The sequence below is a fragment of the Providencia sp. wls1943 genome, from assembly GCF_009706275.1.
GTDB lineage: Bacteria > Pseudomonadota > Gammaproteobacteria > Enterobacterales > Enterobacteriaceae > Providencia > Providencia zhijiangensis.
The window spans coordinates 1-57,671 of the sequence record NZ_WLTU01000021.1 but is presented as its reverse complement, the minus strand read 5'-3'; the positions used below and the strand labels follow the sequence as shown (position 1 = coordinate 57,671).

Annotated in this window: 47 protein-coding genes and 1 pseudogene (1 of these 48 running past the window's edge); 34 read left to right on the top strand and 14 right to left on the bottom strand. The window is 42.0% G+C overall.

Annotation, left to right across the window (positions count from 1 at the left end):
• The 4 genes from argE to gadC all read left to right on the top strand — a co-directional run.
• Positions 1 to 644, top strand: partial view of an acetylornithine deacetylase gene (gene argE, locus GKR48_RS11000; protein ID WP_272522232.1) — the 3' portion only. It extends 511 nt beyond the left edge of the window; only the last 644 of its 1,155 coding nucleotides appear in the window; the start codon falls outside the window, past its left edge; its stop codon occupies positions 642 to 644.
• A 263-nt stretch (positions 645 to 907) separates the two neighbouring features.
• Positions 908 to 1,795, top strand: a complete 888-nt coding sequence (gene metF / locus GKR48_RS10995) for a methylenetetrahydrofolate reductase (RefSeq protein ID WP_036950884.1) — start codon at positions 908 to 910, stop codon at positions 1,793 to 1,795.
• 686 nt (positions 1,796 to 2,481) lie between these two features.
• On the top strand, positions 2,482 to 3,882 hold the full coding sequence (locus GKR48_RS10990) for a glutamate decarboxylase (RefSeq protein ID WP_154628115.1): 1,401 nt from the start codon (positions 2,482 to 2,484) through the stop codon (positions 3,880 to 3,882).
• A gap of 77 nt (positions 3,883 to 3,959) precedes the next feature.
• A complete protein-coding gene (gene gadC / locus GKR48_RS10985; RefSeq protein ID WP_154628114.1) occupies positions 3,960 to 5,498 on the top strand; it encodes a glutamate:gamma-aminobutyrate antiporter in 1,539 nt (512 codons plus the stop codon).
• A gap of 62 nt (positions 5,499 to 5,560) precedes the next feature.
• On the opposite strand, the gene ppc is transcribed toward gadC, so the two are convergent.
• From ppc to metB, 3 genes are all read right to left on the bottom strand, one after another.
• Positions 5,561 to 8,200, bottom strand: a complete 2,640-nt coding sequence (gene ppc / locus GKR48_RS10980; RefSeq protein ID WP_154628113.1) for a phosphoenolpyruvate carboxylase — start codon at positions 8,198 to 8,200, stop codon at positions 5,561 to 5,563.
• A 363-nt stretch (positions 8,201 to 8,563) separates the two neighbouring features.
• Positions 8,564 to 11,005: a bifunctional aspartate kinase/homoserine dehydrogenase II gene (locus tag GKR48_RS10970; RefSeq protein WP_154628112.1), complete on the bottom strand. Its 2,442-nt coding sequence runs from the start codon at positions 11,003 to 11,005 to the stop codon at positions 8,564 to 8,566.
• Between the two features lie 17 nt (positions 11,006 to 11,022).
• Positions 11,023 to 12,177, bottom strand: a complete 1,155-nt coding sequence (metB, locus tag GKR48_RS10965) for a cystathionine gamma-synthase (protein WP_154628111.1) — start codon at positions 12,175 to 12,177, stop codon at positions 11,023 to 11,025.
• Positions 12,178 to 12,502: 325 nt separating this feature from the next.
• On the opposite strand from metB, the gene metJ reads away from it, so the two are divergent.
• From metJ to GKR48_RS10950, 3 genes are all read left to right on the top strand, one after another.
• Positions 12,503 to 12,820, top strand: coding sequence for a met regulon transcriptional regulator MetJ (gene metJ / locus GKR48_RS10960; protein ID WP_036950870.1), 318 nt, complete (start codon positions 12,503 to 12,505; stop codon positions 12,818 to 12,820).
• Between the two features lie 224 nt (positions 12,821 to 13,044).
• Positions 13,045 to 13,683, top strand: a complete 639-nt coding sequence (locus tag GKR48_RS10955) for an outer membrane protein (RefSeq protein ID WP_336431149.1) — start codon at positions 13,045 to 13,047, stop codon at positions 13,681 to 13,683.
• A gap of 257 nt (positions 13,684 to 13,940) precedes the next feature.
• The gene (locus tag GKR48_RS10950) at positions 13,941 to 14,681 is read left to right on the top strand and encodes an outer membrane protein (protein ID WP_154628110.1); all 741 of its coding nucleotides are present in this window, start codon (positions 13,941 to 13,943) and stop codon (positions 14,679 to 14,681) included.
• Between the two features lie 99 nt (positions 14,682 to 14,780).
• Here GKR48_RS10950 and rpmE read toward each other — a convergent pair whose 3' ends face one another.
• Complete coding sequence (gene rpmE, locus GKR48_RS10945; protein WP_036950864.1) at positions 14,781 to 14,996, bottom strand: 50S ribosomal protein L31; 216 nt, start codon at positions 14,994 to 14,996, stop codon at positions 14,781 to 14,783.
• 225 nt (positions 14,997 to 15,221) lie between these two features.
• On the opposite strand from rpmE, the gene priA reads away from it, so the two are divergent.
• The 7 genes from priA to rraA all read left to right on the top strand — a co-directional run bounded on the left by priA (position 15,222) and on the right by rraA (position 23,435).
• On the top strand, positions 15,222 to 17,420 hold the full coding sequence (gene priA / locus GKR48_RS10940; RefSeq protein ID WP_154628109.1) for a primosomal protein N': 2,199 nt from the start codon (positions 15,222 to 15,224) through the stop codon (positions 17,418 to 17,420).
• A 289-nt stretch (positions 17,421 to 17,709) separates the two neighbouring features.
• Positions 17,710 to 18,738: a DNA-binding transcriptional regulator CytR gene (gene cytR / locus GKR48_RS10935; RefSeq protein WP_272522221.1), complete on the top strand. Its 1,029-nt coding sequence runs from the start codon at positions 17,710 to 17,712 to the stop codon at positions 18,736 to 18,738.
• Between the two features lie 72 nt (positions 18,739 to 18,810).
• Positions 18,811 to 19,650: a cell division protein FtsN gene (gene ftsN / locus GKR48_RS10930; protein ID WP_336431148.1), complete on the top strand. Its 840-nt coding sequence runs from the start codon at positions 18,811 to 18,813 to the stop codon at positions 19,648 to 19,650.
• A gap of 167 nt (positions 19,651 to 19,817) precedes the next feature.
• On the top strand, positions 19,818 to 20,348 hold the full coding sequence (hslV, locus tag GKR48_RS10925) for an ATP-dependent protease subunit HslV (RefSeq protein WP_006660514.1): 531 nt from the start codon (positions 19,818 to 19,820) through the stop codon (positions 20,346 to 20,348).
• 11 nt (positions 20,349 to 20,359) lie between these two features.
• A complete protein-coding gene (gene hslU, locus GKR48_RS10920; protein ID WP_108479178.1) occupies positions 20,360 to 21,694 on the top strand; it encodes an HslU--HslV peptidase ATPase subunit in 1,335 nt (444 codons plus the stop codon).
• A gap of 185 nt (positions 21,695 to 21,879) precedes the next feature.
• Positions 21,880 to 22,797: a 1,4-dihydroxy-2-naphthoate polyprenyltransferase gene (locus tag GKR48_RS10915; protein ID WP_154603275.1), complete on the top strand. Its 918-nt coding sequence runs from the start codon at positions 21,880 to 21,882 to the stop codon at positions 22,795 to 22,797.
• A gap of 119 nt (positions 22,798 to 22,916) precedes the next feature.
• Positions 22,917 to 23,435 (top strand): ribonuclease E activity regulator RraA, encoded by a 519-nt coding sequence (rraA, locus tag GKR48_RS10910; protein ID WP_154628108.1) that lies wholly within the window; start codon positions 22,917 to 22,919, stop codon positions 23,433 to 23,435.
• Positions 23,436 to 23,781: 346 nt separating this feature from the next.
• On the opposite strand, the gene zapB is transcribed toward rraA, so the two are convergent.
• The gene (gene zapB, locus GKR48_RS10905; RefSeq protein WP_154628107.1) at positions 23,782 to 24,021 is read right to left on the bottom strand and encodes a cell division protein ZapB; all 240 of its coding nucleotides are present in this window, start codon (positions 24,019 to 24,021) and stop codon (positions 23,782 to 23,784) included.
• A gap of 305 nt (positions 24,022 to 24,326) precedes the next feature.
• Here zapB and GKR48_RS10900 point away from each other — a divergent pair, with 305 nt between their 5' ends.
• From GKR48_RS10900 to GKR48_RS10890, 3 genes are all read left to right on the top strand, one after another.
• Positions 24,327 to 25,157, top strand: a complete 831-nt coding sequence (locus tag GKR48_RS10900; RefSeq protein ID WP_154628106.1) for an MIP/aquaporin family protein — start codon at positions 24,327 to 24,329, stop codon at positions 25,155 to 25,157.
• Positions 25,158 to 25,227: 70 nt separating this feature from the next.
• Entirely contained in the window at positions 25,228 to 26,754 is a 1,527-nt protein-coding gene (glpK, locus tag GKR48_RS10895; protein ID WP_154628105.1) for a glycerol kinase GlpK, read from the top strand.
• 217 nt (positions 26,755 to 26,971) lie between these two features.
• A complete protein-coding gene (locus GKR48_RS10890; RefSeq protein WP_154628104.1) occupies positions 26,972 to 30,955 on the top strand; it encodes a hypothetical protein in 3,984 nt (1,327 codons plus the stop codon).
• Between the two features lie 216 nt (positions 30,956 to 31,171).
• Here the strand turns inward: GKR48_RS10890 and emrD are convergent, their stop codons facing one another.
• On the bottom strand, positions 31,172 to 32,356 hold the full coding sequence (emrD, locus tag GKR48_RS10885; RefSeq protein WP_154628127.1) for a multidrug efflux MFS transporter EmrD: 1,185 nt from the start codon (positions 32,354 to 32,356) through the stop codon (positions 31,172 to 31,174).
• 442 nt (positions 32,357 to 32,798) lie between these two features.
• Between emrD and fpr the strand changes: the two genes are divergently transcribed.
• The gene (gene fpr, locus GKR48_RS10880; RefSeq protein ID WP_154628103.1) at positions 32,799 to 33,545 is read left to right on the top strand and encodes a ferredoxin--NADP(+) reductase; all 747 of its coding nucleotides are present in this window, start codon (positions 32,799 to 32,801) and stop codon (positions 33,543 to 33,545) included.
• Positions 33,546 to 33,556: 11 nt separating this feature from the next.
• Here fpr and GKR48_RS10875 read toward each other — a convergent pair whose 3' ends face one another.
• Complete coding sequence (locus GKR48_RS10875) at positions 33,557 to 33,979, bottom strand: DUF805 domain-containing protein (RefSeq protein ID WP_154628102.1); 423 nt, start codon at positions 33,977 to 33,979, stop codon at positions 33,557 to 33,559.
• Between the two features lie 52 nt (positions 33,980 to 34,031).
• Here GKR48_RS10875 and GKR48_RS10870 point away from each other — a divergent pair, with 52 nt between their 5' ends.
• From GKR48_RS10870 to GKR48_RS10860, 3 genes are all read left to right on the top strand, one after another.
• Positions 34,032 to 34,658 carry a DUF1454 family protein gene (locus tag GKR48_RS10870; RefSeq protein WP_154628101.1) on the top strand — a complete coding sequence of 209 codons (627 nt, stop codon included), beginning with the start codon at positions 34,032 to 34,034 and terminating at the stop codon, positions 34,656 to 34,658.
• A gap of 196 nt (positions 34,659 to 34,854) precedes the next feature.
• Complete coding sequence (gene tpiA, locus GKR48_RS10865; RefSeq protein ID WP_036950832.1) at positions 34,855 to 35,625, top strand: triose-phosphate isomerase; 771 nt, start codon at positions 34,855 to 34,857, stop codon at positions 35,623 to 35,625.
• Between the two features lie 550 nt (positions 35,626 to 36,175).
• Entirely contained in the window at positions 36,176 to 37,150 is a 975-nt protein-coding gene (locus tag GKR48_RS10860) for an OmpG family monomeric porin (protein WP_154628100.1), read from the top strand.
• Positions 37,151 to 37,260: 110 nt separating this feature from the next.
• On the opposite strand, the gene GKR48_RS10855 is transcribed toward GKR48_RS10860, so the two are convergent.
• The 7 genes from GKR48_RS10855 to GKR48_RS10825 all read right to left on the bottom strand — a co-directional run bounded on the left by GKR48_RS10855 (position 37,261) and on the right by GKR48_RS10825 (position 44,110).
• Positions 37,261 to 38,274 carry a sulfate ABC transporter substrate-binding protein gene (locus tag GKR48_RS10855; protein ID WP_154628126.1) on the bottom strand — a complete coding sequence of 338 codons (1,014 nt, stop codon included), beginning with the start codon at positions 38,272 to 38,274 and terminating at the stop codon, positions 37,261 to 37,263.
• 183 nt (positions 38,275 to 38,457) lie between these two features.
• Positions 38,458 to 39,435, bottom strand: a complete 978-nt coding sequence (gene pfkA, locus GKR48_RS10850) for a 6-phosphofructokinase (RefSeq protein ID WP_132497045.1) — start codon at positions 39,433 to 39,435, stop codon at positions 38,458 to 38,460.
• Positions 39,436 to 39,844: 409 nt separating this feature from the next.
• Positions 39,845 to 40,789 (bottom strand): phosphatidate cytidylyltransferase, encoded by a 945-nt coding sequence (locus GKR48_RS10845; protein ID WP_154603265.1) that lies wholly within the window; start codon positions 40,787 to 40,789, stop codon positions 39,845 to 39,847.
• Positions 40,786 to 41,427 (bottom strand): lysophospholipid acyltransferase family protein, encoded by a 642-nt coding sequence (locus GKR48_RS10840; RefSeq protein ID WP_154628099.1) that lies wholly within the window; start codon positions 41,425 to 41,427, stop codon positions 40,786 to 40,788. Before GKR48_RS10840 ends, GKR48_RS10845 begins: the two co-directional genes overlap by 4 nt.
• A gap of 236 nt (positions 41,428 to 41,663) precedes the next feature.
• Positions 41,664 to 42,419, bottom strand: a complete 756-nt coding sequence (locus tag GKR48_RS10835) for a M48 family metallopeptidase (RefSeq protein WP_154628098.1) — start codon at positions 42,417 to 42,419, stop codon at positions 41,664 to 41,666.
• A gap of 253 nt (positions 42,420 to 42,672) precedes the next feature.
• The gene (locus GKR48_RS10830) at positions 42,673 to 43,254 is read right to left on the bottom strand and encodes a HutD/Ves family protein (RefSeq protein WP_154628097.1); all 582 of its coding nucleotides are present in this window, start codon (positions 43,252 to 43,254) and stop codon (positions 42,673 to 42,675) included.
• Between the two features lie 295 nt (positions 43,255 to 43,549).
• Positions 43,550 to 44,110 carry a Spy/CpxP family protein refolding chaperone gene (locus tag GKR48_RS10825; protein WP_154628096.1) on the bottom strand — a complete coding sequence of 187 codons (561 nt, stop codon included), beginning with the start codon at positions 44,108 to 44,110 and terminating at the stop codon, positions 43,550 to 43,552.
• A 151-nt stretch (positions 44,111 to 44,261) separates the two neighbouring features.
• Here GKR48_RS10825 and cpxR point away from each other — a divergent pair, with 151 nt between their 5' ends.
• From cpxR to GKR48_RS10760, 13 genes and pseudogenes are all read left to right on the top strand, one after another.
• On the top strand, positions 44,262 to 44,960 hold the full coding sequence (cpxR, locus tag GKR48_RS10820; protein WP_006660535.1) for an envelope stress response regulator transcription factor CpxR: 699 nt from the start codon (positions 44,262 to 44,264) through the stop codon (positions 44,958 to 44,960).
• Positions 44,957 to 46,327: an envelope stress sensor histidine kinase CpxA gene (cpxA, locus tag GKR48_RS10815; protein ID WP_036950809.1), complete on the top strand. Its 1,371-nt coding sequence runs from the start codon at positions 44,957 to 44,959 to the stop codon at positions 46,325 to 46,327. Before cpxR ends, cpxA begins: the two co-directional genes overlap by 4 nt.
• Positions 46,328 to 47,196: 869 nt before the next feature.
• Positions 47,197 to 48,015, top strand: coding sequence for an alpha-1,2-fucosyltransferase (locus GKR48_RS10810; protein ID WP_154628095.1), 819 nt, complete (start codon positions 47,197 to 47,199; stop codon positions 48,013 to 48,015).
• Complete coding sequence (locus GKR48_RS10805) at positions 48,012 to 48,716, top strand: hypothetical protein (protein WP_154628094.1); 705 nt, start codon at positions 48,012 to 48,014, stop codon at positions 48,714 to 48,716. The genes GKR48_RS10810 and GKR48_RS10805 overlap by 4 nt, the downstream gene beginning before the upstream one ends.
• A gap of 35 nt (positions 48,717 to 48,751) precedes the next feature.
• Positions 48,752 to 49,249 (top strand): acyltransferase, encoded by a 498-nt coding sequence (locus tag GKR48_RS10800; RefSeq protein ID WP_195848242.1) that lies wholly within the window; start codon positions 48,752 to 48,754, stop codon positions 49,247 to 49,249.
• Positions 49,242 to 50,069: a DUF6492 family protein gene (locus GKR48_RS10795; RefSeq protein WP_154628092.1), complete on the top strand. Its 828-nt coding sequence runs from the start codon at positions 49,242 to 49,244 to the stop codon at positions 50,067 to 50,069. The genes GKR48_RS10800 and GKR48_RS10795 overlap by 8 nt, the downstream gene beginning before the upstream one ends.
• 6 nt (positions 50,070 to 50,075) lie before the next feature.
• On the top strand, positions 50,076 to 51,212 hold the full coding sequence (locus GKR48_RS10790; protein WP_154628091.1) for a hypothetical protein: 1,137 nt from the start codon (positions 50,076 to 50,078) through the stop codon (positions 51,210 to 51,212).
• A 6-nt stretch (positions 51,213 to 51,218) separates the two neighbouring features.
• A pseudogene (gene gmd / locus GKR48_RS10785) lies at positions 51,219 to 52,322 on the top strand (GDP-mannose 4,6-dehydratase); the annotation flags it as partial.
• Between the two features lie 67 nt (positions 52,323 to 52,389).
• Complete coding sequence (gene fcl, locus GKR48_RS10780) at positions 52,390 to 53,352, top strand: GDP-L-fucose synthase (protein WP_154628089.1); 963 nt, start codon at positions 52,390 to 52,392, stop codon at positions 53,350 to 53,352.
• Positions 53,353 to 53,361: 9 nt separating this feature from the next.
• Positions 53,362 to 53,838 (top strand): GDP-mannose mannosyl hydrolase, encoded by a 477-nt coding sequence (locus tag GKR48_RS10775; protein ID WP_154628088.1) that lies wholly within the window; start codon positions 53,362 to 53,364, stop codon positions 53,836 to 53,838.
• Between the two features lie 6 nt (positions 53,839 to 53,844).
• Positions 53,845 to 55,251 (top strand): mannose-1-phosphate guanylyltransferase/mannose-6-phosphate isomerase, encoded by a 1,407-nt coding sequence (locus GKR48_RS10770; protein WP_154628087.1) that lies wholly within the window; start codon positions 53,845 to 53,847, stop codon positions 55,249 to 55,251.
• A gap of 31 nt (positions 55,252 to 55,282) precedes the next feature.
• Positions 55,283 to 56,710 (top strand): phosphomannomutase, encoded by a 1,428-nt coding sequence (locus tag GKR48_RS10765; RefSeq protein ID WP_442959368.1) that lies wholly within the window; start codon positions 55,283 to 55,285, stop codon positions 56,708 to 56,710.
• Positions 56,711 to 56,724: 14 nt separating this feature from the next.
• Positions 56,725 to 57,671, top strand: a 947-nt coding sequence (locus GKR48_RS10760) for a nucleotide sugar dehydrogenase (RefSeq protein ID WP_154628038.1), incomplete at its 3' end; no start/stop codon positions are given.

The window sequence follows — 57,671 nt, the reverse complement described above, 5'->3', positions numbered from 1 at the left end:
CGTCATTACAGCCTATTCGCGCGCATAAAGGACACCTTTCCAATGCCATTCGTATTACAGGTCAATCTGGGCATTCCAGTGATCCAGATAGAGGCGTTAATGCCATTGAATTAATGCATGAATCTATCTCTCACTTAATGACTTTAAGAAATACATTGAAAGAGCGCTATAACAACCCTGCGTTTGTGATCCCGTATCCAACCATGAACTTTGGTCATATTCATGGTGGTGATGCCGCGAACCGAATTTGTGGTTGCTGTGAATTACATATGGATATTCGCCCACTGCCAGGTTTAACGTTGCAAGATCTGGACGAGCTACTCAATGAAACTCTCGAACCCGTTCGTGCAAAATGGCCGGGTCGCTTAGCCATTGAAGAGATGCACCCACCGATCCCCGGCTATGAATGCCCGACAGATCATAAAATGGTAGCAGTCATTGAGCAGTTATTAGGTAAAAAAGCGGAAACCGTAAACTACTGTACGGAAGCGCCATTTATCCAAGAACTTTGCCCGACACTGGTGCTGGGTCCCGGCTCTATTGAACAAGCCCACCAGCCTGATGAGTTCATCGATATGAGCTTTATTGAACCAACCCGCCAACTCATCAGCCAAATGGTCGAGCACTTCTGTTTTACTGAATAGTGTTTTACTGAATAGTATTTTACTAAGTAATGTTGTACCGCATGCGGAGTCAGTCGGCTCCGCATTTCCCCATCATGAATTTTTCTCTTGTTGCCTCTGAAAAAACATCAATTCCAAATTTGATTTAGGAGTTGACTCTCTCTCTCAATATCGCGTAATCTCTATTTAGACGTCTAAACGTATAGAAGTACAAACGAATGCATATAATCAAATAACGAACATAATCATTAAATAATGAGTTTCTTGAGGCGAGGTCACAGGGTATGAGTTTCTTTCACGCAAATCAGCGCGAGGCGTTGAACCAGAATTTAGCTGAATTAGATGGGCAGATTAATGTCTCATTTGAATTTTTCCCACCTCGCTCAGCAGAAATGGAACAGACATTGTGGAAATCTATCGATAGGCTCAAGGTCTTAAAACCGAATTTTGTCTCTGTCACTTACGGCGCTAACTCCGGTGAGCGAGATAGAACCCATAGCATCATTAAAGATATCAAAGACAAAACAGGATTAGTGGCCGCACCACACTTAACCTGCATCGATGCCAGCCCTGATGAGCTAAAAACCATCGCTCGAGATTATTGGAACAACGGCATTCGCCATATTGTGGCATTACGGGGAGACCTTCCTGATAACAGCCGCAAGCCCGATATGTATGCAGAGCACTTGGTTGAATTACTGAAAACTGAAGCTGACTTTGATATTTCCGTCGCAGCTTACCCTGAAGTACACCCTGAGGCCAAAAGTGCTCAGGCTGACTTAATCAATTTGAAGAAAAAGATTGAAGCCGGAGCCAACCGCGCCATTACCCAATTTTTCTTTGATGTTGAAAGCTACCTACGTTTTCGTGACCGCTGCGTAGCAACGGGTATTGATGTGGAAATCGTACCGGGAATTTTGCCTGTTTCTAACTTCCGCCAGCTAGAACGTTTTGCCAAAATCACCAATGTGCGTATCCCAAGTTGGATGAATAGAATGTACGAAGGCTTAGATGATGACCCTGAAAGCCGCAATCTTGTTGGCGCGTCAATTGCCATGGACATGGTGAAAATTTTAAGTCGTGAAGGTGTAAAAGATTTCCATTTTTACACCTTAAACCGCTCTGAACTAACTTACGCCATTTGCCATACATTAGGCGTTAGACCAAAATAATTGGGTGTTAGGTGAAGCAACCACTTTATTCCATATTACTTATCGGGTTAATTCATTTATCGTGAATTAACCCAGTCATATTTCCCTTCTTTCTATTCTATTTACCGCTATTCTCTATAACTCCGTTCCCCATAATTAATGCAGACTAAAACCAGTCATTATTAGACTAGAAATTAAAGTTATAACAAAAATAATTCATCAAATATGTCTAAATAGAATTAAAATACAGTAAATATTTAATTAAAAAACTGATATTAGATCAATCCAAAACAAATAGTCTTTTAAAAATGTGCTGATTAATATCATTAAAAACCACATAAAACGCTATTTCATCCTTATTCATCATTATTCCTCATTATTCCTCATTATTCCTCTAGCAATAGAAATATTGTTTTTCAATAGCTTACACACCCAACAAAAACTCATAGCCCATTGATGCAACTCATTTTTTCACATTGAATCACTTAGAGAAAATTCAGATTAACAATGTTGATAAATTGTTATATCTGATTAACTTTGAATTTAAATCATATTTACCATGAAAACAAATAATCAAAACAACCACCACTAAAATCAGACTTTCTTTTAAAGAACTTTATTCCAATTTATTTTTATGCTTATATGAAAATATAAGATTATTGATCCTTCCTAGTAATAACATCTCAATTATTGAGGAGATTCGTTGTATGAATAATAAATCAGTATCTTCAAAATATAGTGAATTAGATGATGTTTATGCTTCATTTGATTTATCCCAATCCTTACCAAAAACGAAATTTCCAATCAAAGAAAGCGACCCGAGAAATGTATTTAGCGCAGTACGTGATGAGCTAATGCTAGATGGTAATTCCCGACAAAACTTAGCAACATTTTGCCAAACATGGGTAGATGACGAAATTCGCAGTTTGATGGATCTCTCTATCGACAAAAACATGATTGATAAAGATGAATATCCGCAAACCGCCGAAATTGAAAACCGCTGCGTGCATATGCTCGCTGATTTATGGCACTCTCCTGACGCACTCAATACATTAGGCTGCTCAACGATTGGCTCTTCAGAAGCCGCAATGTTAGGGGGGCTGGCGTTAAAATGGCAATGGCGTAAAAAACAAGCTGCCAAAGGAAAACCAACCGATAAACCTAACTTAATCTGTGGCCCTGTCCAGATTTGTTGGCATAAATTTGCCCGTTATTTTGATGTCGAACTGCGTGAAATTCCGCTTGAAGGCGACCGCCTGATCATGAGCCCAGAAGAAGTTATCAAACGCGTTGATGAAAATACTATCGGTGTCGTTCCAACTCTAGGCGTGACGTTCACTTGCCAATATGAGCCCGTGAAAGCTGTTCATGATGCATTGGATAAACTGCAAAAAGAAACGGGCTTAGACATTCCTATTCACGTGGATGGTGCAAGTGGTGGTTTCCTCGCGCCTTTCTGTGCGCCTACACTGGAATGGGATTTCCGCTTACCTCGCGTTAAATCCATCAACGCATCTGGACACAAATTTGGTTTAGCACCATTAGGTGCTGGTTGGGTAATTTGGCGTGAAGCAAAAGATCTCCCAGAAGAGCTCATTTTCAATGTGAACTACCTTGGCGGTAACATGCCAACCTTCGCATTAAACTTCTCTCGTCCGGGTGGACAAATCATTGCACAGTATTACAACTTCCTACGTCTTGGTCGCGAAGGCTACGCGAAAATTCATAATGCCTGCTATGCCACCGCTCAATACCTTGCCCGTGAAATTGAAAAACTGGGCCCATTTGAGATGATTTTTGATGGCGATAGTGCCAAAGGTATCCCAGCATTGGCATGGAAATTAAAAGACGGTGCGAAAACCAGTAACTACTCTTTATATGATATTGCAGACAAATTACGTAGCCGCGGCTGGCAAGTCCCTGCTTACTCAATGCCTGCAAACCGTGAGGATCTGGTGATCCAGCGTATTCTAGTCCGTCATGGTGTCAGCCTTGACCTCGCCTCACTGCTCATCGAAGATTTCAAACGCACCCTCGAATATTTCGAGAAACACCCTGTCAGTAAACCACTTTCTGAAGAAGAAAGCGGCGGTTTCAATCACAGCTAATCCTTAGTCGTTTATCCAGTCGGCGTATTCATTTATGCGCCGACTGACTTTGTAAAACATATGACAGGAGAATAGGCATGGCGACGTCAACAACAGCTCCAGCCGCAAAACAACTCACCTTGTTAGGTTTTTTTGCGATCACCGCGTCTATGGTGATGGCGGTCTATGAATATCCGACATTCGCCACATCGGGTTTCAGTTTAGTTTTCTTTTTACTCTTAGGGGGATTGCTATGGTTTATCCCCGTAGCCTTATGTGCTGCCGAAATGGCGACTGTTGAAGGCTGGGAAGAAGGGGGGATTTTCGCGTGGGTTTCCAACACATTGGGAGAGCGTTGGGGATTTGCGGCGATTTCATTTGGTTATCTACAAATTGCGATAGGCTTTATTCCGATGCTGTACTTTGTACTCGGCGCCCTATCCTACATATTAAATTGGCCAGAACTCAATACCGATCCCGTCACCAAAACCATCGGCGCTCTGGTGATTTTATGGGTTCTCGCTTTCACCCAATTTGGTGGAACCAAATATACAGCAAGTATCGCAAAAGTCGGTTTCTTTGCTGGGATTTTATTACCGGCTCTAATTCTCGTTGGGCTAGCGATTAGCTACTTGGCAAGCGGCGCCCCTTTAGCTATCGAGATGAGCACAAAAACCTTTATTCCTGACTTCACACAAATCGGCACATTAGTGGTCTTTGTTGCCTTTATTCTCAGTTACATGGGTGTTGAAGCCTCAGCAACCCACGTCAACGAAATGAAAAACCCTGGTCGAGATTATCCTGCGGCAATGTTCTTACTAATGATTGCGGCGATTTGCTTAAGCTCTATTGGTGGTTTATCGGTTGCAGCCGTGATCCCTAACAGTGAAATCAACCTGTCTGCGGGTGTGGTACAAACCTTTGAAGTTCTCGTTAGTCACTTTAATTCCACCTTAGAGTGGGCAGTACGGATTATTGCTGCGTTACTGTTACTCGGCGTATTAGCGGAAATTGCCTCTTGGATTGTGGGACCTTCCCGTGGGATGTATGTCGCTGCACAAAAAGGAATTTTGCCGAAAAGCTTTGCCAAAGTGAATAAAAATGGCGTGCCAGTCACGTTAGTCATTTCCCAATTGCTGATCACCACGGTGGCGATTATTGTCCTCACCAACACAGGCGGCGGCGGGAATATGTCCTTCCTGATAGCGCTGGCATTAACTGTTGTTATTTATCTGTGTAGCTACTTTATGCTGTTCCTCGGTTATATGCATTTAGTCTGCAAACAATCTGATAAAAAACGGGCATTCAACGTGCCGGGGGGTAAAAGCTTTAAATTGTTAATCGCGTTTGTTGGGTTAGTGATCTCAATTCTGGCATTTGTGGTATCGTTCTTCCCGCCAAGTTCATTGCCGGGCGGAGCAGATGATACGACTTACGTCACGCTGCTAGCGGTGAGTTTTGTGATAATCTTCCTGCTACCCTTTGTCATTTATGCTTTCCATAATAAAGCCGGAAAATCCACTAACGTTTCCATGGTGCATATCAAAACTCATAATGCCCCAACCAACCATTTCTTTATCCATCCACGGGCGCGTTCGCCTTATCATCTGATCCATAATGATCAGAACAAAAAATAACGTTCGACCATAAACGAAAAAGGCTGCCAATTGGCAGCCTTTTTACTGACAGAAACTCATCGTTAGCCGGTATTACGCATACCCGCTGCGACACCCGCAATGGTCACCATCAACGCTTGCTCCACACGCGGGTCTGGATGCTCTTGTTGGCGAGAGCGATGTAATAGCTCAGCCTGCAATACGTTCAGTGGGTCAGTATAGACGTTACGTAGCGCGATAGATTCCGCAATCCACGGTAAATCCGCCATCAACGCTTCATCTTTAGAGACAGCTAAAACACTCTTAATATCTTCGGATAACTGGTCACGCAACTTTTGTCCCAGTGGCCATAGACGTTTTTCAACGAGGCAATGGTCATAGTATTCCGCCAACCATAAATCGGCTTTCGCGTACACCATTTCCAGCATCGCAATACGGGTTTTGAAGAATGTCCACTCTTGCCACATTTCATCCAGTACCGCTTGCTTGCCTTCTTTTTCGATAACATGTTTTAGCGCCGCACCTGCCCCTAACCACGCGGGTAACATCAAACGGTTTTGTGTCCACGCAAAAATCCAAGGGATAGCACGAAGGGTTTCAACGCCCCCAGTAGGGCGGCGTTTTGCAGGGCGAGAACCTAATGGCAATTTACCCAGCTCTAACTCTGGGGTTGCTGCACGGAAATACGGGACAAAGTCAGGCTGTTCACGCACATAATCGCGATACATCGCACAAGACACATCAGACAGCGAATTCATCACCGCCTTCCACTCTTCTTTTGGCTCTGGCGGTGGCAGTAAGTTAGCTTCAAGGATAGCGCTCGCGTACATAGCCAAGCTGCTAATCGTCACTTGCGGCAGACCAAACTTAAAGCGGATCATCTCGCCTTGTTCCGTCACACGCAGTCCGCCTTTTAAACTTCCTGGTGGTTGGGAAAGTAGTGCGGAGTGCGCTGGTGCACCGCCACGACCAATAGTGCCGCCACGGCCGTGGAACAGTGTCAGTTTCACACCTTCTTTATCACACAGCTTAATTAGGGCATCTTGTGCACGATATTGCGCCCATGATGCCGCCATCACACCCGCATCTTTTGCAGAGTCCGAGTAACCAATCATCACCATTTGGCGATCATCAATCAGCTCACGATACCACTCAATGCTGAGCAACTTAGTCATCACACTTTCGGCGTTATTTAAGTCTTCAAGGGTTTCGAACAGTGGAGCAACTGGCAATTTAATCGAAGCACCCGCCTCTTTTAGCAGAAGCTTAACGGCTAAAACGTCGGATGGCACTTTCGCCATTGAGATCACGTAAGCGGCGATAGAATCATTTTTCGCTTTGGCGATAACGCGGCAAGTTTCGAATACTTCTTGCGTTTCTGCTGTCGGTTGCCAGTCTTGTGGGATCAGCGGACGACGAGATTGCAGCTCAGTCAGTAAGAAATCTTGTTTCTCTTGTTCCGACCAATTGCCATAGTTGCCCAGCCCCAAATATTCTGTCAGTTCAGACAGCGCTTCAGTATGGCGAGTACTCTCTTGGCGCACATCGATACGTACCAATTGCAGACCAAAGCTGCGAATACGGCGCAGCGTATCTAACAGTGAGCCATTGGCAATAATGCTCATATTGCAAGCAACGAGCGATTGATAGCAGGTGTAGAGCGGATCCCACAGTTGTGCGTTATCCGTCAGTAAATCCGCTGGTGGCAGAACTTGCTCGCCTTTCACTCGGCGCTCTAAATATTCCAACGTAGAGAACAGTTGGCTACGCAGATTTTTGGCGATTTGGCGATAAGGCTCATCCACATCATCGCCGCCCGCCAGCGCACGCAGTTCTGGCGTTGCTTCCGTCATAGAAAGCTCCGACACCAAGACCTGAATATCTTTCAAGAATAAATCGGCAGCTTTCCAGCGGCTTAATAACAGAACGTGGCGAGTCACTTCCGCGGTCACATTCGGGTTACCATCACGGTCGCCCCCCATCCATGACGTAAAGCGGATTGGGTTTGCTTCGACAGGTAATTCAGCCCCAATGGACTCTTCGAGCTGTTCATTGAATTCCCGTAAAAATGCCGGAACCCCTTCCCACAATGAGTTTTCAACAACCGCAAAACCCCATTTCGCTTCATCGATTGGCGTAGGGCGAATTTTACGAATTTCATCGGTATGCCAAGATTGCGCCACCAACTGGCGTAAACGGCGCATAATATTGTTGCGTTCGTAATCCGCTAAATCATCATGATCGAGCTGGGATAAACAGGTGTTCACCTCAACCAATTTGTGAATTAAGGTGCGGCGGGCGATTTCGGTTGGATGGGCTGTCAGCACCAGCTCAATGGAAAGCTCTTCAACGGCTTTTTGAATATCACCGTGGCTAAAATCGTGCTCTTTTAAACGCCCAAATAATTTCTGTAAGGCAACAGGGTTACTGGCCGCTTCGCCATGAGGAGAAATACTGTGGTACTGCTCCGCCACGTTGGTTAAGTTTAAGAATTGGTTGAATGCCCTCGCAACGGGTAATAGCTCATCGTTGGTGAGTGTTTGCAAGGTCATTAATAATTTTTGGCGCTGAACTTCATTACCTGCGCGGGAGGATTTGGATAACTTGCGAATAGATTCGACTTTATCGAGGATATCTTCACCAAGAGCGTCTTTGATGGTATCACCGAGTAGCTTACCCAACATACTGACATTACTGCGCATTGCGGAATATTGCTGATTCATGGGACTCCTGATCTTGTGCTGTTGGCAGGATGCCACCCCGCTTCTCGTGAACGGTTAACAAACTGCGCTGGATTTCCTGTAATAAAATTTCAGTCGGCTAGAATTATGTTTTGTGATGCAGACCGCGAATTTCACCCTGTACCCTATATTCATATCAGAAAAAAAGCGCTTTGGGTGATTTTTCTGAAATTTAATTACAGCGCTATTTTTATTAATTTTTCTTATTTAAGTATTGTTTCAGCGCAATCTATCGTCGATTCAGCACTTTTAAGTCATGAATCTTATTTAAGAATAAAATAGGAATGGGAAAATTTGAGAAATGAAGAGAACGCACGAGTTTATCTACCCCGTGCGTTGCTGATTTTATAAAAGCTGAGAAAGTCGATTCAAGTCAGATTGGATAGCGCCGGCTGTCACATCGCGACCCGCACCGGGTCCGCGGATCACCAATGGGTTATCACGATACCAACGGCTTTCAATGGCAAAAACGTTATCCCCCGGTAATAAAGAGGCTAACGGATGCTCAGGTTTAACTGCCTCGACACCCACTTTTGCTTTACCTTTCACCGCATCAAACCGCGCGACATAACGTAGCACTAATCCTAGCTCCTTCGCGGCTTCTAAGCGCTGCTGCATCTGATCGTTAATCACGGCGCTATTTTCAAAGAACTCATCCAGTGAGCCCGTTTCCGCTTGCGCTGGCACTAATGATTCCACGCGCACATCATCCGGTTCGATATCATAGCCCGCTTCTCGCGCCAGAATAATGAGCTTGCGCATCACATCTTGCCCAGATAAATCGATGCGAGGATCCGGTTCTGTTAATCCTTGCTGCCAAGCTTGCTCGACAAGCTCACTGAAAGGCACAGAGCCATCAAATTGCAAGAATAGCCACGATAATGTGCCGGAGAAGATCCCACTGATCGCCAGAATCGCGTCACCACTTTCTTTGAGATCGCGCACTGCATAGTTGATCGGCAACCCCGCGCCGACGGTCGCGTTGTAGAGCCAATGGCGCCCCGTCTTCGCAAACGCATCACGAATATCACGATATTGCGAAGTAGGCGCCGCCCCTGCAATTTTGTTTGCACTGATAACATGGAAACCGTAGCTCGCAAAATCCACATAACTATTGGCGAGCTCGCCGCTGGCGGTGACATCCAACACAATCAGGTCATCATAAGGGTGCGCTCGCATCCATAAAAACAGATTATCGTCTTGGTGTTCAACTGCTTCGTCATCAAAGAAAGCTAATGCGCGGCTTGGGTCGATACCTTGGTAATTCAATAAACTGCGGCGGCTATCTACTACGCCCGCCAAGACAAAATCAAAGTCACTGCGAGCAGAAATATTTTGCTGCTCGACCGAAAACAGTTCTAACCAACGGGCGCCAATATTACCTTTACCAAACAGCACTAAGCCAATGCGCTTTTCAGCGCGGAATAGGCTTTGGTGCATGCCTTGAATAATATGCTCAGTTTGATTGGTGCGCAGTACCGCAACTAAGCTAATGCCATCTTCTGAATGCCAAATAAACTCAACTGGCTGCCCTTTGAGTTCTTCATAAAAACGGTGGCTGTGCAGCGGTTTTTTACACACGCCAGCACCGACCAGAGCCACCAGAGAAAAACCTTCACGTAATGAAAGAGACCCAGGCAATGCCGCTTCTTCCAACACATTCAATGCACTTTCGACCACTTCCGAGGTGTAGCACAGTTGTAAGATAGCGCGATCATGGTGAATACCTCGCGCCAGAGGGCGAAGTTGTACGCGTTTTAATAATAAATCTACATCCTTGCAGATTTGGTTAAAGTCGCGCCCTGCGGCAATTCGCAACTCAATTAAGCACACATCGTTATGGCTGGTGACAATTTTTGCCCCCGTACCCGACGCTAATACACGCTCAATTTTGGTGGAGCCTTGTTCCGGTTGGTAGCTACAACGCAGCTGCAAATCAATATTGCTGACAGAAACTGGCTGCAAAGTACGCGTATGTAAGACAGGTGCGGCAAGGCGTGCCAATTCGCTGGCTTCATCTAACCGTAATAATGGTAGCAGGCAAGCATCTTTTACTTTGCGAGGATCCGCGCTGTATACCCCTGCCACGTCACTCCAAATGGTGACTTTGCCGACATCTGCTAATGCCCCAACTTGGGTAGCCGAATAGTCACTACCGTTACGCCCCAAGAGGACGGTTTCACCTTTTTGGTTGCGGGAAATAAACCCTGTGACCACAAGACGTTGCTGTGGATGTTGCACCAATAATTGCTGTAAGAGATGGCGGGATTGAACCTCATCCACCTGTGGTTGTGCGGCTCTTTCTGCGCGCAAAAATGCACGTGCATCTAACCAAGCACTCGCCATATCAAACTGTTCAAGTACTGCGGACATTAAACGTGCTGACCAGATTTCACCGTGCCCCACGACTTCTGCATAAGTGGCATCATTGATAGGTTTATCCAGTAGCCCGCTGAGGCGTTCTAAATCCGCAACAAATAGCTGATTGAGCTCATCGGCCTTCTCTTCAGGCAGTAATCCACTAATCAAATCTTGCTGGTACCGGCGTAGCGCTTGCTGTACTTGATGGGCAGAAATACGGTCACTCTGGCTCAGTTTAAGCCAACTTATCAGCTGGTTTGTGGTACTCCCTGCCGCAGAAACAACCATTAAATCGCCGGGTTGGCTGTAGTTCGCCATAATGGTGGCGACACGCTGATAACATTTCACATCAGCTAAACTACTTCCCCCAAACTTATGTAACTGTCGGTGACAAGGGATCACCTCAAATGCTGTTATTGCACTCATCAAAAACTCCGCTAACGTTATGACGCAACCTTAAATGCGTGGCTTAAATCTGCGATAAGATCCTGACTATCTTCAAGACCAACTGAAATGCGCAGTAAACTATCAGTAATACCTGCTGCGGCTCGCGCTTCAGGAGACATGCCTGCATGGGTCATGGTCGCCGTATGGGAAATCAAGGTTTCTACACCACCGAGAGATTCCGCTAATGTAAACAAGCTCAGCGCCTGTAAAAACTGACGAAGTTGCGCTTCATCGCCTGCAAATTCAAAACTTAACATTGCGCCAAAGCCAGATTGTTGCGCGGCAGCAATGTGATGCCCCGGATGATCACTCAAGGCAGGATAATATATTTTCTTCACCAGCGGCTGAGTTTTAAGATATTTTACGATTTCACCTGCATTATGCTGCTGCTGTTTTATGCGAGGCAACAATGTTCTCATACCTCTGAGTAACAGGTAACTATCAAATGCACCGCCAGTGACACCGATATTATTCGCCCACCACGCTAATTCTAGAGCCCATTTCTCTTCTTTTGCAATCACTGCACCCGCAATAATATCTGAATGACCATTGAGATATTTTGTACAAGAATGAACAACAAAATCAGCGCCTAACGCTAATGGTTGCTGTAATGCAGGGCTTAAAAATGTGTTATCTACCACCACTAAAGCCCCTGCGTGATGTGCAAGTGTCGAAATATGTTGAATATCGTAAATTCTCAGTAACGGGTTACTTGGCGTTTCGATGAGTACCAGTTTGGGTTTTCTCGCTAATGCAACTTGCAACGCAGATTCGTCGCCTTGGTCAACAAATTCAACCTGATAAGCGCCTTTTTGGCTCAAGCTGTTAAATAAGCGGTAGCTGCCGCCGTAACAATCGTGAGGGGCTACGAGTAGATCACCCGGTTGTAATAATACGGTACATAATAGATGGAGAGCCGACATCCCGCTGTTAGTCATCACGGCACCACTTCCGCCTTCTAGCTGTGCCAGTGTTCGCTGCACAATATCTCGCCCAGGATTGCCACGACGGGAGTAGTCATGGGTTCTCGGCTCATTGAAATCCGTAAAATTATAGGTGCTAGATAAATAGATGGGAGGAACAACGCAACCAAATTGCGAGTCTTCATTGAGTCCATTATGTATCGCGATAGTGGATGCTTTGTATGTCATGAGTGTCTCTCCAAGTATGGGATAGCTCAAATCATACTCAAAGCAAATTTAGCCGTCAACATGTCCAGACGTCTAAACCTCTTTACGTTTATAACAACTAATGGAATAATCAGCCATAATAATTATGTGCCAATGGATAGTTAGACCACATTACCGGCATATAAAAAGACTTAATTTATTGATTTTAATATGTATTAAATAATAACTTAAGCCCTTTATTCTTAATCCGTATGCTGAGTGTATCTTGAAAAAAATTCATCTTCAGGATCAGGAAACTGACACTCGTATATTATTTTATTATCAATGAATATATCCAAGGTATCTCATGGCTGAATGGAACGGTGAATATGTCAGTCCGTATGCTGAACATGGCAAAAAAAGCGAGCAAGTCAAAAAAATTACAGTATCGATTCCTTTAAAAGTACTGAAAATTTTAACTGATGAACGTACTCGTCGTCAGATCAATAACTTGCGCCACGCGACTAACAGTGAATTACTGTGCGAAGCCTTTTTGCATGCGTTTACTGGTCAACCGCTGCCGGATGATGATGATTTGCGTAAAGAACGTAATGATGAGATCCCTGAAGCAGCAAAAGAAATCATGCGCGAGCTAGGTATTGACCCAGAAACTTGGGAATATTAATCCCTCTGCGTCTTTCTTTAACACTCGGCTTACTGATGTGGGTCGAGTGTGACTTATCTTAGTCACCTATTTCACCTAAATAGCACTCTTACCCGCTGACCCCTCATCATTTATTTTCATTATCTTCATGCTGTTAAGCAATTTCAATTGTTGCCGTATCTCTACTCAGTTTGGTGTCTAGTACAACCTTTGCAGGGGCAGAAAGCCTGTATGTCTGAGGTAAAATCGGGGCTTCAATCGTTCAAATTTCCAATCAAAAATGGGAAACCAGTGATAACGAATTTGAAAAAACCAATCTCGGAAATACCAATGATTCTGTTTTCGGTGGCAACATTGCCGTCGGTTACGACTTTTCTAAAAGCACCACGTTACCTCTACGCACTGAACTTGAATTTGGGATGAGAGAAAAAGCCTCCACAAGCCACAATCTCGAATCATCCAATGACCCAGGTGTTTTCAGCAGCTCTGATGATGTCAAAACCGATATCACTTTAAACACTGTAATGCTCAATACTTATTATGATTTCAAAAATGATACTAAATTTACCCCATACGTAAGCGTCGGATTAGGTATGGCAAGCATTAACCACAAAATGCGTTATGACTATAATGAGCATATTGTCGCTTTAAACCAGTTCACCCACGAGAAATACACTAAATCCAAAACAACCACTAACTTTGCGTGGAGCGTCGGTTTAGGTTCACAATACAGAGTGAATAATCACGTTTCATTAGATATGGGATACCGCTTCTTAGATGCAGGAAAATCTGAAGCGAGTTACTACGCAGATAGCCAAGAAAACACCTCAAAAGTGAAAGTCAGAAGCCATGACATTATGTTTGGTGTAACTTACCGTTTCTAAGGATTTTCAGTGAGCACCTTAATAAATATTATTGAGGCGCTCACTCCAAAATCAAATATTAAATCTAGATATTCACATTAAGATAAATATTTATCCTTTAATGCAAGACATTTTCAGCATTAAAAACCAAAAAATATTCGTTTTATTCTCACTTTTTAGCTCAATACCTCAAAGTTTCTTACACTGATTATAGCCCTTCCCGTATCACTTATACTCCAGTTAGGTTTCTGTCTGAAATAATTAACTGGTGCTTAATAATGAAAAATTTACTTTTAACCTTGAGTTGCTTGTTGTTTGCTAATTTAGCAATGGCATCCAGTAATAACGGCGTATATATATCAAGTAAAATTGGTGTATCAGTTTTGAATATATATGATTCTAAATTCGAATACAGTAATGAAAAACAATCTGATTTCAGAACACTAAAATTCAATGATAAAAGTCACCCTGCTTTTGGAAATTTTATTGGTGTTGGATATGATTTTTATCCTCAATTTTCAGTGCCTATACGCACTGAGCTAGAAGTGGGTATGCGAGGGAAAGTTAGCGATACTCATAACCTTAATGCACTTTCTAATTCAGCCAGTAATTCTGGCTCTTCTGATATGGAAAACGAAGCAACGCTAACGACAGTCATGTTAAATAGCTACTATGATATGAAAAACCAAACCGCATTCACGCCCTATATTTCTTTTGGGCTCGGATTGGCAAGTACGCGGTATGAAAATACACAACGTTCAGAATTTGAAATTTCTGGTGTTAAACAAAGTTCGAATCAATCCAAGTCAGATAGAATCAATAAGCTAGCATGGAGTTTAGGGCTAGGTAGCCGATATGCTTTCAATGACAACCTCTCATTTGACTTGGGCTATCGATTTACCGAAGCAGGTAAATACAAAATTTCCATGCCGAACTCTTTCAATAAAGATGCGACGGAAACATCGACCATCAACCTAGCCAGCCATGATTTTATGTTCGGAGTTGCTTACCGCTTTTAACTTCCAGAGATTGGCAAATTTTAGGCAATAAAAAACCTGTTCAATTGAACAGGTTTTCTTACTGAATACGTTAAATCAACTTCAACGTGACAGGTTTTATTACTTTTTAGCACCTGGGATGCTGAAACGCTGGTTGAAGCGATCAACACGACCACCGGTAGCAACATCACGTTGTTTACCAGTATAGAACGGGTGGCAGTTACCACAAACGTCCAGGTTCAGAGAGTGACCAGCTGTTGAGTTAATTTTCATTACGTTGCCGCAAGAACAAGTTGCAGTAACTTCTTCGTATTTAGGGTGAATACCTTTTTTCATGGGAGAACCTCTAATAAGGCCGTGTCGCCATTCCAGCCCTAACGCCGGACACCACACGTCGTGTTGATTAAATTTAGTTTATTGGCAAAACAAAATTAATTGATACCAAAGGCGGCGGATCATACAGAAAATCTGTTTATCACGCAATGAAAATAGCATGATTTTTGTGTTACTCTAACAGAATACCCTCATCTTTTTGTACAAAAAACAGACGGAAATCCAGCTATGATCGTCGTTCAGGTGGCGTTACCTGTTCCTTTAAATCGCACATTTGATTATCTCTTGGGTGCAAATATGCCAGTCCCCGTTATCGGTGGACGGGTTATGGTGCCTTTTGGCAAACGCCAAGCCCTTGGTGTAGTTGTCAATCTGAGCGATAAAAGCGAGTTTCCCGAAGACCAACTCAAAACCGTGGAGCTGGTATTAGATTCACAAACCCTGTTCCCCGATGATCTCTGGCAACTGCTGCTGTGGTCATCTCAATATTACCATTACCCAATTGGTGAAGTGCTATTTCACGCGATGCCGACCTTACTGCGCCAAGGGAAGCCCGCAGAATTTACGCCGATCTGGCAATGGCAAGTAACTGAAGAGGGTCAGGCGGCGGATCTAAATGAACTAAAACGATCCCCAAAACAGCAGCAAGCGTTAGCGCTATTACGCCGCCGCCCAGTTTATCGCCATCAGGTTGGTGAGCTTGAAATCAGTGAAAGCGCTCTGCAAGCACTGAAGAAAAAACAGTATGCCGAGTTGCACCCTGTTCAACCAGTTGCAGAAAAATGGCAATCACAGTTTGCCGTGAGTGGGGAACGTTTACGACTCAATAGCGAGCAAGCCACCGCTGTAGGCGCAATTCGCGCAGAAGATGATAATTTTTCGCCGTGGTTACTGGCGGGGATCACCGGATCGGGAAAAACCGAAGTCTACCTGAGCGTGTTAGAAAATATTCTGGCTCAAGGTAAGCAGGCGCTAGTATTAGTCCCTGAAATTGGCTTAACGCCTCAAACCATTAATCGCTTCCGTGAACGCTTTAATGTACCTGTCGATGTTTTGCACTCTGCGCTCAATGACAGTGAGCGCTTAGCGGTTTGGTTACGAGCCAAACAGGGTTCTAACGGCATTATCATCGGGACGCGCTCTGCCTTATTCACGCCATTTGCCCGCCTTGGCATCATTATTATCGATGAAGAGCATGACAGTTCGTATAAACAGCAAGATGGCTGGCGCTACCATGCCCGTGATTTAGCGGTTTTCCGTGCAAAAAAAGAAAATATTCCAATTATCATGGGAACGGCGACCCCATCCCTCGAAACACTGAGCAATGTGCAACAGAATAAATATCGCCAATTAAATTTGACGATCCGCGCAGGTAATGCCCGCCCCGCTGAGCAGCATTTGATTGATTTAAAAGGACAGCCACTTAAATTTGGGCTGTCCCATTTACTGATCCAACATATTAAAAATCACCTAGCACAAAATAATCAGGTCATTTTGTTTCTAAATCGCCGAGGTTATTCCCCAGCACTTATCTGCCATGAATGTGGTTGGATAGCGGAATGCCAGCGTTGCGACCATTACTATACGCTGCACCAAAATTTTCATCAGTTACGTTGCCATCACTGTGATAGCCAACGCCCTGTCCCACGCCAATGCCCACAATGTGGATCAACACATTTAGTCCCTGTTGGGATGGGAACCGAGCAACTGGAAGAAGGGATTTCCCAGCTATTTCCGGATGTACCCGTGACTCGTATCGACCGAGATACCACCAGCCGTAAAGGCGAACTGGAGCAACATTTGAATGCTGTGCATGAAGGCGGCGCGCGAATTTTGATCGGCACACAAATGCTGGCGAAAGGACACCACTTTCCAGATGTGACCCTCGTCGCATTGCTGGATGTCGATGGCGCCTTATTTTCGAGTGACTTTAGAGCTGCCGAACGTTTTGCACAATTATATGTACAGGTTTCTGGACGAGCGGGACGAGCAGGCAAGCAAGGTGAAGTGTTCTTACAAACTCACCACCCTGAACACCCTCTTTTGCTCACCTTACTAGAAAGTGGCTATAACGCTTTTTCCGAAGAAGCCCTTGAAGAGCGCCGGGTGGCAATGCTTCCACCGTTTACTAGCCACATTCTTATTCGATCTGAAGATCATAATAATCAGGATTCACGGCAGTTTTTACAGAATGTTCGCCAGTATATTAGCCAACACCCACAAAGTGACTCGCGCTTATGGATTTTAGGTCCTGCACCGTCCATTCAAGCCAAACGAGGCGGACGTTTTCGCTGGCAACTTTTATTGCAGCATCCATCACGCGCCTATCTCCAGCAGTTTACTGCGCAATTATTACCTGAGTTACTAAAACAACCGGAAAGCCGTAAGGTAAAATGGAATATTGATGTGGATCCTACGGACGGTTAACACCACTAACTTACCCGAAAAATAGGTACTGTAACTCACTGACTCCAATAACTAAACCGTCATTTTTTCCATAAACACATGGATTACGAATTTGGATTAAGTGGTTATCACTATAACTATTTTTAAAATTTGCGAGGCAGCTCTAAAAAATGATGCAAGTCACACTTTTTATGCAAACTAGGTAACAGATATTATTGTGAAACTCTTTAGAATGTCTTTTAATTAGCAAAATGACGTGTTTGCGCCATTCAAAAAAAAGCAATCGATTAAATAGACAAAGGAAGGCGTTGTGGAAAGTAAAAAGCACAATAATACGGCGACCATGAAAGATGTCGCGAACGCAGCAGGCGTATCAACAGCCACCGTTTCTCGGACATTGATGAACCCTGAAAAAGTCTCCCTACAAACACGTCAAAAAGTTGAGCAAGCCGTCTTAGACGTTGGCTATTATCCTCATAACCTCGCCCGCAGCTATAAACGCAATGAATCCAAAACTATTCTCGCGATCGTCCCAGACATTAGCGATCCCTTCTTCAGCGATGTGATCTGCGGCATTGAAGAAGTGGCCGCCCACGAAGGTTACTTTGTGCTGATTGGTGACTGTAAACATCAGCAGAAACAAGAAAATGCCTTTATTAACCTGATCATTACCAAACAGATTGATGGCATGGTTCTGTTGGGGTCTAACTTACCGTTTGATGTTTCAACCGAAGAACAAAAAAACCTACCGCCAATTGTGATGGCCAACGAATTCGCGCCAGAATTAAAACTTCCAACCGTTCATATTGATAACCTCACCGCGGCATTCAATGCCACCCATTATCTGCTAAAACAAGGTCATAAACGTATTGCTTGTATCGCAGGCCCTGAAGAAATGCCACATAGCCAATACCGTTTAGAAGGGTATAAAAAAGCGATGTTACGTACTGGCGAAGGGCTGAGAGAGAGCTATATTGTACGTGGGGATTTCTCTCATGAAAGCGGTGCTGAAGCATTAAAAACATTACTTTCTTTACCTGAGCCACCCACTGCCGTTTTCTGCCATACTGATATCATGGCATTCGGTGCAATGTGGCAAGCAAAGAAAATGGGTTTGAAAATTCCCGACGATATCTCTTTTGTCGGTTTTGATAACCTTGAGCAAGCCAAATATACATTACCCGCACTGACGACCATCAATCACCCTCGCAAGGAAATTGGTCGCCATGCGATGCTATTATTGCTAGAACAGCTACACGGAAATAGTGTCACCGCAGGTTCTCGTCTCCTAGATTCTGATTTAATCGTTAGAGAGAGTACAAAAGCGCCTAAATGCTAGGCAAAATCGTTAAGGTTAAGTAACATATGACCTAAATAACGATTAACAACTGACAACTAGTGAATTAATAGCGTGGCACAAAAAGATTATGTAGCTCGAGGACGGTCGTCCGCTCGTAAAAAAGGCAAAGGCAAATCGAAGAAAGCCCAAGGGCTACCACTAACCACATTAATTGTGGCGGTCGCTATTGTGGTGTTATTCGTGGGTGGCCTATTTTTTATTACTCATAATAAAAAAGAAGCGCCTCAAACTGCACTCCCCACTCAAGCTGCAAAACCGGGTAGCACGCTGCCACCTAAACCCGAAGAACCTTGGCGCTATAAAAGAGAGCTGGAAGAGCCTTGGCAAGATTATACTTCGCCATCGCAACCGAGCACAGGTAGCGGCAATATTCGTCAGTCTGATCTCACCACCGAACAGCGCCAGTTGTTAGAGCAAATGGATTCTGATCGTCGCCAGCCTGTGACCAACCTGCAAGAAGTGCCATTTAATGGTAAGCCGGTACCGCGCTCACAAGTGGTGATCAACGAACCTGCTAAGCCAGTTGAAACACCGACCCAACGTAAACCGTCGATTATTGAGCCAAAACCTGAAACACGCCCAGTTGCGCCAGTTCAGCAAGCTCAGCCTGTCACGAAACCGGAAGTGAAGCCTGAACCTAAACCTGAAACAGCGCCTGGGAATAAAATGCAGAATATGCTCGTGCAATGCGGTTCATTTAAAACGGCAGAACAGGCTGAGTCAGTACGTGCCACTCTCGCATTTGCGGGTATCGAAAGCCGCGTCACCGCAGGTGGTGGCTGGCATCGTATCGTATTAGGCCCATATTCCAAGTCCACCGCTGAAAACATCCGTGACCGTGCAGCAGGCGTTGGCGTGAGTGGTTGTATTCTTCGTGCTTCTGGGGGTTGAAAAATCCCCTCGTCTCCCCCATCTACTGTTTTAACGTACTCGTAAGCAGTTATTTTTGAGTTCAATCTCTTTCAAGTGATAGTGAATAGACCACTATCACTTGAAATTTATCTATCAAAAAATGAAATCAACTGCATTCTTTTTGTAATACAACCAGGGGCTAACTCATGACAACAATCGTAAGTGTTCGCCGTAATGGCCAAGTTGTAATCGGTGGTGATGGACAGGCGACGATGGGTAATACCGTCATGAAAGGCAATGTCCGCAAAGTACGCCGTTTATATAACGACAAAGTCATTGCAGGATTTGCCGGTGGCACCGCAGACGCATTCACTCTCTTTGAACTGTTCGAGCGCAAGCTTGAACTCCATCAAGGACACCTCACTAAAGCAGCGGTGGAATTAGCCAAAGATTGGCGTACCGACCGCATGCTGCGCAAATTAGAAGCGCTGCTTGCCGTCGCTGATGAACACACTTCATTAATTATTACGGGTAATGGTGACGTCGTTCAGCCTGAAAATGACCTGATTGCGATTGGCTCCGGTGGCCCATATGCACAATCTGCAGCACGCGCCCTTCTCGAAAATACAGACTTAAGCGCTCGCGAAATCGCGGAAAAAGCCCTCGCCATAGCGGGAGATATCTGTATTTACACCAACCATAATGTCAACTTTGAAGAAATTTCTTCAAAATCATAAGGATTGCTAGCATGTCCGAAATGACTCCACGCGAAATTGTCAGCGAACTCGACAACCATATTATTGGCCAACATAAAGCTAAACGTTCAGTTGCTATCGCCCTGCGTAACCGCTGGCGCCGTATGCAATTAAATGAGCATTTACGTCATGAAGTGACCCCAAAAAATATTCTGATGATTGGTCCTACAGGGGTAGGTAAAACCGAAATTGCACGCCGTTTAGCTAAACTGGCGAATGCACCATTTATCAAAGTTGAAGCGACTAAGTTCACGGAAGTAGGCTATGTAGGTAAAGAAGTTGACTCCATCATCCGCGATCTGACCGATTCTGCCGTTAAAATGGTGCGTTTACAGTCTATCGAGAAAAACCGTTACCGCGCAGAAGAAATGGCGGAAGAACGTATTCTGGATGTCTTAATCCCACCAGCAAAAAATAACTGGGGACAAGCAGAACCTGTTGATGAGCAATCACCAGCACGCCAAGCATTCCGTAAGAAATTACGTGAAGGCCAGTTAGACGATAAAGAAATTGAAATTGAAGTTTCTGCAGCACCAATGGGCGTTGAAATCATGGCTCCTCCGGGCATGGAAGAGATGACCAACCAACTGCAATCTATGTTCCAAAACTTAGCAGGTCAAAAACAGAAGCCTCGTAAGATGAAAATCAAAGAAGCTTTTAAACTGCTGGTAGAAGAAGAAGCGGCAAAACTGGTTAATCCTGAAGAGCTGAAAGAACAAGCGATTGAAGCCGTTGAGCAAAACGGTATCGTGTTTATTGATGAGTTCGATAAAATCTGTAAACGCGGTGGTCAAAGTTCAGGCCCTGATGTGTCCCGTGAAGGGGTTCAACGTGACCTGCTGCCATTAATCGAAGGCTGCACCATCTCTACCAAACACGGTATGGTCAAAACTGACCACATCCTGTTTATTGCATCCGGCGCATTCCAAGTTTCTAGCCCATCAGATTTGATCCCGGAATTGCAAGGTCGTCTGCCAATTCGGGTTGAGCTCCAGGCTCTAACGACTGAAGATTTCGAGCGCATCTTAACTGAGCCTAATGCTTCTTTGACTGAACAGTACAAAGCGCTGATGGCAACAGAAGGTGTTAGCGTCGAATTCACTGCGGATGGTATTCGCAAAATTGCGGAGTCTGCATGGCAAGTGAATGAATCAACTGAGAATATCGGTGCGCGTCGTTTACATACTGTGTTAGAACGCCTGATGGAAGATATCTCTTTCGACGCTAGCGAGCGTGACGGACAAAGCATTACAATCGATGCAGAGTATGTTCGCCAGCACTTAGACGAACTGGTAGCAGACGAAGACCTGAGTAGATTTATTTTATAATCTTATTAATTATCAGGTTTTCATGTATCCTTAATGGATGTTAGCTAAAGTGCAGCAATCTTGCTGCACTTTTGACATATAAAACCCAACTTAATAAGAACATTTGCTCCCAATAATTCAAACGGTCACTCAGCATCAAAGCCACGTTACCCATTGAAATATCACGAGTACGGTGAATAAATTACATGAACTCATCTTCAATCAGCCGCAAACAAGCTTGGCTAGAAAGTTTACGACCAAAAACCCTGCCATTAGGGGTGATTGCCATCGTCACTGGATCCGCATTGACCTATTTCACGGGTAACTTTAAGTGGCCAGTCGCTCTGCTTTCTATTATCACAGCGGGCTTATTACAAATTTTATCTAACCTCGCCAATGACTATGGCGATGCGATTAAAGGTTCAGACACCGCTGAACGCATCGGGCCTTTGCGCGGAATGCAAAAAGGCGTTATCACCAAAGAAGATATGAAAAAAGCGCTGAAGCTGAATATCTTTGCGGCTTGCCTTTCCGGCCTATTGTTGATTATTGTCGCATGTGAAAAGCCAGAGGATGCTATCGGATTCCTTGGCTTAGGGTTAGTGGCTATCGTGGCGGCCATCACTTATACCGTCGGTAAAAAACCTTATGGCTACCTTGGCCTTGGGGATATTTCCGTTCTCATTTTCTTTGGCTGGTTAAGTGTGATTGGTACTTTTTACCTACAAGCGAATAGCTTTAATATCATCACTGTCCTGCCAGCAACAGCTTGCGGTTTACTGTCTGTGGCTGTTTTAAATATCAATAATATGCGTGATATTGAAAACGACATTAAAGCGGGTAAAAACACGTTGGCAGTGCGCTTAGGCCCACAAGGCGCGCGCATGTACCACGCCATTATCATCATCGTTTCAATCTTATGTTTGGTATTTTTCAATTTACTCTATTTAACAGGCTGGGCGGGCTGGTTATTCTTATTGGCGGTGCCAATGCTGATGAACCATGTGCGCAAAGTCCTTTCTGATCCTACCCCTGAAGGGATGCGCCCAATGCTAGAAAACATGGTGAAAATCGCTTTAGTCACCAACGTTTTATTCTCCCTCGGGGTTATCCTGAGTAAATAGTCTCAATTATTTGCTGTTTTTTTGACTTTTCCCGCTTATTTTCTGGCGGGAATTTTGCCAATCAGTGACTAAAAGGGATATACTGACCTCCCTCTTGCAGCAAAAAAGACCTAAATCCTATGAAATATGATACTTCCGAACTCTGCGACATCTACCAAGAAAGCGTTAATGTAGTAGAACCTTTATTCTCCAACTTTGGTGGACGTACTTCATTTGGCGGTCAAATCATTACAGTAAAATGCTTTGAAGATAATGGCATTCTGTATGATTTGCTGGAAGAAGACGGCCATGGACGCATCTTGCTGGTGGATGGCGGTGGTTCAGTGCGTAAAGCACTGATTGACGCTGAACTCGCTCGATTAGCGGTAGACAATAGCTGGGAAGGTATTGTGGTTTACGGTGCCGTCCGTCAAGTGGATGCATTAATGGAGTTAGATCTCGGCATTCAAGCTGTTGCTGCAATCCCTGCGGGTTGCCCTGACGAAGGTATCGGCGAAAGCGATATCCGCGTTAATTTTGGCGGCGTGACGTTCTTCTCCGGCGATTATCTATATGCCGATAACACGGGTATGATTTTATCCGAAGAACCACTGACCCAAGCAGCTAACGACGATTTCGACGAAGCCATCGACGAATAACCCCCACCAAATTCCACAAAAAAGGCAGATATCACTATCTGCCTTTTTCTTTTCTGTTTTCCGCTTTCTGTTTTTTACTCAATTTTCACTTCTTTCAGAAAACACGCCTCTACATACTTCTACACACCTCTAAATAATTCGCATTGTAGGTAGGCGGCAAACGAGGGTATCCCTAGGAGCATACACAAGTATGTGACTAGGGTAACTGAGCGCAGCCAACACCCCTATAATGCGAAGTATGACGAGGTAGGCGGCGAGTGGAGGATATCTCGGGGAGCATACATAAGTATGTGACCCGAGTAGCCGAGAGCAGCCAACACCCCTACAATGCGAAGTATGAAGGGAATTAGACTTCTTCCATCTTGCCTAAGAGGGTCCGCAAACGCTCCTGCCAAGTTGCCTGCTCTTGCTTCAGCTGTTCATTTTCACGAACCAGTGATTCAGCACCTGATTTGTTGGCTTGTAACTCTTGGCTTAATGCACTGTTTTGTTCTTTCAGTTCATCAATTTCCATCTGCATTAATGCGATGGTATCGATGGCTTGCTGAACTTTGGATTCTAGTTTCTCAAATACTTCAAATGACATGTTCGGATCTCCCTTTATAAGCGCTTTCCCCCGATTGTAAGTAGCATGATCCTCTGTGTCCAGTGACTTACACTTGATTACAAACATTATTCTTTTAATTGTTTCGACCGTGACTATTCAAATGTTTGAATTCGACCTTAAAAATGATTGTTTATTTTCGTTTTTTGGTGATTTGGCACACAGTTTTCACAAATCGCAATATTCGATTATCTTTTTTCTCGCTAAATTAACAGAATAAATTTTCGCAAAGAAAATTATACTCGTGCAAAACACCTCTCTTAACAACTATTGCAGGATGAACATTTATGAGCAAAATAACGCCTTCAACACTGACGGGTCAGTGTATATCGGAGTTTCTTGGAACTGCTCTGTTGGTTTTTTTTGGTTTAGGATGTGTCGCAGCTGTACGTATTGCGGGTGCCCAGTTAGGTCTTTGGGAAATTAGTGTGATTTGGGGCTTCGGCGTCGCACTGGCTGTTTACCTGACTGCGGGCATCTCTGGCGCTCATTTAAACCCTGCCGTCACATTAGCACTATGGTTATTCGCGTGTTTCGATAAGCGAAAAGTAGTTCCTTACATTATCGCTCAAATGCTCGGTGGCTTTTGTGCTGCCGCCTTAGTGTATTCGATGTACTCCCCTGTTTTTTTCGATTACGAACAAGTTCACCATATTGTTCGTGGCACGCAAGAAAGTTTATTTACTGCAGGTGTCTTCTCAACTTACCCTGCGCCACAAATCAGCGTGCTCCACGCATTCTTTATTGAAGTGGTGATTGCCGCCATTTTAGTCTGCTTAATTTTAGGTTTAACCGATGATGGCAATGGCGTTCCTAAAGGTCCATTAGCACCGTTATTAATTGGTATCTTAATTGCGGTTATCGGCGGCTCTTTTGGTCCATTGACTGGATTCGCCTTAAACCCAGCGCGTGACTTTGGCCCGAAAGTCGTGGCTTATTTAGCCGGATGGGGTGATATTGCCCTGACAGGTGGACGTGATATTCCTTATTTCCTTGTCCCATTGACTGCACCGATTGTTGGTGGCCTGCTAGGGGCATTCGGTTATCGCAAATTAATTGGTCGCCATCTGCCTTGCATGACTTGCGAGTCTGATGAAGAAGAGAAAAAATCCTCTTAATACCGTTTCTTATTTCCAAAACTGGGTTTACTTAAAACCAGATTAACCCATTGCTGAACAGGTTTAAATTATGACAACAGAAACCAATATCGTTAAAAAATATATTGTCGCTCTTGATCAAGGCACAACCAGTTCGCGAGCTATCGTTCTCGACCATGATGCAAATATTGTTAGTATTTCCCAGCGCGAATTCACGCAAATTTACCCAAAACCAGGCTGGGTAGAACATGACCCAATGGAAATTTGGGCAACGCAAAGTTCTACGTTGATTGAAGTCCTTGCCAAAGCCGATATTCGCACCGATGAAGTCGCCAGTATCGGGATCACTAACCAACGTGAAACCACGATTGTTTGGGAAAAAGCAACAGGTAAACCCGTCTATAATGCGATTGTCTGGCAGTGTCGCCGTACTGCGGATTTCTGTACCCACTTAAAAACCAACGATAAAGAGCTCGAAGAGTATATTCGTCAGAACACAGGTTTAGTCGTTGACCCTTATTTCTCCGGCACAAAAGTAAAGTGGATCCTTGATAATGTCGAAGGTGCTCGTGAACGCGCAGAAAAAGGCGAATTATTGTTCGGAACTGTCGATACTTGGTTAGTATGGAAAATGACCCAAGGCCGGGTACATGTGACTGACTATACCAACGCTTCCCGCACGATGTTATTCAACATTCGTAATTTAGAGTGGGACGATAAAATTCTTAAAGCGCTGAATATTCCTCGTAGTATGTTGCCAGAAGTGCGCCCATCTTCCGAAGTGTACGGTCAAACCAACATCGGCGGTAAAGGCGGGACTCGTATTCCAATTTCAGGCATTGCGGGTGACCAGCAAGCCGCGCTATACGGTCAATTATGTGTGAAATCAGGAATGGCGAAAAATACCTACGGAACGGGCTGTTTCTTATTAATGAACACCGGCAATACCGCAGTTCGCTCCAATCACGGTCTATTAACAACGATTGCTTGTGGTCCTAAAGGGGAAGTTAACTATGCCCTTGAAGGCGCGGTGTTTGTTGGTGGGGCATCCATTCAATGGTTACGTGATGAGCTCAAACTCATTGATGAAGCAACAGATTCAGAATATTTCGCAACCAAAGTCAAAGACAGTAATGGTGTCTATGTTGTCCCTGCATTTACTGGATTAGGCGCCCCTTACTGGGACCCTTATGCTCGTGGTGCTATCTTTGGCTTAACGCGTGGTGCAAACCGCAACCATATTATCCGTGCAACACTGGAGTCTATCGCATACCAAACTCGCGATGTCCTTGACGCAATGCAAGCCGACTCAGGTGAACGCCTAAAAGCGCTGCGTGTAGATGGCGGTGCAGTTGCCAATAACTTCCTGATGCAATTCCAATCTGATATTCTCGGTACATCCGTTGAGCGTCCCGCTGTACGTGAAAGTACTGCGTTGGGAGCGGCTTATTTAGCCGGTATTGCTGTTGGATTCTGGGAAAGTCTGGATGAGCTGCAAAGCAAAGCCACCATTGAGAAAGTCTTTAAGCCGGGTATCGAAACCACGGAGCGTAATTATAAATACGAAGGCTGGAAAAAAGCCGTTGCTCGCGCCCAAGAGTGGGAAGACCGCGCTTAGTCTTATTTCTTTATCTATCAAAGCAGTGCCTCTGCACTGCTTTTTTATTTTCCACCGTAAAAATAAATTACTAATTTATAATTAGCAAACAAATAGTTAGCGAATAAATACCATCATGGTTACCTAGACTAATAATAAATTAGAAAGAACCTACTCGCTTATTTAAAATCGTTTCCTGCAATAACAGTGTTTATCTTTTATTTTAGGAGATTAGGTTATGGATAACCCACAGCAAGACCTTTTTAATCACTCAAACCAGCATGCTACACAGCGCCTATATCAAGATATACAGCAAGGTGAGATTCAACTAGGTTTCTATAAAAACCGAGGTCGGGTCGCGAAAATTCATGTAGACAGTTTTTATCTTGAAGGCTTAAAAAATTCACCACAACAAGATATCGACGGACAGAATGCGTTCGCACTCACAAATTGGTTGATCGATAAACCACGTTTATTTGGCGAACAACGCCAAAACTACCTATTAAGTACTGTCGATACTGATACGTTCTCAGGATTTGAATTCCACCCACAGCACCGTTTATGGGTTGATAGTTTCAACTCACCTCATCATTGGCGAGATGGTGAACCTCGCTCACAAGCTCAGATAGTGGATTTACTTCTACCCAGTGGTCAGTGGCATCGCCATTACGACACCGTCATACTTGCCAATGATGCTAATGACCAACAAGTCGAACTTATTCGCCATTGGCTTGAATTAACAGGTGGCAGCGTGGTCATTATTGATGATGATAAAAGAAAAACATCCTTACCGATTCAGAGACTTCTGAGTGATTTAGACCCTATTAGCATTGATGAAAAACCACTCGCTGCTCAGCAACCACAGCAATGTTCAGGGATGCTTGTGACGGCCTTTCAACCCGCCAAACAAATAGAAGATATACACTATCCAATCTCCAGCTTAAATCACTATAAAAGTGGGCTGCCAGATCACTCATCGTCAACGACTTGGGTTTACGAAGGTGTTATTACGGCACCTGAATCAGATGATATTCGGATCTATGTAGACACTTTACGCCATACCGATGATCTCATACTTGAAATTGGTCAGCATGTAGAAAAAATAGATAAGCACGATACACATGGCGAAATCATTCTCAATGACATCAAAGACAGTCAGCAAATACCGTTTAAAATCACCACTACCACACAAGGTCCTGCACCTCAAATCCGGCTAGGTTGGGGTTTTCAAAATATGAACGCAATCCAGCTTATTCCTCACGATGCGATTCATTATATGCCCCCGCCTGTTTCTGATAACTTGTCTGTGGCACCACCGCTAACTAAGCCAGCAATATTCAATCCACATGGTATTCATCACATTGTTTCCTTACCTTCATCATCCATTAATTCATTCGCACTCACGCAAGATACCCTAAAAAATAGCCACTATTTTTCGCTTGTCATCAACAGCTCACGCCAAAATATAGCCCTTAGACTCGATGATATCGTGCTATCCGCTTCTGATTCTTGGCATGAGATCGCAATCAAAATAGAAACTGAAATTAACCAGCAACTGGTTGCCAATAGATTACCACCTGTCACCCTCCAATACTCTCAAGGACAATTACTGCTAGAGTGTGATGGTATGATAGTTTCTCAGTTTCAGCTTAAAGACCGCCAAAGGCGCCCAATTCTCATCGTTGAAAATCCAAATGGAAAAGCGAATCAACTCGTCATTGGCGCTATTTCAGGTTCGCTTCCAACACATAAAGATATTGCCTACTTTCAACTCATTGAATCTCCGCTTTTTGGCAAAGTAGAACTCAATAACCAAACAGGTGAGTGGGTATATCTGCCTGATGAGAGTGCCCATATTCAAGGAAATGATCAATTTGATATTTCTGTGGTTATGAAGGATGGCTCGGTATCAGCCCCAATATCCATTCAATTACAGTCTGAAAACGCACCGGATGTATCCATCCCCGGTCAAAGAACCTTTACCCTTCCTGACCCAATCTATCATCAGCCTGAGTTACGGCACTACAAAACGCCCGCCGACATACAAGTATTAAACGTTCAAATGGCACAAACACACTTACTTGCCCCTGATTCTCCACATTTTACATTGACAGCCAACCGCTGGGCATTATTAAAAGTTGACCTCATTAGCCCATCCGCAGCAAATGCACCGGATATTGTCGCCATTATTCGCGATAAATCAGGAATAGAACTCGAAAGGGTTATTTTGACTGGACCAAAAAAACTGCCGACAAACATTGATGAAAGACCTAAAATTCCCTGCATAGAAGCTCAAGATTTACACCGTCACAGCTACACAGCGCCTATCAGCGGAAAATGGATACAACCTGAGGTACAAATACAAATCATGGCTGGCGAGACCCCAATAGTGCAATCCTATACCAATGCTCATGGTTGGTTTTCTCCCCCCGTTAAACATGTCACGCCAATCATTGCTCATGTAACTAATAAAAGCTTGTATCGTCAAGGTCACGGCACTTATGCATACTCCCCTTTGAGTTGGGGCTTAGAAGCGAATGCCAAACTCCCGACCCATCGATTTTCATTATTCAGTTACCCTGCGCTGACGAAACAACCAAGTTTGTATCCTTACGTCATCCAAAATGAGGAAGGTAATACTGACATAACCACTTTGGTACACCCTTTATATGATGCTCCTGACGCAATCGAGGAACTTTCTCATTCCCAAATAGGGTGGGCCTACCGAGATAGTCAAAACGCAGCTCGGCGCACAAAATTATATTCAGAGTTTTTTTATTCCTCTATCAATCGGTTACCAATGAGTAGAGGTACCTCAAACGTGATTGGACTCGCTACCCATCACTTTGGTGGTGGGCTCACAAGCCCGAGTATTTTATGGCATGAAGTGTTTGGGCATGGATTAAGTCTGGGTCATACCACGGCCTCAGATTACCCATATTCTCCTGAGAGTCACGGTGATAATATCGCCTTCGACCAATATCGCCAACAATACACAACCTATTTCGAAAAAGATCAAAATAGTAAAATCATGCCTGCAATGTACCCGATGGATTATGCCTACTTCACTGATCAATATGACGCATTTTTACCCCATGCAGACTATTTCACACACCAAGCCCAACGGTTTTTAGCACGCATTGATGAGCAAGAAATACCCCGTGAATATCTGCCCGTTTATCAGCTCAATGGAATTTTTCTTCCGCAATCTGACGGGTCACTTCACCCTTATAGCCAATTAAGTGTTACTGAAACAATAGGCCACTTGGGAGCCAACGATCATGCCAACTCAGAGCACAGTTTGCGGATCACTTATATGACTCGAACAGGGCTACTCACTGAGACAATAAAAACCGCGTTAGATGAGAATACGCTCAATGTGAACATACCGAATAAAGGTGAGCTAGTCAGTATTGACATCATTAAAACTGAAGATGAGTCTGAGCGCTCTATTTACGGCTATAAAAACCCTGAATCGTTGGCTAATCGCCTATTTATTTATGGTGACGGTCAGACAATACCGCAGAAACTACAGAGAGATAATTATTGGCGAGGCAGTAAATTATTTTGGGCACACGATAAAGACAACCAAGCTTTGCGCGCGACTTGGGTTGAAAATGGACGGCTCAATCAGCAATATTTTTCATTAGAAATGCCATTCAATCGGCATCAAGTAAACACTGAGGCGAAGTTTACCCCCCTCAACCATCTGAACTTATATTCCGATAGCCAATCCGTCTCAGAAATTCATATTTTATCGGATGTTCGACTGCTTTCTGATGTTCAAATCAATCAGCGAATCGATATTAAACAACTAGGCATACTGACTAACAGCGATACTAACTATTGGGTCACGCTATTAGTTTATGATGAGCAAGGTGAGATTCAAGAATATGCGCCACTTGAAGCGTGGTACCTTTCAGTGCAAGACGATACGTTGATAGTGAAAGGAGCAATAGATAGTACCCCAAACTTAAATATTGCGGGTATCAAAGTCCATATTGACTCACATTTACAAGATGACGCCGCCGCCAGCACAATACTTATCCAACAAAATAAATATACGCTTGCTGAAAATCGCGAATGGTTAAACTATGATAGCCCCGTGGAATTTAACTCACTCATTTCACACATAGCGGGAATGACGGAAGACACAATCAGTGCACAACAACAAGCTTCTCAATGGGCTGAAGCCGTGCATTTTATGCCATTAGTCGCCTAAAAAATCAGGGGGCTTAATTGCCCCCTCAGACCATTGACAAACCTATCATGTTTGGAAATGGCTCTTTTGGGTTGTAATATTAACAAGAAAAATCAATTTATTGATTTTCGCCTGATAACACAAAGAGGGAAAAACCACGTTTTTATCCCTCTTTGTCATCAACCTCAGGGGGCTTAATTGCCCCCTGCTCATAGATGCTTAAACGAAAGTCTTAGATTAAACCATTCGCTCCGTGTGGTTCATACGGCGAGCTAACGGCAGCCAGCATAACACCACCAGCATCGACATCAAAAACATCAGCAAACCAAGGCTGAATTGCCCATTTTGTGGCATCAACGCTGACACCCATGTCGCCACACCAGAGCCCACATTTTGCAGTCCACCCACTAATGCCCCTGCTGCACCGGCTAAATAGGGGAATGGCTCCATCGCACCGGTAGTCGCCAACGGGAATAACATCCCAGCACCAAAGAAGAAAATAGCGGCAGGTACTAACAGTGTCCATGTATTCATGATGCCAAACCAACCCGGTACCCACATCATGATGCCCGCAGCCAAACAAATTAGTACCGACTGCCACATCAAGGTGGAGAAATTCTTACCTTCACGCCCCGCATACCAAGCACCAAAGAACGCCGCAGGAATAGGCAGAATAAACAGAATACTGACGGTAATACTACTGAGCCCTAAGACGCCGCCCATCAATACACCACTACAGGCTTCGAAAACTGCGATCCCAGCAAGTGCACCAATCAGCATCGTCAAATACGATAGAAAGGAACCGTTAGATAATAATTCACGGTATGACGCCACTAAATTATGCTTTTCAGGTGAAATAGGACGCGTTTCCGGCATCCAGCGATACATACTGAACAACACCCCGCCACCCAATAGGAATAAGAAAATATAACAAGCGTGCCAACCAAAGAAGTGCGCCAGTATCCCGCCAAACATAGGCGCTAACAGTGGGCTCACTAACACCCCCATATTGAGCAGACTATTGGCGTAACGTAGCGCTGTGCCTTTATACAGGTCGCGCGGCATGGTTCTCACCATCACTCCCGCAACCCCTGTACCTAAACCTTGTAAACCACTCGCGACTGTCAATACCGTCAATGTTGGGGCAAAAATGGCGACAATCGTTGAAACTAAGAAGATAGATAACCCAGCTAAAATCACCGGACGGCGACCAATTTGGTCAGATAACGGACCATATAGTAGCTGGGAGAAACCATAAGAAAACAGATACGCCGCCATAACGCGCTGTATGGCACCCGAAGGCTCACCGAAATACACCGCAATTTCAGCAATAACAGGGACATAAACAGTTTGAGTCATTTGCCCAACCGCAGCGAGGGCAATCAACATTAATAACAGATTAAAATTTTCAAGCTTTCTCATTTTGCTCTCAGACACTCATAATTCCTGAGCACACAATAGCGCCGTATTATTAAAGTTTAATAACACGAACGCTTGCACTTAGGATTAAATAATAGATTTTTGTTCGTTGTTTTGCCCATTACATTGGAATTATATAACTAGCAAACAATTGATATTGTTCTTGTGTGATAAAGATAACAAAATTTATGAATTTTTCGAGATAGAACACCATTTTAATTTACTTCGCGCTGGCAGTAATATTCGCCACCCCTGTCAACTTAACTGTACATTAAAATTACAAAACCCCACATTTGCAGAATAATCCACTAAAACACTTTATCGATAAGCATAAACAATGAACTGTTCTAGTATGAAATTCTATTAAGTTCAGCAATGTATATCTTAAATAATTCACACTGTTGAATACTTTCTCTGAGATTTTTTCGATAAGAGGGACAAATTTATGGCGAATTGGGTAACAGGTCGGGTGGTTGAAGCCAAATATTGGACAGAAACCTTGTTTAGTTTAGTGGTGGATGCACCTATTCAACCGTTTATTGCAGGACAATTTGCTAAACTCGCCCTTGAAGTTAATGGAGAACGCGTTGCCCGTGCCTACTCCTATGTGAATGCCCCTAGTGATAGCCGACTCGAATTCTATTTTGTTATCGTCCCAAAGGGTAAATTGAGCCCAAAACTTGCTGAGCTACAGGTTGGCGATACACTGCAAATCACCGATGAAGCTTCGGGTTTCTTTGTGTTAGATGAAATTCCTGAATGTCGGCATCTTTGGATGCTTTCTACAGGAACTGCAATTGGTCCATTTCTCTCTATTTTACAAGAGAACAAAGGGTTAGAACGCTTCGAAAAAATTATCTTACTGCATGCCGTGCGTTATCAAAAAGATCTGAGTTACCTACCGCTAATGCAGCAATTAGAGCAACAATTCCAAGGGAAATTACGCATTGTCACTGTCGTGAGCCGTGAACATGCCCCCGGCTCCCTATATGGGCGGGTTCCCGCATTAATTGAAGATCATCAATTGGAAGAATTTGTTGGGTTGCCGATTGATGCAGAAAATTGCCACATTATGTTGTGCGGCAACCCAGAAATGGTGCGAGATACACGGGATAAACTCAAAGAAACTCATGGGCTTATCAAACACCTACGTCGTAAGCCGGGGCATATTACCAGCGAACAGTACTGGTAATCCCTTCACGATTAAGACAGATAATCCACTTTATCTGTCTTTTTCCCATACGGATTTTCACCTTCCATTCCCACAAAAACGCCGCAATCAATCAGCATCATCATCGTGATCAGTAGTGGAAGAAAGCGTCCAATTCCCCATTGCCAAATTTCCGCCAAGTGACTGACATCGAAGGAAAAAAGGGCAAAAGCTAACACGACTAAAGCAAACCATCCCCCCGGTTTACCTCTATCATGCAGACGTTTAGTGAAAATTGCAGCAAGGGGATACAGTAATAAAATAAACAACACCACCACAACGACATCCGGTAATGAAAACGTGTTTTGGAAGAGAGAAATCAGGGTCATTAAAATAAAACAGCCTGCTACACCCGCCCAAAATGGTCGCCGTCCAATTCTGCCTTTAAAGGAAAAAGCCCATTGTAGTAATGTCATTGTGTGTAATCCTGATACAATATTAATCTCTGAAGAATAAGTGGCAGAAAAAATGGCTCAACCAATATTCCGTTCCATGTCCATCATCATAACCGCTTTTGTGTGCTATTTTCCACAAATGGCATTTTCCCAAAAGGTACCGACATTACCTGATACCGACTTAAGCGTCGCGTATTTAGCACCTGATGCGCCAACCTTTAATCTCACGATCCCAGAGCTACGTAGTCAATTTAATCAAACCTATAAAGATTTGTATCTTCACGAATACAAAGTGATTGCTAGCCAAGATATATCCGCGCCCTACATTCGTGCCGCATCACGTATTAATCAACAAATATACTCATCTGCCGTCCTCGAACGAGGTAGTGAGAAAATTAAAAGCTTACAAATCACATTATTACCCACGGACAACGAAACTGACGCTCAAGAAAATCGCCAATTAATTGAGCGCTATATTATTGCTATTATTCATCAGTTTGACCCTAATGTTTCTCTGGATAAAGCCCCAGAGCTGACCGCTGCGCTGAACAAGTTTATGGCCAATAAAAACCCAACCCGCGCGGAAGAAGCAAGATTAGGTGCATTGCGATATATTTTGGTAAAAAGTGACAATAATGTGCTTACTTTTGCTGTTGAACCGATTAAGCTAGAACAACAAGCAAGTGAAAACAGTCAATAATTGAGAGCAACAAATACGCTAAATGGATGATGATCACGCTCTGGCAATAAGCATGATGAAAAGCAAAGCTATTATTATCCATTGTTCCTATAATGCAGGAACAGCGACAGAAACGTCTCGTTGCGCGTAATACCTTGATCGCGTGATGAAAAACTAATCGATAAATCATTCAAACTTTTTGGTTGGAGGAAATAACATGCGACATCCATTGGTAATGGGTAACTGGAAACTGAACGGCAGTACCCAGATGGTCAATGAACTGATTGCTGGCCTGCGTAACGAACTGAGCAGCGTTGATGGCTGTGACGTAGCAATTGCGCCACCAGCGATGTACTTAACTCAAGCTAAACACGCTATCGCAGGCAGCCGCATAGCATTAGGCGCACAAAACGTTGACGTCAACCTGTCTGGCGCATTCACTGGCGAAATTTCTGCTGAAATGCTGAAAGATGTCGGTGCCAAATACATCATCATCGGTCACTCAGAGCGCCGTACTTATCACAAAGAAAGTGATGAGTTCGTTGCAAAACAATTTGCAGTGCTGAAAGAACAAGGTTTAATCCCAGTTCTGTGTATCGGTGAAAGCGAAGCTGAAAACGAAGCTGGCAAAACTGAAGAAGTTTGTGCTCGTCAAATCGATGCAGTCCTGAACACATTAGGCGCAGAAGCATTCCAAGGCGCAGTTATCGCTTATGAGCCAATCTGGGCAATCGGCACTGGTAAATCTGCAACTCCAGCGCAGGCGCAAGCAGTACATAAATTTATTCGTAGCCACATTGCGAAAAAAGATGCAGCTGTCGCTGAGCAAGTAATCATTCAATACGGCGGTTCTGTTAACGCAGGCAACGCAGCTGAGTTATTCACTCAACCAGATATCGATGGTGCTTTAGTGGGCGGCGCGTCCTTAAAAGCTGATGCTTTCGCTGTGATTGTAAAAGCAGCCGCAGAAGCAAAAAAAGCGAAATAATTAAATACTCTATTTGATTATTCAATTTAACCGTCTATTTAAATTATTTTTAAATAGGCGGTTTATTTTATCTTCTTTACAGAAAAACCTAAAAATAAAATAATAACAAAAGAATTTAAAAAACCATTAATTAAAAACATAACCCATCTAAATTTATTTACCCTCGCATTGAAAATAAATAATTATATAAATATAAGACAAACTTCAATCCTATTAAAAACAGAAATAAAAATCGAATAAACACAACCAATTAGATCACTCTAAATTAGCCAATCCACTAATTTAACCATCCACAGTATTAAAAAATAACAATAGACAACAGTGAGATAATTCATTTAGATTACTTGCGTCGGCTCGCCGATTTTTCATTATTGATATTTTTTATTCTGTTCTCTTTAAATTAGTAACGTAATAAAAATCAATGGCTCTTTATTAATTATAGTAATGTCCCTCTTCAAAGAGTTCGACAGATTATTTCTTATTGTAATTAATCTATGAGCCCATTGATTTTCAATCATTAAATAATTAAAGCATTCTATAAAGGATGAATATGAAGTCTATAATGGGTTTAATTCTTAATACTGCAATTCTTAGCACAGCAATTATTTTTCCTATCGCCAGTTATTCTCAATCCAGTCAATCTCCGTCTAACGATGACCATTGGCGTGTTAAAACCAATGTGTATGCCGAACTGGAAGAGTACCAAGGCCAGCGGGATTCACAGAATAACAAAGTGTATGACAAAGCCAGCATGGTAGGTAAGTTATCGCTGAGTAATCCGGCATCGACTTGGTCGTTTGATCTCGAACACCGAGAAACGTTAAGAAATCACGGAAAAAACTTCACCAATTTCCGAGATTCTTACATTCGCAATCGAACCCAAATCGGTGTAACCAAACAGTTCATTAAAGATAAAATTTCCAACCTCGATATCAATTTAACCTACCGCAAAGAATCCAATGATGGAACACCAGGCTCTAATGCCCGCTCCTCCAATAGCCTTTATTGGATCATGCCTTCAGGTTCAATCAACCTTGATGAACGATGGACATTTAATTATTGGGGTGCGCTTTACTACTACAGTAATTTCTATGAGGCCAATAGCTACGAATTTGAATCTGAAGTTGGCGTGAGCTATAAACTCACCGATAGCATTAAAGCCAAGGTCAGCTATTACAGTGACAAAGCATGGGATAATGAGTTCACCACCCAATCCTTACAACGCCAAATTCGTCTTGGCTTACCAGTAACTATTAACCAAGATTGGAGCATTTCCCCTTATTTCCGCTATCTCATTAATGACAACGATTACAACAATCGAGGTCATCTCACTCAGCAGTTACGCAGTGGCTACCGTCTCGGCACTCAAGTGGAATACAAAGTGACACCGAAGTTAGCATTGTGGGGAGGCGTGGCTTATGAACCCACCAAATGGAAATACCCGAAAGGCAGTGAAAAAACATCAGGAAACAGTAATAAACAAACGATGTATCTCGGTCAGTTAGGCGTGAAATATAGCTGGTAGTGTGAAATATAGCTGGTAGCGATAGCCATTCTGCAGTCATAAATTCCTAGCCGTTCCGCCCATTATAGCGGACGGTTAGGAGTTTAATTTTGTCTTTAAATCTTTATCAACTAGCGGCGAATGATTTCATCAAAGATCCCACCATTCGCAAAATGCGTTTTCTGCGCTTGTTGCCAACCTCCAAAATTTTCATCTACGGTGAGTAATTTCAATTGTGGAAACTGGCTTTGATACGCTTTGGCCACTTGAGCATCTCGGGGACGATAATAGTTTTTCGCGGCAATTTCTTGCCCTTTCGGTGAATACAAAAATTCCAGATAGGCTTGTGCCACTTCACGGTGATCTCGCTTATCCACCGTTTTATCGACAACAGCAACGGTCGGCTCTGCCAAAATGGAAATACTCGGTGTAACAATTTCAAAATCCCCCTTCGCGCCTAACTCATTAATGGCTAACAACGCTTCATTTTCCCACGCGATCAAAACGTCACCTATTCCGCGCTCTACAAAGCTGTTGGTTGCCCCTCTCGCACCTGAATCTAGCACTTCAACATTTTGATAAAGCTGCTTCACAAACTGTTTTGCCTTCTCTGGGTCATTCTGATTTTTTTCTAATCCATATCCCCATGCAGCCAAATAATTCCAGCGTGCGCCGCCCGATGTTTTCGGATTAGGCGTCACAACCGAAACGTCTTTTCGGATCAAATCATCCCAATCATGGATATTTTTCGGGTTATCTTTACGCACTAAAAAGACAATGGTTGAAGTATAGGGAGCTGAATTATCTGGCAATTTTTTCAGCCAGCCTGGATTAATTTTGCCACTTTGTGCAATCGCATCCACATCGTATGCCAAGGCTAGCGTCACCACGTCTGCCTCTAAACCGTTAATCACCGAAGTGGCTTGTTTACCGGAACCGCCATGAGACTGGCGCACAGTCACCGTATCCCCCGTTTTTGCTTTCCAGTAATCACCAAATTCTTGATTATATTGGCGATAAAATTCGCGAGTCGGGTCATAAGAGACATTTAAGATTTGGATATCTTTCGCCCATGCTCCCGCAGTTAATAACAATAAAGAAAATGCCGCTATGGGATAGCGTGAACTTTGCCAGAAACGTACCATCATCCTTTTCTCCATTAATTGAATACGGAATCAGGCTGACAGATACCCACGGCAACGGGAAATACCGAAAAGGTAAATCTTATAAATAAGAGGAATATCGAAGGGAACAAGGGCAATCTTCGCCGATATGGTCAGCATAAAGCCAACCATACCGGTGAGATTTGCAATAATAGAGGTGAAAAATTAGTACAGTTTTTTCGCGGTTTCCAGCCAATCTTTCTTGAAGACACGTTTCATGTTCATGACCGCATCAACAATATCATGGTGAACTAATTTTTCATTTTGGATCCCCACACAACGCCCGCCGTAGCCTTCCAGCAGCAATTGGATAGAATATGCACCCATGCGAGAAGCCAAAATACGGTCATAAGCAACCGGAGAACCACCGCGCTGAATGTGACCTAATACCGTTGCACGAGTTTCATGATGAGTTTCTGCTTCAATGTATTTTGCTAACTCATCCACATCGCAAACGTGCTCGGTGATCGCAACGATTGCATGGCGCTTGCCTTTTTCAATCCCACGCTTGATTTCCGACAGTAACTCTTCACGGTTAAATGGCATTTCTTGTTCTGGCAGAACTAAGAATTCACAGCCGCCTGCAATTGCCGCAGAGAGGGTGAGATCGCCACAATAACGCCCCATCACTTCAACGATAGAGATGCGTTTGTGAGACGTCGATGTATCACGTAAGCGGTCAATCGCTTCAACCACGGTTTCTAACGCAGTGAAATAACCGATGGTGTAGTCTGTTCCAGCAACGTCGTTATCAATCGTGCCTGGTAAGCCAATGCATGGAAAACCTAATTCAGTCAGGCATTTAGCACCAAGGTAAGAACCATCACCACCAATAACAACCAGTGCATCAATGTGGTTTTTCTTCAGGTTTTCAACCGCTACCGCGCGGACTTTTTCATCACGGAATTGAGGGAAGCGAGCAGAGCCTAAGAATGTACCGCCACGGTTGATCATATCCGAAACGCTATAACGGTCTAATTGCTTCATACGGTTTTCATAAAGGCCGAGGTATCCATCAAAAATACCCATTACTTCTAAACCTTCCGCAAGAGCTGCACGTACTACGCCGCGGATCGCTGCGTTCATACCCGGTGCATCTCCACCGCTCGTTAACACTCCAATTCTTTTAATCTGCTTGACCATGATGACCTCTGATTAATGAACATAAATTGCAAATCTATGAAAAAACCACCGCACTGCACTGATATTCACTGCGACTCACTGACGGATTAACCGCAAAACTCAGCCAATAATTTTGCTGAATTGATTCAACAAGCAAAATAATACGACAAAGCAAGGATTATGCATGGGTTTTCTCGCCAACTTTTATGTTTTCTTGTGATCTCGATTACATAATTTTAGCTCAAATGACGAAAACCAACCCACTCAACGTAATCATCTTACTTCGAAGTACAAATTAAGTCTCGATGATAGCATGTTAATCTCAGCACGACCCCATCATTGCAAGATGCGGGGCATTTTCCTATAAAAAAAGCACCCTAAGGTGCTTCTGCGGTTGATAAAAATAGAGAAACCTAGGAATAACAGCTAATTAGGTATAAAAATAACGCGTTAGGTGGAAGAAAATTGGCGCTGCAAAACACAGGGAATCAATCCTATCTAACATTCCACCATGCCCTTCAATGATGGCACCAAAGTCTTTGATCCCGCTGTCGCGCTTAATTGCAGACATACACAACCCACCGACAAAGCCCATTAACGTAATCGCCAGTGACATTAACCCTGCCGCCCACCAACTAAATGGCGTCACCCAGTACAAACAGATACCAATCAGCACTGACGTTAATATGCCGCCAATAAATCCTTCGACAGTTTTATTTGGGCTCAGCTTAGGCACAATAGGGTGTTTGCCCAGTAACTTACCAAAGACATATTGCAGCACATCAGAGATTTGCGTGACCACAATTAAGAACAGCAGCAACTTAACGTTTTCCCCTTGGTAACCTTCAATATTCAGCATCAATAATGCTGGTACGTGGCTCAAGCAGAATACCGTGACCAACATGCCCCACTGTATTTTTGCCGTACGTTCGAGGAAGTGGTAAGTATCCCCCGCCAACGCAATTCGCGTCGGTAAAAACAAGAAGACAAACACGGGCACAAAAATCGAGAACATCCCATACCACTCAACCCCAACCAGCACATATTGCAGAGGAAGGAAGACGAAAAAACACCAAAATAACGCTTCATGGTCGCTACGGCGAGTCGGTGCTAACGTAATAAATTCCCTTAATGCAAAGAAAGAGATCAATGCAAACAGGATCACGACCCCAATATTCCCAAGCACTACCGCCAAAACGCAGACGATGCACATCACCCACCAAGCACGAATACGCGCATTTAGGTTATCGATGGTTGGGTTACTTTTTTCCCCTGAATAACGGTATGCCAGAATGCCGCCTATTACGCTGGCGACCATCAAAATACCGAAGACACCGGATAACAGCAGTGCTAATTCACGATCCCAAAGACTCATGGCATCATCTCCTCAAGTGCAACTTTCGCTCTTTGCAAAAATTCCGCCTTATTTTCATCTTCAGTCAGTGGGGATAGTGGCTTTCCAACCGTTGCTGAACAGATAACTGGAACCACGAGTTTTGTTCCTTTCGGTAGCACGCGATTTAAATTTTCCAAATACACCGGGACGACTTCAACATTGGGGTATTTTTTCGCTAAATGATAAATTCCGCTTTTGAAGCAACCCAGTTCCTCACCATCTCCTCGGGTTCCCTCTGGAAATAAAATTAATGAATGGTTTGCAGCAAGCACTGCTTCTAGTGGCCCAAGAACAGACTCTTTGGCAGGTTTATCCCCTTTTCTATCAACCAATACGGCTCGAAACACGTTATTGACGAGGTATCGGCGAAATGGTGTGCCATCCCAATAATCTTTCGCGGCAACAGGGTGAACAAAATGGCGCATTAAAGGTGGTAGGCCTGACCAGATAACCAAACCGTCGAGGTGGCTTGAGTGGTTTGCATAGTAGATGCGGGGAGTAATAGCCGGTTGGCATCCGACCCAACGTGTACGAACTCCCGTTAATAAGCGGCAAGTACCGGACAACAGCATTCCCATTCCTTTCGCCAGTAGAGAAACTCGCTGTGTTTTTTCCATCTTTTTTCCTTGCTCTCTTATCGAGCACAAATAAAACAATGATAAAAAAATTCTTAATCGTATTTGCTTAATAAGATATGCAGCGCAGAACGAGAGTACAACAGGATAAGTTCTGATTTGTGACTTTATTTTCACCACCAGAATTAAGATAAAATGCAGGTTATATATAAAACTCAGATGTTAGATAAAAAATAGGGAAGCCTTAGCTTCCCCATTAATATCATTCAAGATAAAAATTATTTTTTATCTGCCGCGATACGGTCACGGATATGTTGTGCACGCTCATCTGACGGTGGGTGAGAATCAAACATGCTAGTTTCTTTGCTACCCAGTTTTGCTAATTTGTCAAAACCAGTCACTAGACCTTTAGTATCCACACCACGTTTTTTCAGCAGATCATAAGAGAAATCATCCGCTTGGCTTTCTTGGTGTTGAGAGAACTGAGAGTTAACCAGTTTTTGACCCAGCTCACCTAATTGTGAAGAGCTTAATTGAGTCGCAACATCGTTACCTGTTGCCGCTACCGCAGTACGTGCTGCAACTGCTGCATAAGCAACTTGCATTGCTTTACGGGTATGACCTAAAGCAACGTGACCCATCTCGTGACCCAGAACGCCTTCAACTTCGTTGTCGTTCATGATGTCCATCAGACCGCTGTATACACGTACACAGCCATTTGCCATTGCCCATGCGTTCACATCTTTGGTCATGTAAACTTTATAGTTAACCGGAGTACCGTCAACTTCGTTACCCAGCGCTTTAGCAATTTTGTTTAAGCGTTGAGTGTATTTGCTTGAAGCTGGAGCAATTTTGTTTTCTGCGTCCATCTCTTTACAAGCGTCATCGCTGAATTTTTTAACATCTGCATCAGATAATGTCGCAGCTTGGAATAATTGCATTCCAGAGTTGGTCATCAGCCCAGTGTCCATACTCTTACAGCCAGTCATAATGACCGCAGAAACTGCGACCGCAACAAGCCCCTTCATTTTCATCTTCTTTTTTTCCTTGCTACAAAAATTATATTACTGTTTTTAATAAACCATTCTCGTTCTAATAACGATTAAGAGATACAGCCTAAAGATTCTGTTTAAAATCACAATAAGAATAAAGCCATTAAATAAGCAATCTATGAATTTGATAACAATTTTGTCCAAAGAGTGAAATTATCAGAATTATCCGCTAACTAAATAGTCGCGATTTGACTGAGTTAAATCACTCCAAAATGACTTAAACGGCTTTGTAGCGTTATCTTTCAAATAACTCAATCACACAAAAATCTCCATGATGCTCAGGAGAAGCAATATATTGCGCAGGGGAACCTGTTTTTTCGACCAATAGGGTTTCAAAATCATTTAAGACTGAGCGCTGCCCATCTATCTGCAACTCTAGCTTGCCTTGTAAGTTAAAAATCAGCACACAGTTTCCATTACTGATCCACGAGTTTTCCGACTCACAAGATACCCACTGCAGGCGAGCTGAATACTTTTCAGGGTTGTAAATCAAATTAAAATCGCGGATGGCTTCATTGATTAATTCGGCATACACATCACTTTCACCATTAAAGGCATGAAATTGCTTTTGTAATAAAGAAACTGGCGGGTTTTTATCTATCTGCAGCACAATCCCGGAGCCTTCCAGCACGCCAATGATGCGTTGTTTATTTGGGAAAAAAGAGAATGAGCCCGCGGATTTTACATCTGCAATCGACACTCGCCAGTCAAAATTTTCTAGCCCTTCCCCGTGGCTTCTCGCCAGTTCTAACGTAAATCCTTGCCCATTTTTCCAAGGCATTTTTTTATAATCTTGAGCAGTAAGTTTCTGGATCATGGCGCAGTATGACCTCTTTGGATGTGTGAAAATCTATTTTGCAAGTGTTCAGAATAATCAGTGGAAATAAAGATAGTACGTGGAAAGTGAATGTATAGACAATCTAAAGTTGTCGTTAAATTGATAAATAAAAAAAAGCCCCTTAAAAAGGGGCTATAAAGACAGGGATGGTGTCTATGGCAAGGAAAAACTTCAGTTATTGCTACTTCACTACTTACTTCGAAACTCAACGATACAGCTTAGAAACTCAACTACAGGCTTTAAAAAACTCAACTACACTCACTACTAGGAATCTCTACTGCATAACTTGATATTCAGCGAATTTATGCTGATTAATTTGCTCAAGCTGCGCCTTTTGCTCTGGCGTCAGTAACTGGTAAAGCTCGTGATGGATACGAGCCATCTCAACGCGTTCATCCAGTTCTTTTTGCAATTGTTTCTCAAGTTGCGCTCGGACAGCTTTATCATCAAAGCAATCCGCTATAATAAGTTTGTGCAATGACTCACGTTCTTGTATTGAGTCAACATTTTCACTATGACGGTGGCGCTGGGTAGCCATCAAGTCACGAAGCTGTTGGCGCTGTTTCTCACTCAACGTGATACCATTAAACATAAATTCACTGGCACGTTCGTCGCTATTTAATGATTCAGGGATCTGAAACTGAATAGCAATATGTGTGGTTTGTAGTGGCTGGTCCGGTTGCATTTGAAGCACTAATGAGGGTTCATCATTAACACTACTTTCAGATGCTTCACCAAACGCAGCGACTGGTCCGAAAACAAATGCAGAAGCTAAAACGTATGCGGCTGTTTTATGTACTGAACTGTGTTTTGTTCTGTGTACTATTCTTTGCATTTAGATACCTTGTCTCCGAACGATGCTCGTGATTCAATGGAGTTAAATATACGCGGTCGGCTGCAAACTAGCGTCAGAGCATGTAAAAGAACGTAAAGTCATGGAAACGTGAAGATTGTTATCGTATTTTGGCAGTTGGAGGACTTAATTAATGCATAAAATCCTATTAGTTGATGACGACCGTGAACTCACGTCGCTTTTAAAAGAACTGCTGGAAATGGAAGGTTTCAATGTTGTCATCGCTTATGACGGTGAGCAAGCATTACAGCAAATCGATTCATCCATTGACCTATTATTACTCGACGTCATGATGCCGAAGAAAAACGGTATTGAGACATTAAAAGAGTTACGCCAAATTCACCAAACGCCAGTCATTATGTTAACGGCGCGCGGCAGTGAATTAGATAAAGTGCTGGGCTTAGAGCTCGGCGCAGATGACTATTTACCAAAACCATTTAACGATAGGGAGTTAGTGGCGCGAATTCGTGCGTTACTGCGCCGCTCAAACTGGAGCGAGCAAACTCAAGGGGACAACAGCAACACCCCAACCTTACAAGTGGACAAATTACAGCTCAATCCGGGTCGTCAAGAAGCCAGCTTCGACAACGAAATCCTTGATTTAACTGGCACCGAGTTTACTTTGCTCTATCTATTAGCCCAGCATTTAGGGCAAGTGGTTTCGAGAGAACATTTAAGCCAAGAAGTGTTGGGCAAACGCCTCACACCATTTGACCGTGCGATTGATATGCATATTTCAAACTTGCGCCGCAAACTTCCAGAACGCACCGATGGTCAACCTTGGTTTAAAACCTTGCGTGGACGCGGTTACTTGATGGTTTCTGCCACATGATCAACAGCTTAACAGCTCGAATCTTTGCGATTTTCTGGTTTACCCTCGCACTAGTCTTAATGCTAGTGCTGATGGTGCCCAAGCTTGACTCTCGGCAGCTCACCGTCCTGATGGAAAGTGAGCAACGCCAAGGGGAGATGCTTGAGCAACATATCGAAGCCGAACTCGCGCAAGCTCCAATGAACGACCTACTTTGGTGGCGACGGATTTCCAACGCCATCAAAAAATGGGCGCCCCCAGGGCAACGGCTGATTATCGTGACCAGTGAAGGCCGCGTGATTGGTGCGATGCCGAGTGAAATGCAGGTGATCCGCAACTTTATTGGGCAATCTGATAATGCCGACCATCCGAAGAAGAAAAAGTACGGACGCGCAGAAATTTTGGGTCCATTTTCTATTCGAGACGGTGAAGATCACTACCAACTCTATTTAGTTCGCCCTGCTAGCAGCCCGCAGTCAGACTTTATTAACCTCTTGTTTGACCGACCATTTTTACTCTTGATTGCCACCATGTTAATCAGTGCACCGTTGCTATTATGGCTATCATGGAGCTTGGCTCGACCTGCCCGTAAATTAAAAATGGCGGCGGACGATGTGGCAAAAGGTAACTTGCGCCCACACCCTGAGCTTGAATCTGGCCCCCAAGAATTCTTATCAACGGGTAACAGTTTTAACCAGATGATCAGTGCGTTAGATGGCATGGTCACTGCCCAGCAGCGATTGATTTCTGACATTTCTCACGAGCTGCGCACCCCACTCACACGATTACAGCTAGCGACGGCATTATTACGCCGCCGCCATGGTGAGAGTAAAGAACTGGAACGCATTGAAACGGAAACTCATCGTTTAGATAGCATGATCAATGACTTGCTGGTGCTCTCTCGCAGTCAGCATAAAAATGAAATTCTTCGCGAACACATCAAAGCCGATGAGTTATGGGGAGATATTCTGGATGATGCAAGCTTCGAAGCGGAGCAGATGAACAAAACATTGGATGTCACGTCACACCCAGGTTCATGGCCGTTGTATTGCAATCCATCCGCCATTGGCAGCGCGTTTGAAAACATTGTGCGTAACGCGCTACGTTACTCAAATACTCATATTGCGGTTGATTTCAAAGAAGAAAATAACGGCATTCTGATTACTGTCGACGATGATGGCCCGGGTGTTAGCCCCGCTGACCGCGAGCATATCTTCCGACCTTTCTATCGCACCGATGAAGCTCGCGACAGAGAAACCGGCGGTACAGGGCTTGGCTTAGCGATTGTTGAAACTGCGATTTCCCAACATAAAGGCTGGGTAAAAGCTGACGACAGCCCGCTAGGTGGATTACGTCTACAGATTTGGCTGCCAGAACACGGCCGTTAATCTTGCATGATAAAGGTCTTTGGTACCCATGTGCCAAAGGCCTTTTTATATATCAGCCATATATTCCTATCTTATTTCGCCTAATATTCCCTACCAAACTCAACCTGACTGATAATTAACTTATTCATATTCACAGACAGTGATGAAATTAGTGCCTCAAACATTGTGTGATATTTGCCTATACGCGTTTACCACATATACTTGTAAGTAAGAAATAGCTCAGACAATTCTTATAAACATTATATTTCAGTGATTACCTCGTTATTCGAGTAATTACCTTTTTCTACACTACATATGCGTGTTCTATTTATATATTAATAACATACATCAAGTTACTGCTGTGATTATCATTATTTTTTATACTATCGAGCCGTATGTATGCTTTTTCTTGACCATCAGGTTATCCACTAAGTATAGATACCATCCAAAGTAATATACCGCCAAATGTGAAATTAATAATTTTTAATAGAGGTATATGCTAATAAGTCACTTAATGGTTTCAAGAAGGTGATCAAAAGATTACAGGCAATGTAGCGATTTTTAGGCGCCTCACACCGATAGTCACTCCGATACTTTAGTGCTATTATTAAGGGCTTTTGATTGATTGTGCTTACGGCACGAGTCAACCTATATGGGAAGGCTATCATAAGCAGTGTTTATTAATTGAGCAATTTTGTAAAAAATGCAGTATTTTCAATTAATAAACACTAAATTTTGAAATTCAATGGCGCTCTGGGACCCGATAACCCAGTGCGGTAGCTATGGGTGTTTAGTAGAATTATAGATTATTTCTAATAACCTACTAGTGATGTAAAAATAAATTATCAACATTTTCAGTATCAAAACGAAAAAGTAATATATATTAAAATATGAAAAGAAAAACTATATTTTTAAGCGGTGGGTTAGGAAACAATTTATTTCAAATAGCATATGGAGAGTTTTTAGAACAATCTGGCTATGAAGTTATTTTTCAGACAGTTCTAACAAAGAAAAATATGTTAACAAAATTATTAGGTTGGTCAATTCATAGTAATGATATTACAGAAAAATTATTATTAGACAAAAAAACCTTACATAAGGCTAATATTATAGACATCCTATTTCTTAGTTATCATTTTTTAAAGAAAAAAATAACAAAGGATAAGTTTTATAAAACCACTCCATCAAACAATAGTAGATACTTTGGATATGCGGTAGAAGGAGAGCATTTAAATGAAAAAGTATTCTCAATAATATCTAATAAAATTAAAAAATATTTTCCACACAAGATTAGCAATAAAAAAACCAATACTATTCTTCACATTAGAAAAGGAGACTTTTCTAATAATTGTACTCTAACTGATGATTACTATATTAAAGCCATAAGCGATTTATCAGTTCAAGACACTATAATAATAGTAACTGATGAACCTAAAATTCTAGATCACGTAAAGAAGAAAATTCATTCCAATGTAGAACTAAGCAATGGAAAATCAATGTTGGATGATTTCTTCACTATTTTCAATTCTAAAAATGCAATTATGTCAAATTCAACTTACTGCTACTGGGCATGCATTCTTGGTAATGTTGATAATGTATTTTTCCCATCTAGAATATCAACGACACAAGATTGGTTCTTTCATTTAAATGCAAAGAATTCCAAAAAAATAGAATGTCAGTTCATCTCTGAATTAGAGTCATCACAATGATATTATTATTTTTTCTATTATCAATATTAATGCTTATTGAAGCATCTACATCCTTATCCCGACTTGCAGGATATCTATTAAAAACACCTGAAAGTGGGCTCATTCTTCAATCATCATTAGCTTTATTTTCAAGAATGTTAATGTTTTTATTTATGCCATTTCTAGGGTATTTATCTGACCAAAACAATCTATTGGGAAATGAAAGTTTAGTTTTATTATCTTCACTATTTATACCTTTCGGATTGATATTATTATATACATTTAAACTTAGGGTTATAAATATATATTCTGTTCTAATATCCAGGGTTAATAAACATGGTAGCTTTTTTAAAGGTGATTCAATATTTGAAAGAGTTATTAAAGAACAATCATTAAAAAAAAAGAAGATAGGTTCTCTTAGAGGGTTTTATTTTTTAGTTTTATTTTCCTACATACCATATTATTTAGCTTGGCCTATAGTCATTCTACTTTTAGATTCATTTCATGAACAGCGAGGTATGATACTCGGTATGTCATCTTTTTTTAATGGGATAAACACTATAGTATTGACTATGTTTGTTGACCCTAAATTAATAAAAATTGGTTCTTACAAAAAAATCCTTCCTCCCATTTATTTAAATTTAATAAAAATTAGAATATTTTCCAGTATTATATCTATAATTCTATTAATTATCATTTATTTATTAACACAATACTTATGAAAAAACTATCACTTATCTTCTCCTGGTTTATTTGGATGATTACTTTTTTTATTCCTGACTCAAAAATAACAATGCAATTTAGAGGATGGCTTTATTCATTATTCATGCCTAAATGTGGAAAAAACTTTCAAGTATCATCCGGAGCTAAATTATTTGGTATTAATAAACTGTATGTTGGGAATAATGTTTTTATAGCAACAAATACTGTAATAAATACTGGAGGAAATATTATTCTACAAGATGATGTTATGATTGGCATTGGCTCTGTTATTGTTGCTGGTAATCATACCCTAGAAGGCTCCTCCTACCGCTTCGGTCAAAGAGAAGAGAAAGATATAATTATAGGACAAGGTAGTTGGATTGCAGCTAACTGTACCGTAATATCAGGAAGCCAATTCCCGCCATCTAGTGTACTTGCCGCTAATTCAGTTTTCTTATTTCATGATGAAGTAAAATCAGGAATTTATGCCGGTGTTCCTGCTAAATTATTAAAAATATATAAGGCACCACATAATGGAGTTAAAAATGATTGATGTCGTCACTGTTTGCGCAGGTAAAGACCTAGAAAATATATCCACATGCATTCAATCCTTAAATAAAAATTTAGATATTAATACAATATATGTAATCACAAATGATACTAATGCAGTCCCAAAATTAAAAAATGTTATTGCCATTGATGAGAATCAGATAATTAGTCGAAATAAAGTGATCGACTTAAAAAAAATAGCATTCCCTTTTTATGAAAAACGTTTTGGATGGTATTACCAACAGTTTTTAAAAATGGAATTCTCTCGAAGTAAGTATTGTACTGGTAATTATCTAATATGGGATGCAGATACAATTTTATTAAAAAGAATTAATTTTTTTGACCAAAATTTATCTATTTTCACAAAGGGAAAAGAAAAATTAAATGAAAACTACGTTAACACATATAAAAAAATTCTAGGCATTGAAAATAAATTTACCTACTCTCTGATTAGCCAGCATCTATTTGTCAAAAAAGATATAATGCAGAAAATGATTATAAAAATAGAAGATCGTTTTAACAATTATTTTGCTGAAGCAATTTTAAAAAATATCACAGGTAATTCCCCTAGCCTATTTAGTGAATATGAAACATATGTAAATTACTATGCTTCAGTAAGTTCTGATTATCGTATCGTAGAACGTAAATGGTTTAGAAATGCAGCCGCAGTATGTGATTTTGGTTCAGATTTAAATACTATAGCTGACAGATTCACAGATTGTGACTATGTCGCAATGGAAAAATTTGATACAACGTTCAAAGGGAAATTAAAAGGTACTTTAAAGTACTATTTTTACAAATCAAAACAGTTATTTGGCATGTAAACAATAATGAACCCTAAAATATTTTCAGCAACAATTTTACTGCTCATCTTTTTTCTTTTATTTCCATGTATAGAAATTGTTTTTTTCGATAATGAAGAAAGAGAAATGGACCTAATTCTTTTTCTATTATTTCAAACAACATCACTAATAGTTGCTTTTTTTATCTGCTCTAAAGCTTCTTTTTTAAAGATAAAAGAAATAGACAGTGCATCTATTTTTCTCGATGAGAAATATATTTCAAAGTCAATATTTATATTGAGCATATTATTTTTTTCTATCTTCCTATTTTTTTGCATTAGTAATATTCAGAATTTTGATGATATAACTAAGTTCTCAGAACGATATCGAAATGCCTACTATAAAGGCAGCGGTTTATATACAGCAGGAATGATACAGTTTTTACCATTTGTATTATCCTTGCTTATAGCAAAGTGCAAAAAAATGAACATTTACATATACTTATGCTTACTCATGCTTATGGCTACTAGCCTTTTATTGGGCCAGCGGATTATTTTACTTGGCATATTGTTTTTTTCAACCATACGCTTGATGACATCAAAGAAAAGAAAGACTTCCCTCATTGTTATATCGTTTCTCTGTCTATTTTTCATTTCATACAAGTTATTATTAAATAATGGAATGTCTGATAGTAGTTTGAAAGACATCCTTTTACATATTGCTGGTAGAATTAGATACCGTTATATTGTTTACGATTCTAATTTTAGTTATGATCTTTCGGATTTTTTTGGATTTGTATCTTACTCGATTATGCCTACTCTTGGCTCATTAGAAGCATGGAAAGAAAGCTTTGCCCTATCCATCCCAAACATTATGGATAACATGCCATTTATTTCTTTATTTTCAGGCCTCGCATTTCCTTATCCTGTAATTGTTTTTAATATTTTTGGTTTTTTTGGATTTATACTTGTTTTCCCAGTTATCATCATATTCATATTATCGTTGAAAAAATTATATGAATCCACTTCCATTTTAAGTTCGACTTGGTATTTATATAGCACTCAGTTTTCTTTCTCTATTCTAATAGAAGATATATACCAATTCAGTAAAATTCCTTTAATGTTATTACTAATATTATTCATTAATGTATTTTTTATTTTTTTAAAAAAACAAATTAGACGGTAGCAAACTATGAAAAAAGCTTTAATTACTGGAATCACTGGCCAAGATGGTTCTTATTTAGCTGAATTTTTATTAAAAAAAGGTTATGAAGTGCATGGAATTATACGCCGAGCATCTTCATTTAATACTGAACGAATTGACTCCGCGATTAATCAAAGCGATAGAATCCATCTTCACTATGGAGATCTGACTGATTCATCTAACCTAATTCGCCTAGTCAAAGAAATCCAGCCAGATGAAGTTTATAACCTAGGTGCCATGTCTCATGTAGCCGTTTCATTTGAGTCTCCAGAATATGCTGCTGATGTTGATGCTATGGGAGCGATCCGTTTGTTGGAAGCTATTCGTATCAATGGATTAGAACATAAGACACGTTTTTATCAGGCTTCAACTTCTGAACTATATGGCGAAGTTCAGGAAATCCCACAACGTGAAACGACACCATTCCACCCACGTTCTCCTTATGCTGTTGCTAAAATGTATGCATATTGGATCACGGTTAACTATCGCGAATCCTATGGGATGTATGCTTGTAATGGAATTCTCTTCAACCATGAATCTCCACGCCGAGGTGAAACCTTTGTAACACGCAAAATTACTCGTACTATTGCGAATATTTCTCAAGGGTTAGAATCATGCTTGTATCTAGGTAATATGGATGCGCTCCGCGATTGGGGTCATGCAAAAGATTACGTTCGTATGCAGTGGATGATGTTACAGCAAGAACAAGCGGATGATTTTGTTATCGCGACAGGTAAACAAATTTCTGTACGTGAATTTGTAAGAATGTCGGCAAAAGAAGCGGGTATTGAACTTTCATTCACCGGTGAAGGTGTTGATGAAGTGGCGACTGTCACTAATGTTGATAAATCAATCGCTCCACATGTTAATGTCGACGATATCATTGTTCGCGTTAGCCCTAAATTCTTTAGACCTGCCGAAGTTGAAACATTATTAGGCGATCCATCCAAAGCAAAAGAAAAGCTGGGATGGGTACCAGAGATCACGGTTGAAGAAATGTGTGCTGAAATGGTTGCTTCGGATATACAGAAAGCAAAACAACATGCCCTACTGAAAGCCCATGGTTTTGATGTTTCAATTTCTCTTGAAAATACAAATACATTTTCAAAAGCAAAAGAAAAATTAGATTTAAAAACACATGGTCTAATTGGTGAATAAAATGAAAAGAGTTTTTGTTGCTGGTCATAATGGTATGGTTGGCTCAGCAATAGTTAGACAGCTAGCCAATCGTAGTGATATTGAATTAATTACTAAATCACGTAATGAATTAGATCTGACAAATCAAGCTGATGTAGATAGTTTTTTTGCTCATAATGAAATTGATGAAGTTTATTTAGCTGCTGCAAAAGTAGGCGGTATTCACGCTAATAATACTTATCCCGCCGATTTTATTTACCAAAATCTCATTATGGAATGTAATATCATAAATGCTTCCCATAAAAATAATATTCAACATCTATTATTTTTAGGTTCTTCATGTATTTATCCTAAGCTTGCATCTCAACCAATGTCAGAAGATGCTCTTCTAACTGGCATTTTGGAAGCGACTAACGAGCCTTATGCTATTGCAAAAATTGCCGGTATAAAACTGTGTGAATCCTATAATCGACAATACGGTCGTGATTATCGCAGTGTTATGCCAACAAATTTATATGGTGAAAATGATAATTTTCATCCAGAGAACTCTCACGTTATTCCTGCATTAATGCGCCGTTTCCACGAAGCAAAACTCAATAATGATGCGCAAGTTGTTGTTTGGGGTACTGGCACACCAATGCGTGAATTCCTTCACGTCGATGATATGGCCGCAGCATCTGTCTATGTCATGGAGCTTAATAATAAGACTTATCAAGACAATACCCAGCCGATGCTTTCTCATATCAACGTAGGTACAGGCGTCGACTGTACTATTCGTGAAATGGCAGAAACTATGGCAAAAGTTGTTGGTTTTGCCGGAAAAGTAGTCTTTGATAACAGCAAACCGGATGGAACTCCACGTAAACTCATGGATGTTTCACGCTTGAAGGATCTAGGCTGGAGCTACTCTATTGAGTTAGAAGATGGTCTTAATAAAACTTACCAATGGTTTTTGCAAAATCAAAATAACTTCCGTAAACAATAGGTTGTTAATATGACGCAACGATTAGAATTAAATACGTTTAAAACGGTCGTTGCATCTACGCCCCTCGTTTCTATTGACTTGATTGTTTGCAATTCAAACAATCAAGCGTTACTAGGATTACGTAATAACCGCCCAGCTCAAGGTTATTGGTTTGTTCCTGGAGGGCGTATTTGCAAGGATGAAACATTTGATGATGCATTTCATCGCCTGACGCATGCAGAACTTGGTTTTCCTTACAACATCCACGAAGCCAATTTTATTGGATACTATCAGCATTTATACCCTGATAATTTTTCCGAAGAACATTTCTCTACTCACTATGTCGTTCTCGGCTTTTTAATTAAACAAGATGTTGACCTCAATATATTACCACTAGAGCAGCATAATAATTATAAGTGGTGGGATATCAATGAGCTGCTTGCTTCAAGTGAAGTTCATGATAATACAAAGGCTTACTTTCTTAGTCATCACTTCAATTCACGGTAAATTATAATGTTATTGCCTGTTATTATGGCCGGAGGCTCTGGTAGTCGTTTATGGCCTCTTTCTCGTAGCTTATATCCAAAACAATTTATTAGTCTCACAAGCAAGAAAACGATGCTACAAGAAACTATTGCTCGCCTAAAAAATGTAGAGCATCAGCCACCATTACTTATTTGTAATGAAGAACATCGATTTATTGTTGCTGAACAATTGAGACAAGAGAATTTTAAACACAGCGGCATTATTTTAGAGCCTGTTGGACGTAACACAGGACCAGCAATTGCATTAGCGGCAATTAAAGCTATGCAAAATGGTGATGACCCTCTACTGCTTGTTTTAGCCGCAGATCATGTTATTCAAGACCATACATCCTTCACAAAGAGCATAGAAAAGGCAATCTCCTCCGCAGAACAAGGCGCTTTAATTACCTTTGGAATTGTTCCGACAGCTCCAGAAACAGGTTATGGCTATATTAAAAAAGGTAATTTAGTCAATGAATCCGCTTTCCAAGTTGAACGTTTCGTTGAAAAGCCTGATTTAAATACTGCCGAACAATATATTGCTAGCAATGAGTATCTTTGGAATAGCGGAATGTTTTTATTTAAAGCATCTTGCTATGTTAACGAGTTAAAGAAACACGCCCCTGAAATTCTATCCAGCTGTGAGCTAGCCCTTAAAAATTCGCTTAGTGATTTAGACTTTACACGTATCAACGCTGAAATTTTTAAAGCATGCCCAGAAGACTCCATTGACTATGCCGTTATGGAGAAAGCAGACAATGTCTTAGTTGTTCCAATGGATGCAGGATGGAGTGATGTTGGCTCATTCAGTTCACTTTGGGAAGTTTCCCCTAAAGATCAGCAGTCTAACGTGATCATTGGTGACGTTCTTACAGAAAATACTAGAAATAGTTATGTCTACTCACAAAGTAAACTCGTCTCCACTGTTGGTGTTGATAACCTTGTTATTATTGAAACTAAAGATGCAGTTCTTGTTGCGAACAAAGATAATGTCCAGGATGTCAAAAGTATCGTTAATCAACTGAAACAAGCTGGTCGTAGTGAATGTGAGCAACACCGTGAAGCATATCGCCCATGGGGAACTCATGATGAAATTGCACATGGGGAACGCTTTCACGTTAAACATTTGAAAGTCAAACCCGGTGAAAAAACCGCACTACAAATGCATTATCACCGAGCTGAGCACTGGGTAGTTGTACAAGGCACAGCTAAGGTGACTAACGGTGATAAAAGCTATATTTTAAGTGAGAACGAATCGACCTATATCCCTATAGGTTCACCTCATCGAATAGAAAATCCTGGAAAAATTGACCTTCATTTAATTGAAGTTCGTTCTGGAAATTATCTCGAAGAAGATGACATTGTTCGCATTAAAGAATATGGGTTAGATGACTAACCACCTAGACATTCTTAACGATGATATGATTATGAATAGTTATGATGTAATAAAAAAATCAGGTATTCAGTTTGGTACCAGTGGTGCCCGTGGTTTAGTGACTCAGTTTACTCATGAAGCCTGTGCAGCTTTCACCCACGCATTCCTAGCAAGCATCAAGAATAAATTTACTTTTCGCCAAGTTGCTATTGCTATAGATAACCGCCCGAGTAGTGAGTTTATTGCAACAGCTTGTATTGATGCCATTCAAAAACAAGGCCTTGAGCCACTTTACTATGGCGTTATTCCTACCCCTGCCCTTGCGTATACTGCGATGCAAAGTAATATTCCTTGCATTATGGTAACTGGTAGCCACATTCCTTTTGATAGAAACGGTTTAAAATTTTATCGACCTGATGGTGAAATCACAAAGGCTGATGAACTTGAAATTCTGAACAGTAATATAGAATTTGAACTCTCTCCTAACTTAGCTCAGCTATTACCCGTAAACCCTCTCGCAACAGAGCAATACATTCAACGATATTGCTCTATCTTTGATGAAAAACTATTAATGGGAAAACGTATTGGTATCTATGAGCACTCAAGTGCTGGTCGAGATATTTATCCGGTTCTATTTAAGCAGTTAGGCGCCGAAGTTATTTCTTTGGAAAGAAGTGATGTTTTTGTCCCGATTGATACTGAAGCTGTTTCTGAAGAGGACAAAATCAGAGCACAAAACTGGTCTAAATTACATGGCTTTGATGCAATATTCTCAACGGATGGAGATGGCGATCGACCTCTAGTGGCTGATGAAAATGGTGTATGGCTACGAGGTGATATACTAGGTTTACTATGTTCATTAGAAATGGGTATTGAAGCACTAGCGATTCCGGTAAGTTGCAATACAATTATCTCAAAAACAGAACAGTTTAAATGTGTAAAGCAAACAAAAATCGGTTCACCTTATGTCATTGAGGAATTTACTAATTTAGCTAAAAACCATTCCAAACTTGCAGGCTTTGAAGCCAATGGTGGCTTCCTGCTTGGGTCAGATATTCTAGTTAATAGTAAACCACTCGCAGCACTACCAACCCGCGATGCTGTCTTACCATTCCTAATGTTATTATCAGCAGCAAAAAAAGTGGGTATCTCTTCTTTAGTTAATGCATTACCACAACGTATTACTTTTAGTGATCGTATACAGAATTTTGCAACAGAAAAAAGCAAAAATATCATTGAAAAAGCCAAAAGAAATCCTGAAAAATTATTGAGTGATTTAGGCTTTAGCGATGCACGTATACTAGAGGTCAACACTATTGATGGCTTAAGGATGACATTATCCAATGGTAATATTATCCACCTAAGACCTTCAGGTAATGCTCCAGAATTAAGATGCTATGCTGAAGCAAATAGCGCTGAAATAGCCCAATCTACTGTCATTCAAACATTACGCCAAGTTCAAACATTTTCTGACTTCTAAAAATTGGTTATCACATGAAAATAGCAATCGCAGGTACCGGCTACGTCGGTCTATCTAACGCCATGTTACTGTCCCAACACCACGAAGTGGTGGCGGTCGATATCATCCCTGAAAAAGTGGCGATGCTTAACAATAAGCAATCCCCGATTATCGACACTGAAATCGAACAGTTTCTAACGGAAAAGCAACTCAATTTCCGTGCGACCGAAGATAAAGTCGAAGCCTATATGGGCGCACAATACGTGATTGTGGCGACCCCGACAGACTACGACCCAAAAACTAACTACTTCAACACCAATTCAGTGGAATCCGTTATTCATGATGTGAACAAACTGAACCCGGAAGCGACCATTATCGTCAAATCTACCATTCCAGTGGGCTTTACGGAGCGTCTGCGTGAAGAGTTTGGTTACACCAACGTGATTTTCTCCCCAGAATTCTTACGTGAAGGACGCGCGCTGTGGGATAACCTGTACCCGTCCCGTATCGTGGTGGGAGAACGTTCTGAACGTGCACAGATTTTCGCTGACTTACTGTTAGAAGGTGCGATTAAGAAAGATGTACCGGTGCTGTTCACTGACGGGACTGAAGCCGAAGCGGTTAAACTGTTCGCAAACACCTTCTTAGCGATGCGTGTCGCATACTTCAACGAATTAGATACTTACGCAGAAAGCCGTGGCTTAAATGCGCGTCAAATCATTGAAGGGGTTTCTTTAGACCCGCGTATCGGCAGCCACTACAATAACCCATCATTCGGTTATGGTGGCTACTGCTTACCGAAAGACACCAAGCAGTTACTGGCGAACTACGATGATGTGCCGAATAACCTGATTAACGCGATTGTCGAATCAAACCGCACCCGTAAAGACTTTATCTCGGATGCGATTATCGCTAAAGCACCACGTAAAGTCGGTGTGTATCGCTTAGTGATGAAAGCGGGCTCCGATAACTTCCGCGCCTC

What these genes read in the sequence shown, in the direction of transcription:
- GKR48_RS10835 (WP_154628098.1), bottom strand. Translation starts at nt 42,419, where the DNA reads ATGAAAATGAAGGGGCTTGTTGCGGTCGCAGTTTCTGCGGTCATTATG.
- emrD (WP_154628127.1), bottom strand. Translation starts at nt 32,356, where the DNA reads ATGAGAAAGCTTGAAAATTTTAATCTGTTATTAATGTTGATTGCCCTC.
- tpiA (WP_036950832.1), top strand. Translation starts at nt 34,855, where the DNA reads ATGCGACATCCATTGGTAATGGGTAACTGGAAACTGAACGGCAGTACC.
- ppc (WP_154628113.1), bottom strand. Translation starts at nt 8,200, where the DNA reads ATGAATCAGCAATATTCCGCAATGCGCAGTAATGTCAGTATGTTGGGT.
- GKR48_RS10890 (WP_154628104.1), top strand. Translation starts at nt 26,972, where the DNA reads ATGGATAACCCACAGCAAGACCTTTTTAATCACTCAAACCAGCATGCT.
- GKR48_RS10915 (WP_154603275.1), top strand. Translation starts at nt 21,880, where the DNA reads ATGAACTCATCTTCAATCAGCCGCAAACAAGCTTGGCTAGAAAGTTTA.
- GKR48_RS10770 (WP_154628087.1), top strand. Translation starts at nt 53,845, where the DNA reads ATGTTATTGCCTGTTATTATGGCCGGAGGCTCTGGTAGTCGTTTATGG.
- GKR48_RS10805 (WP_154628094.1), top strand. Translation starts at nt 48,012, where the DNA reads ATGATATTATTATTTTTTCTATTATCAATATTAATGCTTATTGAAGCA.
- zapB (WP_154628107.1), bottom strand. Translation starts at nt 24,021, where the DNA reads ATGTCATTTGAAGTATTTGAGAAACTAGAATCCAAAGTTCAGCAAGCC.
- metF (WP_036950884.1), top strand. Translation starts at nt 908, where the DNA reads ATGAGTTTCTTTCACGCAAATCAGCGCGAGGCGTTGAACCAGAATTTA.
- hslU (WP_108479178.1), top strand. Translation starts at nt 20,360, where the DNA reads ATGTCCGAAATGACTCCACGCGAAATTGTCAGCGAACTCGACAACCAT.
- gadC (WP_154628114.1), top strand. Translation starts at nt 3,960, where the DNA reads ATGGCGACGTCAACAACAGCTCCAGCCGCAAAACAACTCACCTTGTTA.
- GKR48_RS10970 (WP_154628112.1), bottom strand. Translation starts at nt 11,005, where the DNA reads ATGAGTGCAATAACAGCATTTGAGGTGATCCCTTGTCACCGACAGTTA.
- GKR48_RS10875 (WP_154628102.1), bottom strand. Translation starts at nt 33,979, where the DNA reads ATGACATTACTACAATGGGCTTTTTCCTTTAAAGGCAGAATTGGACGG.
- GKR48_RS10775 (WP_154628088.1), top strand. Translation starts at nt 53,362, where the DNA reads ATGACGCAACGATTAGAATTAAATACGTTTAAAACGGTCGTTGCATCT.
- rraA (WP_154628108.1), top strand. Translation starts at nt 22,917, where the DNA reads ATGAAATATGATACTTCCGAACTCTGCGACATCTACCAAGAAAGCGTT.
- GKR48_RS10800 (WP_195848242.1), top strand. Translation starts at nt 48,752, where the DNA reads ATGATTACTTTTTTTATTCCTGACTCAAAAATAACAATGCAATTTAGA.
- GKR48_RS10830 (WP_154628097.1), bottom strand. Translation starts at nt 43,254, where the DNA reads ATGATCCAGAAACTTACTGCTCAAGATTATAAAAAAATGCCTTGGAAA.
- GKR48_RS10790 (WP_154628091.1), top strand. Translation starts at nt 50,076, where the DNA reads ATGAACCCTAAAATATTTTCAGCAACAATTTTACTGCTCATCTTTTTT.
- GKR48_RS10825 (WP_154628096.1), bottom strand. Translation starts at nt 44,110, where the DNA reads ATGCAAAGAATAGTACACAGAACAAAACACAGTTCAGTACATAAAACA.
- GKR48_RS10855 (WP_154628126.1), bottom strand. Translation starts at nt 38,274, where the DNA reads ATGGTACGTTTCTGGCAAAGTTCACGCTATCCCATAGCGGCATTTTCT.
- GKR48_RS10990 (WP_154628115.1), top strand. Translation starts at nt 2,482, where the DNA reads ATGAATAATAAATCAGTATCTTCAAAATATAGTGAATTAGATGATGTT.
- cpxA (WP_036950809.1), top strand. Translation starts at nt 44,957, where the DNA reads ATGATCAACAGCTTAACAGCTCGAATCTTTGCGATTTTCTGGTTTACC.
- GKR48_RS10860 (WP_154628100.1), top strand. Translation starts at nt 36,176, where the DNA reads ATGAAGTCTATAATGGGTTTAATTCTTAATACTGCAATTCTTAGCACA.
- GKR48_RS10900 (WP_154628106.1), top strand. Translation starts at nt 24,327, where the DNA reads ATGAGCAAAATAACGCCTTCAACACTGACGGGTCAGTGTATATCGGAG.
- GKR48_RS10840 (WP_154628099.1), bottom strand. Translation starts at nt 41,427, where the DNA reads ATGGAAAAAACACAGCGAGTTTCTCTACTGGCGAAAGGAATGGGAATG.
- cpxR (WP_006660535.1), top strand. Translation starts at nt 44,262, where the DNA reads ATGCATAAAATCCTATTAGTTGATGACGACCGTGAACTCACGTCGCTT.
- GKR48_RS10810 (WP_154628095.1), top strand. Translation starts at nt 47,197, where the DNA reads ATGAAAAGAAAAACTATATTTTTAAGCGGTGGGTTAGGAAACAATTTA.
- GKR48_RS10765 (WP_442959368.1), top strand. Translation starts at nt 55,283, where the DNA reads ATGAATAGTTATGATGTAATAAAAAAATCAGGTATTCAGTTTGGTACC.
- GKR48_RS10845 (WP_154603265.1), bottom strand. Translation starts at nt 40,789, where the DNA reads ATGAGTCTTTGGGATCGTGAATTAGCACTGCTGTTATCCGGTGTCTTC.
- hslV (WP_006660514.1), top strand. Translation starts at nt 19,818, where the DNA reads ATGACAACAATCGTAAGTGTTCGCCGTAATGGCCAAGTTGTAATCGGT.
- GKR48_RS10950 (WP_154628110.1), top strand. Translation starts at nt 13,941, where the DNA reads ATGAAAAATTTACTTTTAACCTTGAGTTGCTTGTTGTTTGCTAATTTA.
- rpmE (WP_036950864.1), bottom strand. Translation starts at nt 14,996, where the DNA reads ATGAAAAAAGGTATTCACCCTAAATACGAAGAAGTTACTGCAACTTGT.
- metB (WP_154628111.1), bottom strand. Translation starts at nt 12,177, where the DNA reads ATGACATACAAAGCATCCACTATCGCGATACATAATGGACTCAATGAA.
- priA (WP_154628109.1), top strand. Translation starts at nt 15,222, where the DNA reads ATGATCGTCGTTCAGGTGGCGTTACCTGTTCCTTTAAATCGCACATTT.
- GKR48_RS10795 (WP_154628092.1), top strand. Translation starts at nt 49,242, where the DNA reads ATGATTGATGTCGTCACTGTTTGCGCAGGTAAAGACCTAGAAAATATA.
- pfkA (WP_132497045.1), bottom strand. Translation starts at nt 39,435, where the DNA reads ATGGTCAAGCAGATTAAAAGAATTGGAGTGTTAACGAGCGGTGGAGAT.
- fcl (WP_154628089.1), top strand. Translation starts at nt 52,390, where the DNA reads ATGAAAAGAGTTTTTGTTGCTGGTCATAATGGTATGGTTGGCTCAGCA.
- glpK (WP_154628105.1), top strand. Translation starts at nt 25,228, where the DNA reads ATGACAACAGAAACCAATATCGTTAAAAAATATATTGTCGCTCTTGAT.
- metJ (WP_036950870.1), top strand. Translation starts at nt 12,503, where the DNA reads ATGGCTGAATGGAACGGTGAATATGTCAGTCCGTATGCTGAACATGGC.
- GKR48_RS10870 (WP_154628101.1), top strand. Translation starts at nt 34,032, where the DNA reads ATGGCTCAACCAATATTCCGTTCCATGTCCATCATCATAACCGCTTTT.
- fpr (WP_154628103.1), top strand. Translation starts at nt 32,799, where the DNA reads ATGGCGAATTGGGTAACAGGTCGGGTGGTTGAAGCCAAATATTGGACA.